Origin of the sequence: uncultured Tissierella sp., assembly GCF_902479755.1 — a bacterium.
Taxonomy (GTDB): Bacteria; Bacillota; Clostridia; order Tissierellales; family Tissierellaceae; genus Tissierella; species Tissierella carlieri.
In genome coordinates, this window is the sequence record NZ_CABSQO010000031.1 from 1 (window position 1) to 46,510 (window position 46,510).

Genomic DNA, 46,510 nt, shown 5'->3' on the forward strand with positions numbered 1-46,510 from the left:
TAGAGCAATTCTATGAAGATATTGTACTATTTTTTCATATTTAGTTTACAGAGCCTTTTCATATTATAAAAGTATAATAATAAAGGTAAAGGAGTAATCTCAATTATAAATGTTACTCCTTACCTATTCATCGCTGCTTTAAAAAATCATCTTACTTTATATCATTATAGTAAATACTGCCATTCTCTGTAACAAGAAGACCCTCAATATCATTTCGATAAGCACAGTATTCTACATCAGAATAAAGTGGAACCATTGCACAATCCTCAAATATACTCATCTGAATATCAGAAATCAATTGAGTACGTTTATCAGAATCTGGCTCATTTACACATTGATTTACCAAATCCTTGTATGCTTGGAATCCTTCCTTAGATTTGCTATTAAGGTCATAGTAGCAATAGTTTAAGATAAGAATTGGCTCTCCCCATTGAAGCACTTCTATTCCAGCATCATAATCATCTGCATTTATTTTCTCATATATATAGTTCCAGTCAATAGTCTCAATGCTCATGTCTATACCGATTTCTTTAAGTTGAAGCTGCATTTCCTGTGCAACGGTGACGCTTGTTCCCGAAGAACGGGCAAGGAAATTAAAGCTAAGTTTTTCACCATCTTTATAAAGGAAACCATCACTATTCATTGTATATCCTGCTTCAGCCAATAGAGCCTTTGCGCCCTCTACATCATTAGAAAGATTTTTTTTGAAATATTCTTCAGCCTTTTGACTATAATTTTGCATAACAGATGTAACCATAGCATACTCAGGCTTAAATGACCCCTGGCACATAACCTCCATAGCATCTCGGTCAAGGGCTTTCATAATAGCCTTACGGACACGAATATCCCTAAGATGCTTGCTATCCTGATTAAGCTCAAAATATTCAATGTTAGGAAAAGTGACATCTAATATTGTTATATCATCAGCTCCTGAAAGCTCAGCATATTGCTCCATATTGATACCTGTTAATATATCAATATCTCCCTCTTTTATAGCAGTATTGAGAGTAAATGCTTCTACATCCGCTATCTTAACAGTTATAGATTCAAGCCTAGAGGGTCCTTTGTTCTCCACTAATGGGTTGGAAGTCATGTAATAGGGATTAGGCTTAAGTATAACGTGGGAACCAGGAACAAACTCATCAACATAAAACTGACCATATGGAAGGGCACCCCAGAGAAGTTCGTCACGAGACATTGATTCAAGCTGCTTTTTACTTATAATTCCCATAAAAGGTTGTGTAAGAAAATATTCTAGGTCAGAGCGATACTCACTAAGATAGCAAATGACATCACGACCATCTACCTCCATGGATTTAATATTACTATATCCATAGCCCCAATCTGAGTCGGGTTCTCCATCACCATCTCTATCCTCAAGCCCATATTCAATTGATGCAATAAAATCCTCAGGTCCTAAAGGAGTGCCATCAGCAAACTTCATGTCTTCTGGAAATGTTAAACGAAAACTCATTCCATCCTCACTCACCTTATAATCAGAGCATATATTTGGAAGGAGCTTAGATGGATCATTGGGATCTTGAATCAAGAAAGTATCTGAAATCAGATTTTGAGAAGTATACCAACTAGAGCAACGGAATAAGTCAGTTCCCATCCATTCGCTATCATGCAAAGTTAATGTCTTGGCTCTCGATAAAGTATCCTTGGATTCACCATTAGAAGCTGACTCTTTAGAGCATCCAGCAGCACTAATTACCATCATCATGACCATTAACAGAACTAAAAATCTCTTTTTCATTCCTTTGTTCCTCCTTATATAATAATCTCAGACATAACGCATTAGCATTTAGTCCTAAATATATAATGATCCAGTATTTAACTAGAAAATTATAATTCGATCAAAAACAACTATCTGAATTTGCTAAAGTAATAAAATTAAACACTCTCCATTTGCCCTTCATAAATGAAACAAGATACTTGATGATTAGAGTTAATACTGTAATTCCTAGGGGTCATATTTTTGCAACGATCAGTAACTTGTCTACAGCGCGAACTGAAACGACAGCCATCTGGCAAATTTATGAGACTACCTGGATCCCCTCCCATTAGCTCTTTTTTCTTTCCCCTAAGCTTGGGGTCAAGTATGGGTGATGCCGCCATAAGTCCATTAGTATAAGGATGCTTAGATTTATCCACTACCTCATTTGTAGGACCAAATTCTACTAGCTTTCCTAGATACATAACTGCAACTCTATCACTTATATATCGTATAACATTAAGGTCATGAGTTATCACCACATATGTCAACCCCATGTCCTCCTGCAAATCCAAAAGTAAATTGAGTATCTGTGCCTGAACTGAAATATCAAGAGCTGATGTAGGCTCATCCAAAATCATTATCTTTGGTTTGAGAACTAAGGCACGAGCAATGGCTATACGTTGAAGTTGTCCCCCGGAAAGTTGATGAGGATAACTATTAAGATACCTTCTATCCATTTTTACCATATCAAGTGCCTCATTAGCCTTCTCCATAGCCTCCTTCTTAGATTTTCCATGTAATATCATAGGTCGCATAATGGAACTTGCAACTGTTTGCCTAGGATTAAGATTTGATGCCGGATCTTGAAATACTACAGCTACATCTGTTCGAAGACGCTTTTCTTCTTCCTTAGTAGCACATCTCATATCTATACCATCTACCATAACTGAACCTTCCGTCGGTCTAGTGAGATTAAGTATTACCCTAGCAAGAGTAGTCTTTCCGCTACCAGACTCTCCAACAATTCCCACTATTTCTCCCTTATTAATAGTCAAGCTAATGTCATCAACAGCTTTAACCATCTGTTTTTTTCTGCCAAAGATCCCCTCTGATATTGTGAAATACTTCTTCAACCCCTCAATAACTATCATCGGTTCCTTAGTATTAGTACAAACATTCGCAGCTTTATTCATTAAAGGGCCTCCTCTCCGAAATGACAGCGAAAAAAGTGATCTTTGCTGACATTTCTAGTCTGTGGGTCAACACTGAAACATATATCCTTTGCCAGAGGACATCTGTTAGCAAAGCGACACCCTGGCTTCACATCTGTAAGTCTAGGTACTGCCCCATCTATGGTTTGAAGTCTTCCCTCAAACTTGGTCTTACGAGGTAATGCCTTCATCAAAAGCCGTGTATAGGGATGCATTGGGTTTTCAAATATCTGAAATACATCTCCTTGCTCCACTATCTCCCCGGCATACATAACCCCTATCCTATCTGCAACCTCAGCAACCAAACCAAAGTTATGGGTTATAAGCATTATAGATGTAGAAAATTTCTTTTTTAATTCTTCAATTATTTGAAGTATTTGTGCTTCTATAGTAACATCTAGAGCCGTTGTAGGCTCATCTGCTATCAAAAGTTCTGGATTTCGTGAAAGCATCATAGCTATCATTACCCTTTGACGCATCCCTCCAGAAAGCTCATGAGGAAAACTATGAACACGTTTTTCAGCGTCTGGCATCTTTACATCTCGATAGAGTTTCACCACCTGTTCCCAAACTTCTAGACGATTTTTATTGTCCATATATATAGCCTCAGCCACCTGTGCTCCTGTAGTATATACAGGATTAAGAGAATCCAATGGATTTTGAAATATCATGCCAATGTGTTTCCCACGAATTTTTTCCATCTGGTTGTCAGTCATGTCATTTAGCTTTTCTCCCTTAAAATATATCCCTCCACTTATACGCTCATTATGATCAGGAAGCAATCTCATTATGCTATGTGCAATTGTAGATTTCCCGCAGCCAGATTCACCTACAATCGCAAAGATTTCACCACGATTTATTGTCAAATTGACATCTTTTACAGCGGAAAGATATCCCCCCTTAACCTTGTATTCTATACTAAGATTATCTAGTCTTAATAACTCTTCACTCATTTCTTATACCTCCTTATTGGGAATTGAGACGTGGATCAAGCAAGTCACGTAATCCCTCTCCCAATAGATTAAATCCTAACACTGTATATACCAGTGCAAGTCCTGGGAAGATGCTCATCCATTGTGCACGATTAATGTATTTCATACCTTGGGCAATGGCAAGACCCCAGTCAGGAGATGGTGGCTGAGATCCAAGTCCTAGAAAACTCAAAGTTGTAGTGGACATTATAGTTCCTGGAAGATTCATGGACACCAAAACTATAAGTGACGGAATGACATTAGGCAATATATATCTAAACATCAAGGCCATTGGTTTTTCACCAAAAGCTATACCAGTTTCTATAAATGCCATGTTTTTTAATGCCATAGTCTTAGCACGCACAGTCCTTGCATAACTAGCCCAGTTTACGAGAGATATAGCTATAATAGAGTTTGTGAGACCTTTACCTAGGACTGTTACAACTGCCAATGCTAATATGGTGCCTGGTATACACCAAGTAACATCTACTATGAACATCAATATCTTATCAACTACTCCTCCAAAAAAACCACTTATAAGACCTATAGTCACTCCAAGAGTAAGTTGAATGGCTGCACCCAGAAGTGCAACCTTTAGGGTTATACGCGTTCCATTGATGATACGGCTAAACATATCCCGTCCAAAATCATCTGTGCCAAACCAATAGGTTCTACTAGGTCCTTGAAGTACTGCCTCCTTATGAGCCTCATCAAAAGGAAAAGGAGCTATTTCTTCTGCAAAAATAGCCAATATAACTACACTAATAAGAATTAAAAGACCTACCATAAAATTAATATTTTTCCAACTTGATTCAAAAAACTCCTTTGCTGGACTACTATTCATTAACGATCACCTCCCGAAATCGAAACTCTTATTCTTGGATCTAATAATCCTATAATAATATCACTAATTATATTAGATATAACAGTAAGCAATGAAATCACTAGAACACAACCCTGTACAACAGCATAATCCTGCTGAACAATAGAATTTATCATTAAGCTTCCCATACCTGGTATAGCAAAAATTCTCTCAGTTATAACTGCACCAGAAATCAACCAAGGAATAGACATAAATACTAAAACAGTTATAAGTATCAAAGCATTGCGAAGTACGTGTTTTATCATTACCCTACGTTCTGACAATCCCTTTGCATAAGCCGTAAGTACATATTTTTCACGGAAAACATCCAAAACTTCACTCTTAGTAAGACGTATGGTGCCTGCCAAACTTCCTATGACACCGCTAGCAATAGGAAGTATAAAATGTTTTGACGTTTCATATCCACTAAGAGGAAACCATTTTAGCTTTATACCGAATACAAGTATTAACAAAACTGAAATCCAAAATCCAGGAATAGCAGTTAACAAAAGTGTAATATTCACTATAATCCTGTCAATAAATGTATCCTTTTTATAAGCACAAAATAGACCTAAAGGCACCGCTATTAGTATTTCCATTAGGAGAATCCAACCGCATAGCTTAAGGCTTATGGGAATCCGCATTTTCATCATTTCCCATACTGGCTGTCTGTTCCTAAGGGAAATTCCAAAGTCCATTTTGGTAACTATACCTTTTATCCATTTCCAATATTGTTCGGATAAAGGACGATCAAGCCCAAACTCGGATTTCATTGCTTGACGTCGCTCGGGTGGAACTTTTCTGTCAACTAGCAGATCAATGGGATCTCCCGGCATAAGATGAAGCATGCTAAATACCAGCACTGTTACTACAAACACAAGAAATACTCCAATAATTAATCGCCTGATTATATAGTCTCTCAACAGATCATCTCCTTATTAGTATACTTGTCCTCATATGGGACATTAAATTCATAAAGCAAATCCTACTCTCCAAAGCAATTGATAGAAAAGCTTCCCTATAACTGAATGTATCTTTATTTAATTACATCAATTATTGTTGCAATTTTCATGCCATTTAGAAGTTATTGAATATTCTTAGTTTTTTAGAGTTTCAAAAAAAATAAGGGATGTTTTACATCCCTTTTACATGCCCATTTCTTCATCATCCGTGATGAAGAATCTTTTCTATTAATTTAATCTTGGCCCCTACCATTTTCTTCCTGATAGCTTCCTTCTCCTCTGCCCTTCTAAATCATAATAAATTGTTCTTGATACTACAAAACTATTTTTCCTTAAAAATTCTCTATTAAAGTACTCAAAATATGCTCCTGGAGAAATTAATCCTTGGATTTTCACTAAATCTATTCCTGCTTGACCAACTATAGTATCTGCCAGAAGAACACAATTTGTATTCATAGCGAAATAGGTTTTAAAAGGACCTTTTATGAATTTATAAAACTTTCCTTTAAGGTTTTCATATAGTATACTGGAATAATCTTTATATGGTTTCTCAGGTCTTATACCCATTTCTTCATCTATTCTGCTTTTAGGCTTCCATTCATATAAGTTCTCATGGATCTCCTCTATTTTCTCTCTAACTCTTATTTTTTGCTCCTTTGTCAGCTTAAGTCCAAAACCAAAAAGAGTCTTTCCTAAATGAGACTGAGAAAAGGCTATATATTTTTCTTTATCTTCAATTTCCACTAAAACCCCATCAGATATAAGTCCGCCTAACTTAAATGTAGATTCATCATAACATCCATAGGTCATGATCTTCCCTTCAAACCAAATATCAACATGGCCAAAGGCATAGGTTCCTTTTTCTGCTACATGTATGAAAACCTCTAAATCACAAGGAGTATTTTCTTTGAAATAAACTAAATCTTTTTGACTCAACTCTTCTGTTTCAAAAGCCTTATTTATCTCCATTAAAATCTTATGAGGAATAAGAGCAACCATAAAAACAGGAAGGCTTATTCTAAACCTTCTTTTAAAGGAGTTCTTTGTTTCTAAAGGAAGTCCTTCCAATAGTCCATCCATAAGAAAGGTAAATCCATAGAATAGAAAAAATGTTCCTATTAGATTTGAAAGAGGTACAAGATATGCTAAAGGTTTAGTAACCATCATTATTCCAAAGAAGGTCAAAACAATTGCACCTACTAAAATAAAAAATCTTCTAGATACTTTATTTTTTCTATATTGTAAATAAATCAAAAATCTAACAACTCCACTAAAAAAAGCATAAATTCCAAAGGCTATAGGAAGGACTGAGACTACTTCTTCAGGGATAAAGTAAATAATTAACGCCATTACTAAATTAACTACAAACCCAAATAACCTTGATATAGCAGTAAGTCGTTTTTTTCTAAGGGGTGTGAAACCCATAAGCTGAAACATCGCTATAATAGCAAAGAGTATCACTAATAGGTTTAATAAACTTCTTACTGCAAACATAAGGATATTCTTTTGTGTTAAAAATATTATCCCAAGACCTAAGTATAGAAGTCCTGAAAAAACCATTGAAAAAACATCGATATCCTTTATCTTTAAATACTTAATGTCCATATATCTTCACCTGCCTAATATATCTTTTAATACATTTCTAATTATTTCTAATTTATATAATAGATACCCTTTTCTACATTATATTATAAAATAGATCATAATAGACAGTTCTTCTATAAAACAAAAGAAAACTCTAGAAATATTCCATTATAATAATTAAGTAAAAATAAAAAATATTAGTGAACTCACTAATATTTTTTATTTTTACTTAATTTCTAATTATCTAAAATTAAGCTTTGTTTCCAAACAATTGTCTTAATCTTGGAAATAATATATTATTTTCTAAATGGATATGCTTAAATAAGTCTGATTCCATTTCTTGAAGTTTTTCATATGTTAATTCAAAAGTAGGACATACATCATCAGGAATTTTATAATCATCAGTTACTATCCTTAATTCCTTAAGAATATCACCTGCCCCAGTATGTTCTTTTTCTAATTCGTTGATTATATTTATAGCTCTTTCTAAATCAGCATAAGACTTAGTTCTTGCATATTCTCTAACTGCTGGATATTGCATCGTTTCTTCCTTATTTAAATGTTCTTCCAATTCCATCTTAAGTGTATTAAATAATTTATGGACCTTTGATAGCTCTGGATGACTTTGTCCATGAACTTTTAATATTGTAGTAGTCAGTTTGCTAATCCTCGGAAGCTCATCCCAGAGATATGCATGGTGTTTATTAATTATATACTCAACCAATTCAATAATAGGTGCTTCTTGCCAGTTTATATCTTTGGAATCTAAATTATTTGCAAACTCTTCATACAATTTATTTAAATCATCAAGTATCTTTGTTTCATTAAGCCCTTTTTCTTCTATAGCTACAATCAATGATCTATCTCCACCACAGCAAAAATCTATTTTATTTTCAATAAATATATCTGCAGCTTTTGGAAACTTCGCTACTATCTCACCAATTCTTTCGGAACTATTGAACTTACTCATTTCCATCCCTCCAATTTATTTAAGCTAAGACATCACTATTAAATTTATTCTTATAATAGTATTATATCTCTTATTTTATAATTTAATTATAGAAGAGATTAAATGAGATTACCTTGACCTAGGTCAAAATTTTAGACTTTTCTTATTTTTTAACAACAATTTTTATTATATATATTAGCTTATATAGAATTTATTGAGGGAGAACCCTCCTTGCCGTATAATAGCTATTTGCATAGTATCCCGACATAAGTGTTGTTATCTTTACTACATCTCCCGACTGAGGAGCATGTACAAATTCACCGTTCCCTACATATACCCCTACATGATTTATAGTCTTACCATTCCTTGCAAAAAATACTATATCTCCATATTGTAAATCCTTTTTTGATACATAGGTTCCTGCACTAGCCTGAGACTGTGATGTTCTTGGTAATTCTATTCCCAGCTTTGCAAATAAAGAATAGACCAAACCAGAGCAATCATAACTATTAGGACCTATTCCACCCCATTTATAGGGCTTCCCTAACTCCTTGGGTATAAGACTTTTCAATTTTACCTTTAAAGAATCTTCTTGCCTATTTGCGGTGGCACTTCGGGATACGGTTAAACTATTTCTTGAGGCTCTCTCAGATGCTAAAACCTTATCATACATTCTTTTTACAAGAACTATTGCTTCTTCCCGAGAAGTATATTCATTAGGATTAAATTCATCGTCGCCAACTCCACTTATAACTTCTACACCATATAAATAACCTACAGCTTCCTTTGCCCATAGAGAAATAAGATTGTAATCTTCAAATTTATACTCATATAAATCTGAATAATTATATCTTGGTTTCGCTACCTGTAAGGTACGATATATAATTACACTCACTTGTTCTCGAGTAATGTTTTCATCAGGAGCAAATATTCCATTTTCTTTCCCCGCTACTATTCCTAACTTATTTGCCATTATGATCTTAGGGTTTTGTGTATCAGTAAATGGTTTTTCTTCTCCCAGCATAATTTCTTTTCCACCTAAAACCTCATATAATGATACGGCAAGTTCACTAAATTCTTCACGTGTAATATTATTTCTATAGTCTCCTTGAATCCTCTCAGGGATAAGGTCAATCTCCTTGGCTTTATCAATTTCCTCTTTCGCCCAACCACTTGGATTATCCATTCCATTTTGTGATAAAGCTAAACTAGCATATGTATTTTGGGGCTTTACAGTAATAACAACAATTATAAACATTAAAACTAGGCTAATCTTATTAAATATTTTTATCATTGGTTCCCACCTTTCTAGAAAGTATAGTGATAGAAATTAAACTGTAACCATTTTGTAATGTTTACATATTACCACAAAAACCTATGATTTGTTCCTTCCTTATTAAACCAACCCATCCAATACTTGGTGATTGTCAAACAAAATAAAAACTATCCTACTTATAATGAGTGCTAAAAAATCTAAGCTTAAAGATAAATCTATAAACAAAAGAACAATTACAGATATCCTCCATAATTGCTCTCTTATATTCAACCTAATTACTTTATTCCATATTTTTTTGCATACTCATAGCAGTCTTTTCTTGCCATTTATGTCCTCTATATCGGTGGATAAAAAATGTGGCTCTTACATACCAATCACAAATCATGGCTATCCAGACACCAAACATTCCAAAACCCAAATATCTAGCAAATAATATACCCAGTCCAATCCTTGTAATCCACATGGAACCTATACTTATTATCATGGCATATCGCACATCATTTGCAGCCCTTAGTGTATTTGGAAGAGTAAAGCCCAATGGCCACACTAAGCAAGCATTTATTCCATAGAATATTATTATCTTTCGTGCCAGCGCAGTAGTTTCTGGTGACAGATTATACAACTTAAGTATAAATGGAGATGACAATATTATAATTCCGTTTATCATAGCTAAAGCCATATAAGCATATTTATGAAGTACCTTTGTATAATATCTAGCCTGATCATAATCTCCTGCCCCAACACACTGACTGACTACGGTAACTAAACCCAGTCCTATTGCAGCACCTGGAAGAAATTGAAAGGCGGTAACCGTATTTGCAACTGCATTTGCTGTAATAGCAGCAGTTCCAAAACCTGATACTACACTTAGTAATAATATCTTACCCAGCTGAAACATACTGTTTTCTATTCCATTTGGTATTCCTATCTGAAGGATATTCTTAACCATTTTACTATCAAATTTATATTCGAAGGGCTTACTTATATGGATAACAAGACTTTCATCCCTAAGCAATAAGACTATAATTACAGCAGCTGCAGCCCTAGATAGAAATGTGGGAATAGCAACCCCCTCAACTCCCATACGAAATCCGTATATTAATATTGCATTTCCCACTACATTTATGGTGTTCATTATTAGGGAGGTCTTCATGGTTATTCTAGAATTTCCCATGGCCCTGAATAAGGCCGCCCCACTGTTATATACTGCTATGAATGGAATACTTGCAAATACAATCATCATATAGGTATTTGCATATTCTGCAACGATTGGCTCAATCGATCCAAATACCACGTTTAATATAAAGCTTCTACCAGCATACATCACTGCCATTATAACTAGTGAAATAAGTGTTACAAATACTATGAGCTGTTCTCCTGCCTTTGAAGCTTTTTCATTCTGATTTCTTCCTATATATTGCCCCGCAACCACGGCTCCACCCGTTGCTAGTGCTGCAAATATATTTATAAGCAGAATATTTACTGAATCCACTAAAGATACAGCTGATACTCCGCTTTCCCCAACACTGGCAACCATTATGGTATCTGCCATACCGACAGCAACTGCCAGCAACTGCTCAACTATAAGGGGCATAATGAGATAAATAAGCGTTTTTTTGGAAAAAATATAGTTTTCTTTCATATCTTTCTTCAATGTTTCAAGTCCCTTCAAAATAAAAAATCCATCTAAGTATCAGAAGACAGATTTCCTTAATTTATATAATTTGACATAATTATATTAGAAAAAATTCAACAAGTCAAATCTCATTGTTAAAATTTTTATTACACATAAAGAGAAATATTAAAAACAGGAGATTTCATGAATATTTTCCATTTTTTTCTCCTGCTTTTGAAGAACTTTATTTTATTGGAACAAAATAAATAATATCTTAGATACACAATTTAATTAATATGCATTTTATAAATATTGTAAATTAATTTAAATTCGCATCATACTTATTTTATTTAGTGTTAATTTTATGCTTCTTTAAAAATACAAAATTGCATATTAGTGAAATGATAAACACAAAAACAAACAAATATCCTATTGGTATTAATGCGAATGGCTCAACCAATGTCCCATCTGGCAAAATCTTTGCACCTATAACATTATAAGTAATGAAGCAAATTATAGCTGCTAAAGCTGAAACCAACATGGAACCTTTTAGAAATGAAGCCCTTTTATCCCTTTTCCATTTTGCTGAAATATTTTCCACTACTTTTATCTTCTCATCTGAAATAGTTGGCTTTTCTAAACTCATTTTAAGTTTTTCCAATTCTTCTACGCATTGCGTACATTCGACTAAATGTTCTTCTATCAGCAAAGAACTTTCTTTACTACAAACTTTATCATAATACAATGGTAACAAATCTCTAATAACTTCACATGATAATCTCATATTAACTTCTCCTTTAATTTTATTCTTGCACGATGATAAGTGACTCTTGCCCAGCTTTCTGTTTTCCCAAACAATTCAGCTATTTTTGAAAATGATAAATCTCCAAAAAAACGCAATGTAAATACTTCTTTATACGGTTCTTCTAAATTATGGAGTATCTTATGAATTTCAAATACACTTTCATCGTCAACTAATATTTGTTCAAAACCAGAATCAAAAACATCGGCTATATCTTCAATGCTTTCAAAATTGTTTTGTTTTTTCTTTAAATATGAAAAATATGAGTTTTTAGCAATTTGGCAGAGCCAAACACTCATCTTACAATTTCCTTTGAAGCTATCAATATTTTTTAATGCTTTAAAAAATGTTTCTTGTGTTATATCCTCTGCAATACTCTCATTTTTAGAAAGACATAATACATATCTGTATACATCCTTGAAATATTCGGAGTATATTTCTTCAAATTCTGTCACATTCTCACCATCCTTCATATATAAGACTATCATTTTCGTATTTCGTTACAACATTCCACAAAAATTTATTAAGCCACCTACAAAATCAAGTGGCTCAATAAAGAATATATAAATTTTATCTTGAATTAGAATAATATATCTTATAAAGTTATTTCCTTCTTTAAAGCCATTGGAATTATTGCTATTGACTTGTTGCCTTATTCGGACAATGATTGCTTTATGAAGCTAAGTCTTTTATCCTGCTTAAATGATCTTCTTGAAGGATTTCCTTCAACCCTCAAAATTATATCATCTGTTAAATCATAGATTGATGACCAAACAGTATCAAGTCCTTTCTTACGGTCATATTGACACATAAATCCCATCTCTCCAGATAAAAGAGCTTTTGCAAAATCTAGTGAATAATCTTGGATATTAGTAAATGCATTTACTAATGTTTCATATCGCTCATGAGAATGTATATCATCAACACCGTCAAATTGGTATTCTTGCATTTCACAAGATACAAAATGATTGGTTGTAAAGACATAACTTTTTCCTTCCTTAGGGGCTAGGATAACAACCTTATCGCAATTACATTCCACAACTGCAATATTACCAGACTTGTCTGCCAGTGTAATTGTCTGCGGTGAAGCAATAGGAATTTTTTTTAATTCTAAAATAGCTTCATCTGTTGTTTTACATTTCTCTAAAATATATCTGACAAGCATTCCTGCATTAAATCCAGGTTTTATTTTTATGGGATAAATAAAAGTCAATCCAGCTGCTAATCCATGTTCATTGACACCGTCTTCTATTTCTGTCCATGCAGTGGTATTGCCGACAAATGAATAAGCATTATTAAGTTTATAATAAGCGCTGTCACACAACTTTTCCATACTCACAATAAAATCACTATTTTTACCAAAGATGATTTTTCCCTTGTAAGAAAAGGCAAAACAAGAGCATTTATTATCAAATATAAAGCAATACATAGTGAAAAGAAAGTCTGCTATATGCATATAATCAATTTGTAATCCATCTGCCATTCCCTTTATTTCTTCAACTATTTCAGGATAAAATTTCTCATAAATCGGTAGACATTTTGCTGCAAATTCTTTTCTCTCATCATTCATAGGTATGTTATCTATAGGATTAACCCCTTTTTTACGCAATATATCCCCATAACGTAGTCCGGCTTCGTAATGACTGCCTTTCCATCTTGAATGATACATAATTTCACTCTCCTATTTTCAGTTTGAGAGCTAACGTTAACTCATACTACAAGCTTAGTTTAATAAAATTTTTATGTCAAGAACTATATTAATATTGTATATTCCCTTTTATAATTTCCTTATAAATATTCATTTCTAAACTTATTTTATAATAAAAAATCAGGAGAGTTCATGAAATTTTTTCCATGTTCTCTCCTACTTTTGAAGAACTTTATTTTAGGGGGACACAGTACCAAATACCTCAGATATATAATTTAACTAATGTAAATTTATTATGAATGATGTGTCTTAAAAATATTTATAATAAAATAAAACTATTCTATTATCTTTATTGAAGTTAATGGGATTGTTATAGTTTCATTATTGAAATTCACAAACACAGAAACATCATTATAGTTTTTTTCTAAATATTTAATAGAATCGAAGTAACATTTATATATACCAGAATGTGGGAAATTATCATGTTCTATTTCTAATTTCTTATTATATACACTTTCATCCTTTACCAAAATATCTACAAATACTTCAGAAGGTGGCTCAAATTCCTCTGTTACTAATTTAATTACTAATTCACTATTATAACCTATAGCCATATTTAGAGATGCTCTCCATGCATCATTACTCCCTGTCATATCAATAGTCCTATTTTTTGTCATATTATATCTTGCTATATAAAGAATCAAACATATGCCTATAAGTACAATGGTTATTATAATCTTCAAATGATTTCTTTTCATAAATATCACTCCACTAATCTTTCTATTTCAATGAATAATAATAGTAATTACTACATTTTTAAAGATTAATATCAGTCGCACCACATAATTCTACTGATATGCCTTATAAAAGTATTGCCGATTAGTTAAATATTCATATTCCATAATGAATTACATATTTATTTTCATAAATTGCCTTTTGTAATAATGTAGTTAAGTCAATTAATTCCTTTGATGTTTTAGAACGCTTATCAGTTGATATTACTTTATAAAAAGCTTCCAATGATTCTGGCGGAATGATGGTAACTCCCCATCTTGCCAATGCAAAATTAGGTCTACTATAACTATGAAAATAAGTTTTTATAAGAGACAATTCATCCCACCAATCATCTAAAATATCGTCATCAATGACAATACAACTATACTTTTTAGACTCATACTCCAAAGAATAATCTTTATCTTTCTCAAATTTATCTATAATACCAAATTCAGCAACACAAGCCATATTATCACCAACTTTTTTGATACATTATAATTTAAATAATTCTGCATCTGATTAATCATCTATAATCTTACTCCATTCTACCCCATTTCATCTCTTCACCATGTGTATCATATTTTTTTCTTTTAGCTTTGATTTCTTCTATTTCTATTCTATATACATTAGTTCTTTTTAACCCTGTTTTAATAGCCATGTTAAAGTAATCCATCTTTGTTGGAGTGTATTTCTCACATATAAGTTTCATAGCTTTAATTTTTTCTTCCATATCCTCTACTAATTTTACTTTACCTTTTACAACTGCTGACTCATACTCTGTTGTAAAAACACTGCTAATAAGTAATACTGTCTTAGATTCATCCTTTACTATTTCATCTAATTCTTCTTTTGTATAATTTTCTGGTACTTTTACTTCTCCTACAAAAACTACACTAACATTCGGGCTTTTCTCAAATAACTTTACTTTTCTTCCATCCATTGCTGAGTGAAAATATAAGGTATTTTCATCTCTAACAATTGAAAGAGGGATTCCATAAGATTCACTATCTTCATCTACCATGGAAATAACTCCATATCTTGACTTATCTATGATTTGATTTCCAAACTCTGCACTCATTTCTCTGTCTTTTCTTCTCATAATTTTCACCTACCTAATTAATAGATTATTTTAATATCTAAAAATCATTAATTTCCTTATTTCATATTCTATCTAAACAAGCCAAGTTCTTCAAGAGAAATCAGGATTAATATGGGAAGTGATAAGGAGATAAGGAAAGGGAATTATAGTGATTTCAAGGGGTTAAAAAGAAGGGGAAAAGAAAAAGGATATAAAAAAGCAGGAGAGTTCATGGGATTTTTTCCATATTTTCTCCTGCTTTTGAAGAACTTTGTTTTATTAATACAATCTCTCTAGTTTTTATTATATTTCTCTTCTATTATCCATAGCCTTTGCTAAAGTTACCTCATCGAAGTATTCAAGATCTCCTCCTACTGGGATTCCATGAGCTATTCTTGTTACCTTTATTCCTAGTGGTTTTATAAGTCTAGAAATATATAAAGCTGTAGCTTCACCTTCTACTGTTGGATTAGTGGCTAGAACTATTTCTTCTACCACTCCATCGGATAATCTATCTAGAAGTTCTTTTACCCTTATATCATTTGGCCCTACATTATCCATTGGCGATATAACTCCATGAAGTACATGATACTGACCTTTATACTCCTTAGACTTTTCCATGGCAATGATGTCTTTAGCACCTTCTACTACACATATTATGGATTTATCTCTCATAGTATCTCTACATATATGGCATGGATCTTCATCTGTTAAATTACAACATATACTACAAAGTCTTATTTTCTCTTTTGCATTAGTTATGGATTTTGATAGTTTTTCTGCTTCTACTTCTTCCATTTCTAATATATAAAATGCAAGTCTTTGAGCAGTTTTTCTACCGATACCTGGTAATTTTGATAGCTGCTCTATTAAATTTGCTATTGGTAGTGCATACTGCTCCATTATATTACTTCCTCTCTATTAGAACAATCCTGGAATATTCATTCCTCCAGTTAATTTGCTCATTTCCTTGCTCATCATTTCTTCTGCTTTTCTAAGTGCTTCATTAACAGCAGCTAAAACTAAATCTTGTAACATTTCTACATCTTCAGGATCTACTACTCCCTCATCTATTGTTATTGCTAATATCTCTTTCTTTCCATTTGCCTTGCAAGTAACAGCTCCACCACCAGCACTAGCCTCTACTTCTGCCTCTTCAAGCTGTGCTTGCATCTCCTCCATTTGTTTTTGCATTTTTTGCATTTGTTTCATCATATTACCCATATTTCCGCCCATTCCTGGGAATCCACGTTTTGCCATCTTAAATTCTCCTTCCTTATTTTATTTCTACTATATTTTCTCCAAAGAAGTCTATAACCTCTTTTATGGCTTTTTCTTTATTGTCTTTTTCTTCTTTTTTATCTATAGGTTTATCACCTATCATTGTGAATCTTACATCTATATTTTTCTTAAAATATGCTGAAATACCTTGATTTACAACATCTGCATTTGCAGGAGTGCTAATAGCTGCCCTATGAATCCCATAATCAGGTTTGTATCCTATTGTAAGTACATTTCCTGAATAACTAATAGGTTCACCTTCCATAAGTAATGCAAATACGTTGACCTTTATTGCTTTTATTGCTTGAAGTACATTCTGCCAATCATTAACTATTGTCTCAAATTGCAGCTCTTTACCATCATCTATATATATTTCTTTTTTATTTTGTACTTCTTGCTGTTTATCTACTGTTGGCTTTTCTTTTTCAGTTTGTTCTTTTCTAATCTCAGCAGACTTATTCCCATATGTCGCAGACTCTTCTTTTAAAACTTTTTCAGTTTTTATACCCTGTTCAAGTCTTTTTACTCGTTCTTCCAATGAAAGTTCTTCTTCTAGTTTTGTCAGCTGTATAGATGCCATTTCAAGGATAACCCTAGGTTGAGTAGACCATTTAGCCTTTTCGTCTGCTTCCACCAGTATATCTAAGCCCCTCAGTATAAAACCTATACTAATATTTTTGCTCTGGTTTAAATATTTATTTAATGATTCCTCGTCTATGTCAATTAAATCAACTGGATTCTTTGATGTTTTAATTATCATTAAATTTCTAAAATGATTTATTAAATCCTTGATAAACTGATGAATGTCCTTACCGTTTTGAATGACTTCATCTATTGATTGTAGCACATTTTCCAGATTTTTATCTATTATATTTTGTACAATATTCAGTATCATATCTGTATTTACTATTCCTAAAATACTAATTGCATCTGAGTAAGTAATTTCACCACTCCCAAAGGATACACATTGATCAAGTAAACTTAGAGCGTCTCTCATTGCCCCATCGGAATTCCTTGCTATTAGATTTAGTACCTTATCTTCTACATCAATACTTAAGGTGCTACAGATATTTTTCATATTTTCTATTATATCTTTTGTTGTAACTCTTTTAAAATCAAATCTCTGACATCTGGAAAGGATTGTTTGAGGTAACTTTTCAGGCTCAGTGGTAGCTAGTATGAATATTAGATGTTTAGGAGGCTCTTCCAGAGTTTTCAATAGTGCATTAAATGCCTCAGGAGTGAGCATGTGAACCTCATCTATTATATATACCTTATATTTTGTCCTAGCTGGGGGATATATTACTTTATCCCTTAACTCCCTTATATCATCTATTCTTCTATTGCTAGCAGCATCCATCTCTATAACATCCATTATACTTTCATCTAGTATTCCCTTACAGATTTCACATTCATTACATGGATTACCGTCTCTTGAGTTTAAGCAGTTAACTGCTCTAGAAAATATTTTAGCTGTGGAAGTTTTTCCTGTTCCCCTAGTACCTGAAAACAAGTATGCATGGCCAATATTCTCCTTTTGTATTTGATTTTTTAATGTAATTGTTATATGTTTTTGACCTAGGACTTCATCAAAGGTCTTTGGTCTATACTGTCTATATAAGGCTTGATACATATTTTCACCTACATTTATATTAATTATATTATATATTATAACAGAAAAGAGGTATATTTACACTAAATTAATAATTTTACATTTTGGAGATCACATTATCTTAATTATTTTCTTTCAAAGTAAAGGTTGACTTATTAAAGTATTTCAAGTATAATATATTTCTGTAGTGTATAATATTGTTTTGTAGAGCAAAAATCATGGAGAGATGGTTGAGTTGGTCGAAGGCGCTCGCCTGGAAAGCGGGTAGACGTGAAAGCGTCTCGAGGGTTCGAATCCCTCTCTCTCCGCCATTAGAAATTTTTGCCGTGCTAGATGGGGAGGTAGCGGTGCCCTATAACCTGCAATCCGCTATAGCAGGATTGAATTCCCAGTTTAGGCATCTCTGTTGTGAGGTCTGCCCCAAATAAGTGGCAGTGACGATTGGGTCCTGCGCAACGGAAACTCATGAACCCCGTCAGGTCCGGAAGGAAGCAGCGGTAAGTGAATCTTTTCGTGTGCCGTAGGGAAGCCTGATTTGAGTTAACTGTTTGGGTAACGCTTGGAACAGGATTGCCAAAGCTGGGTGCACGGTTACATAAAATAAAATCTGTGGTATATATACCACAGATTTTTTATTTCTATCCTTGAAAAATCTTTCGTGACTTTATATTATGTTCCTCAAGAATTCCCTTTCCATAAGTAAGCCCTGATACTATATTAGGTTCTTCTTTCAATTCTAATCCTTTAAAGCCTATATATATTGGATTTATTACATCTATAGCCTTTCTAAAAAAGGTTGGGTCTTTCTTTATCTGAGCCTCAGTTATCAGTTTGTTCGTATATAGATAAAGAGATCTAAGGTTTGTGGATAACTCATCTTTTTCTCTAAATGTTACTAACAATTCCGTTAATATATCACGAGAATTGTTGATAAGTATACTTAATTTATCATTGTTCTTTTCTTCTATAGCTTGTGATGATTCTTCAAATCTTTCCATCAATCCTTCATGTAATAAAGCTATTAATCCCCAATCATTTGTTGACATTACCTTTTTTTCTAGAGTAATGCATTCCATTTACTGTCACTCCTATCTTTGTAGTAGTTGAAGCACCGTTTGCGGCAATTGATTTGCTTGACTTAGCATTGATGTGCCTGCCTGTTGTAATATATTAAGCTTTGTAAATTCACTCATTTCCTTTGCCATATCTAAATCTTCTATTCTGGATTTAGATGCAGTTAGGTTTTCCGCTGTATTATCTACATTTCTTATGGTGTGTTCAAGTCTGTTTTGAATTGCACCAAGTTTGGAGCGCATGGAGGATACTCTTTCTATGGCATCATTGTAAATCGTAACGGCTTTTTCAAATTCTGTTGACTTTAAATTACCAGCTTCAACTTCAAACTTTCCACTACCTAAATTCTTAATGATGCTCGTTTCAATATTTAATTCTCCAGAGCCAGTTCCTACAATTATATTAATATCTCTCATATCTATCTCAATATATTGATTCTCGTTAGCTCCTATTTGAAGTCTTAGTCCTGATGTACCTGATGGATTTTCTCCATTTAGCAACTTTATGCCATTGAACTCTGTATCTCTTCCTATCATGTTAATCTGTTCAGTTAATTCCCTCATCTCATTTGCTATAGCATCTAAATCATCCTCTTCATATACTCCATTAGCCCCTTGTACACTAAGCTCTCTCATTCTTTGAAGCATTTCATGTACTTCATTTAGTGCACCTTCTGCTGTTTGTATGCATGACACTCCATCTAATGAATTCCTTGAAGCTTGTCTTAGGCCTCTTACTTGTGCTTCCATTTTTTGTGATATAGCAAGACCTGCAGCATCATCTGATGCCCTATTAATTCTCTTACCTGATGAAAGTCTTTCTAAAGATTTTTGTAAGCTATCTGTGTTTACATTTAATAGCCTATGTGTATTTAATGCTGGTATATTATTATTGATTCTCATGGTTTTTATCCCCCTCAAATTTATTTGTATTTTCTATAAATGATATTACTTCTCCTAATATTTGAAACATTTCCTTAGGTAATTTATCAATTTTTTCTTCCATAGATTCCAGATTCAGGTCTATATCTTGACTTAATATATCTGTTGTATATGCCTTTTCAATATGCTTTCGTGATATTAGTCTTTTCTTCATAATATCACCTGCTTATTTAAGCTATATCCCAAATTTTGCAGACCTTTATCTAGAGAATCCAAGTTATTTCTCAAGGCAGTTCCTTCTTCATCTATATTGATTTGAACTTCTCTAGATTTCACATTAAGTTCAATACTTACTGGTCCTAGATTATCAGTTTCAAGACTGATGAAAAACTTCATATTATTTTTATCAATGCCTTTTTGGATATCGGGCACTATGATACTTAAGCTCTTGTATTCATTACCTATTTGTATAGGCAGTTGAAATACCATATCCTTTTTTGATATCTTTGATTGTATCTTTATATACTCTTCCTCTTTTGACTCTTCTCCTTTATTTGTATCAAAAGAATTACCTGAATTACTTAAAGAACTCATCAGCTCTTTATAATCATCCTTGAAACCAGCATCTCCACTTTTAATAGACGTGGATATTTTTTCTTTAAGTAACTCTATACCTTCTTTAAACTCTTCCCTATATTTTGAATTATTAGATTCAGTCATGTCCTTTAAGACATTAACTAATCCCTTTTCTCCATTTAAGAAAGAATTTATATCTTTAATTTCTCTCAAAGTCATGGGAATATGATTCCTCATAATAATTGGTAATATCTTTTCCTCATTTCCCTTGATATCTTTTATTTCCTTGGTCATTTTCTGGCTTTCTTTATACCTGTTTACTTTCTTCTCTATATAATTATTTAATTCATTAAGCGGCATATGTTCCAAAGTTTGACCATCTTTAATACTTTCTTTTACCATATTAATAGTTAAATTATTCCTTGCCCTAAGGTATTCTTCAAATATTAGCCCCTCGTATACTTTATCGACTGAGGCAAAGGTTTCTTGACTTGTAGTTATTTCCTTCTCAGCCATAAATAAGCTATCTAATGTAATGGCATTATATTTCTTGGATGCAAGGGATACTGTATTTACATTTAAATTGTCTCCTAATGTATTCAATATATCAGATATATGAACAGCCTTATCTAGGGTTTTCTGCTCTATACTTAACCCGCTATCTATACTAGTATCTATAATTTCCTTTATGGACTTTAATGTAAAATCTTCTCCATTTTTTATTAGCATCAAGAGGTCTTTGTCTTTAATCTTTCCTAAAACCTCTAAGTTTTTTCTTATGTCTTCTATTTTTTTATTATCTATAGGCTTCTCTATTTCTTCATCATCTTTTTGTTTTTTCAATTCTTCTACTAATTGATTTATAGGTTCTTCTAATGGATTAATATCATTTTCATTTAGCTTGATTATTTCTTCATGTCCTAGTAAATCTATTAACTCTTTTACAGCCTCTTTCATAGCAATTACCTTATTATATTTTTCTTCATCCATTACCATATCATTTACTATAAATTCTCTTAAAATATTGATATTTTCTATACTATGTTCTAAACCTAAATCAGTTAATATTTCTTTTAATCCATCTATAGTTGTTTCTTCTGCTACAGTGAAGACTTCAAAACTTTTTGCTGCCATATTATTATCTATATTGGTTACAGTATAGGAATTATTTAATTTGTATAGATTATTTATATTAAATGATATATCTTCATTCAGCATCTTAATATAGACGCTATCCTTCACGCCCTTTAGATTGTGTAGCTTTGACATTATTTCAATAGTTTTATCTATATTTTCCCTTGTAATTGGAATCTTTTCTTTATGCAAAGCTATTATTGTATCATATACATCTTTTCCCATCTTCTGACCATAGATTTCTTTTGATATTTCCTCAGCTTCTTTATAAGTAAGATCTTTTTCTAGTCTTAAAAATCGTCTCAGAGAAAAAGCTGGTTTTTCTCCTTTTATTACTTCTAGTGCTTGAGCTATTTTTTGAAGGCTTTCTCCTTCCAAATCCACCCCTCTATCTATAAGCTTTACAAATGAATTAGTATCTACGCCTTCTATTATTTTATTTAGATATTCCTTTGACTTTATATAGGAATCCACATTTCCTTTAGTAATTGGTATTCCACTATTAAGCAGAAACTCTACCATCCTAATATTTTCTTCTGTATATTCTAAACCTAGTTCTGCAATTATATCTGATACTTTTCTTGTTTGTTTCTCTTCTTTTACTGCTTCTTCCTTTTCTTCTACTTTGGCAGCAACTATATTTTCCTTTTCAACTATTACGTTATCTCCCAAATTTGCTACTATTTCTTCTTTTAGTCTTATAGAATACTCTACTCTTTTGTTATCTATGGTTTTTTCAATCTTTACATCCTTACCATTCTTCTCTACAAGTACCCCTTCTATATCATAGGGAAGAGTAGGTGTAATTCCATAGCTATTTATTATATTGTCTTTACTACTTGTCTTCAATATTTCCATTGAATTCTTTCCTTTCATAAATACAGTGAATAACTAATAGTTAAAAAGATTAAAAGATCTTAGTATCTACTGGAAACTATTTACTAGGTAAACATACTAAGCGATGTACACAAAATTGAAAATCACAATTTTGGTCCCCTGCTTATATTCACTTTTAACTATTCGCTACCTTATTTATCGTCATTTCATCCAATTTTCTTAAGGGACTTATTATTCATTTTAATATTTCTGCCGATAATATATAATAAAGAAGGCAGGAGGTGTCATCATGAATAAAATTAATAGACTTGGTATGGAAAATATTTCACCTATTGAAATTTCAAGGGCTGTAGATAAAAAAGCTGTAAAGGACACTTTTAAATTGAAATTAAATGAGTTAGAACAAGATCAGATTAGAGCTGAATTAAAATCCTTATATGATAAAATCGAAACTCAATCTAATAAATTATCTAATAAATTATTTATAGATGATTTAATTCAATATAAGAAGCTAGTTAGAGAGTTTTTAAATATAACTGTAAAGAATTCTCATATATTTTTCAAGGAAAATTCCCTAGATAGACGTGGACGTCATAGAATTTATTCATTAGTTAAAAAAGTAGATCAAGAACTAGATGAATTAACACAGGAGTTTTTGGATTTGGAAAATAAAAGAATTAATATATTGAAAAGATTAAACGATATTCAAGGAATATTGATGGATATAATGACCTAGTTATAATAATCTTATAAGATTATTTAGCATAAAAAACAGGAGGTAATTAAAAAATGTCTATTTCAACACTACGCAACAAAATCAATGTACTATTTGGACTACCATTTGCTATTTTACTTATTATTATGGGCCTCTTAATTTACTCCCAGGTCAGTAATACCATCATTCCACTAACAGAGGATATGACTACTGAAATAGTAGTAGCTAGAGCAGGTGAAATAACACAATGGCTTCAAGGAAATAGCCATGAAATTAAGGCTATTGCTTCAGATGAAATTATCAAGTCTGGAGATTTAGAAGCTATAAAGCAATATTTGAAGTATCGAAATTCTTATTTAAGAGAAGACTTTTTATTAATGTGGTTTGCTGATTTAAATGGGGATTTTTATACTACCACAGGTCATAGTGGAAATATTCGACAGAGAGAGGATATAAAGGCAATATTAGATGACAAGAAGGATGTATACATCTCTAATCCTATGATTTCTGAAGTAACTAAAGAGCCTATTGTAGTAATAGCTCATTCTGTATTAGATGACAGAAATAATTTAATCGGTGCCTTTGCTGGAGTAATAAAAATTGATAAACTTACTGAAATAGTTGAGGCGATTAATGTTGGTAATGATAGCTTCGGTATGATTGTAGATGGCTCTGGATTAATTATCGCCCATCCCGATGATGAAGTAAGGTTAAAACTTAACATCTCAGAACTTAGTGATTCTGGATATAAGAACACTGATGGCTTATTTGAGAAGATGCAAGCTGGACAAGCCGATAACCATATCTATACAGATACAAATGGAGTTAAAAGCAATTTAATTTTTTCATCTATTGAAAGTACTCCTAATTGGAATATCGCTGTTAAAATTCCCGTTAGTGAACTACATGCAAGATCTAATCATATTTTAAAAACTATTATTATATTGATATCATCTATTATATTACTAGTAATCCTTATGGTATATTTATTATCAAATGCAATATCTAAACCTATTATTCAAGGATCTAATTTTGCAAAACAAATTGCAAGTTTAGATGCTTCAGATAATTTACCAGACAAGTTAATTAAGAGAAATGATGAAATAGGAATATTGGCAAATTCGTTACAATCTATTACAAATAGCTTAAGAGAATTTATTAATACAGTAGGTAACTCTGCAGATCAAGTGGCTACTGCATCAGAAGTATTAGCAAGTACTTCCGAGCAATCATCTGTGGCTTCTGAGGAAGTATCAAAAACCATAGAGCAAATAGCTGAAGGTGCAACAGAACAAGCTATAAATACAGAAGAAGGTGCAAAGAAAACTGATGAATTAAATAATATTATAGAAGAAGAACTTGTCTACATGGAAAAACTTGCCTCTCAAGCTGACAAGGTTATAAAATTAAAAAATGATGGTGAGTCCATTGTTTCAGAATTAATAGATAAAACTAGGCTAAGCAGCGAAGGTATACAAAAAGTATATCATGGAATTATTGAAACAAATAATAGTACCGTGAAAATACAGTCTGCTAGTAATGTAATACAAAGTATTTCAGAGCAAACAAATCTATTAGCCTTAAACGCCGCTATAGAAGCAGCTAGAGCAGGCGAGGCTGGTAGGGGATTTGCTGTAGTAGCCGAGGAAATAAGGAAATTAGCAGAGCAATCTAATAAGTCTGCTGGTGAAATTGAATCTATAGTTAATAATTTACAGACTAATTCCCGTGTTGATGTAGATATAATCACAGAGGTTTCAGAAATTACAAAAGAACAAGGGTCTAGTGTAGAGATGACTAAAGAAGTTTTTAGTGTAATAGCTAAAGAACTTGAAATAACAAAAGAAATAATAAATGAATTGGGAGCTATTGGTGAGTCCATGGGAAGCAGCAAGGATGAAATAGTTAGCATTCTTCAAAATTTATCTGCTATTGCTGAAGAAAATGCCGCAGCTACTGAAGAGGCCTCTGCTTCTACAGAAGAACAAACAGCTTCCATGGAAGAAATCTATAGTGCTAGTAATAGTATGGCAGATTTAGCTCAAGAATTGAAAAGTTTAGTTTCTAAATTTAAAATTAACTAATTTTTTCAGATAATTGATTTGAATATTTTATATAAACATGGGTATATTCTCTTATAGAGAGAATATAATGACGGTTTTTATACTCTTCCCTAAATAGAAGGAGGAATTACTATGGAAGATATGTTAAAGAAAGTTTTTTTAGCTGGTATTGGTACCTTAGCTTTAACTTATGAAAAAGCTAATGAAATGGTAGGAACACTAGTGGAAAAAGGTAAAATCACTGTAGATCAAGGTAAAGAATTAAATGAAGAATTGAAAAGAGTTATAAACAATAAAGAAACTACTAAAAACGATAAATCTGATTTAAAGGAAATATTAAAAGAGTTAAATCTAGCTACTAAAGAGGATATAGCTAATTTAGAGTTAAGAATTAACAATTTAGAGAAAAACCATTAGTTTGGGGGGAGTAAATACCTTGATTTTTTCAAGGTATTTTTCAATATGGAAAATAATTATACTAAACTACGATTTAAAGAGATTATTTCTGTAGCAATTAAACATGGATTTAAAAACGGAATTGGAAATCCTAAAGAATTAAGGGTAGTCTTAGAGGAATTGGGACCTACCTTTATTAAAATTGGCCAAATATTGTCTACACGGCCTGATATATTACCTAAAGAATATATAATAGAATTAGAAAAACTTCAAGATAGTGTAAAGCCTGAAGATTTCAGCGTAATGAAAAAAATTATTGAAGCAAACTTAAAGAGAAGTATATCCGACGTATTTTTAGATTTCGAAACTACCCCTTTGGCCTCTGCTTCTTTAGCTGAAGTTTATTTGGCAAGGTTAAAAACAGGGGAAAAAATAGTGTTAAAGGTTCAACGCCCTTTTGTAAGGGAAAAAATTCTAGCCGATATCAATATTTTAAAGAGATTATCACCTTTTATTAAATTTACAACAAAAAATGAAGTCCTTGATGTTAAAGAAGTTATTGAAGAAATTAAAATTGCTACAGAAAGGGAACTGGATTTTTTAAATGAAAAGGAAAATATCAAGAAATTTAGTTCAAATAACAAAGATATAAAATATATCAAGGGTATTGTTGTTTACGAAAGATATTGTACTTCTAATATGATAGTAATGGAATTTATTGGTGGAATAAAAATAGATAATATTTCTACTTTATTAGCAGAGGGTTATGATACTAGTGAAATTGCTAAGAAGCTTACTTATAATTATTTTAAGCAAGTTTTTGAAGATGGATTCTTCCATGCAGACCCCCATCCAGGAAATATTTTAATTCATAATAATAAGATTGGGTTTGTTGACTTCGGGTTGATGGGTTGCTTAGATTTAGGAATTAAAAAGAAGTTTAACTCATTTTTAGAAGGGGTCGCCACTAACAATATTGATCTAATGACTAGTTCCATCCTAAGTATTGGTATTAAAAAACATGAAGTTGATATAAATAAACTTTATCAAGATATAAATTTGATTTACAATACATATATAGAAGAATCAATATACAGATATGACTTAGCCCAAATTTTAGAAGAAGTCATAGTTGTTTGTAAAAAGAATAATATCCTTATGCCTAAAGATGTTATTTTACTAGCAAAAGGGATTTTAACTTTGCAGGGAGTTTTAGCTAAGATAGATAAAGACTTAAATATTATGGATATTGCTCTTCCTTATTTTAAAAATAAAATAATAGAAGATAAATTAAAAGATTATGACTTAACCTTATTAGGCAACAAAATTTTCTCCGCCGGAAAGGCCTCTTTAGATTTACCTTTAAAGCTTTCACAAATTATTGATAGAGGGTTGCAAGGCAGATTAAAATTAAACTTACAGTTTAAAAATTCTGATGAAAACTTAAATGAAATTAATAAAATGGTAAATAGAATTATCTTCTCTGTTATTGTGGCAGGACTGCTAGTTAGCTCTTCCTTAGTCATAAATGCTAATGTTGGATTAAAAATTTATGGTATATCTGCAATAGGTATTGTAGGCTATTTAGGTGCTGGATTGGCTGGTTTTTTACTTCTAATCTCAATATTAAAATCAGGAAAATTATAAAGCTGAACAAATAAATTCCCTTTCTTTGGTATCGATCCAAATTAAGGGAATTTTTTATGAAAAAACTTATAAAGGAACATCTGATGTAGATATAGGTCTATTGAAGAAAAAGAAACTACAGTGATTGCTACATTTTACGATGGCAAAAGTATTTATAATTTAAAAAAGAATTAATCTGACAATATTGTAAGATACAAATCTAGTTTGAAAGGGAAATCAATAGGATGATTTCCCTTATTTTTATATAGTATAACATGAGCTAATAGAGAAAGGGGAGAATACTTTGGAAATATTAAGAACTGAAAATCTTACAAAAACTTATGGAATAGGTGATACAAAGGTCACTGCATTGGATAATTTAAATTTGACAATAAGCAAAGGACAATTTGTTTCAATAATTGGATCGAGTGGATCAGGAAAATCTACACTCCTGCATATGTTAGGGGGAGTAGATCGCCCTACAAAAGGAAAAATATATATCGAGGACACTGATATTTCATCAATGGATGAAACTGAATTAGCTTTATTTCGCCGACGAAAGGTAGGACTAATCTATCAGTTTTACAATCTTATTCCCACGTTAAATGTAGAAAAAAATATATTATTACCCATGCTGTTAGATGATATAAAACCTAAAAGAGAAGAATTTGATAAGATTGTAAAAATGCTTGGTTTAAACGAAAGGCTTAATCATCTACCAAATCAACTTTCAGGAGGTCAGCAACAAAGAGTTGCCATAGGACGATCATTAATTTATAAACCCTCCATTATTCTAGCAGATGAACCTACTGGAAATCTTGATAAAAAAAATTCGGAAGCTACTCTTGAGATGTTAAAACTTTCAAATAAAGAGTATAATCAGACTATTTTGTTGATCACTCATGACGAAAAAATTGCATTGTCAGCAGATAGAGTGATTACAATCGATGATGGCAGAATTGTGTCAGATGAGGTGATTAAGTAATGAAGATTATGAGCGAATATACATATCACCATGTGAGAAAGAATAAAAGACATACAGTTTCTATACTAATTGCTATTACAATTGCTTCTGCATTGCTATGTTCACTAAGTATATTTCTACATTCTATATGGCAGACAAAAGTATCCTCAACAATTGAAAAGACAGGTTATTGGCATGGGGAATTATGGGGCTATACATCTGGTGATAAATTAAAATATGTCACAGAAAATCCTGAGATTGAAACCACCATGATTAAAGGACCGTGGGTTACTGCTAAACTTTCCAATGCAAAACGCCCGTATCTATTAATGAGAGATGCAGATACAAATTTTTGGTTGGACATGGGTTTAAAAAATACTCTTACGAAAGGCAGACTGCCTAAAGAGCCTGGAGAAATTGTTGTGCCAAAAGTATTTTTCTTGGATAATCCTTCGTATAAAATTGGTGATAAGTTAACTCTTCCTATAGGTGATCGCATGTTGGGGAGTGAAGTAATTGAAACTCAATCTGCTAAACAATCAAAAGAATTAGACGAGACTTTTAAGACAACAGGAACTAAGACATATACCATAGTTGGAGAATTAGATATTTCTAGTACTTCTGCATACCTTGGATATTTTGCCATGGGATACTTGGATACTTCACAAATTCAACCTGAAGATGAACTTACGGTTTATATGCGTTTTGTGAAACCTCGTAAAATCTATGAAACATTACCGCAGATTGCGGAATCTACGGGATTAACCGAAGATGAATATGGACAGTATGCAGTTAGGTATAATACACATCTATTAAAATTATATGGGATTAACAATAAAAGTAATACAAACATTCAACTCATTATGGTGCTAGTAATGGCAATAACAATAATTTTATTAGTTATGGGGGCATTTATTCTTATTATCTATAATGCATTTTCTTTATCTGCTAACAGCAGAATTAAGGAGCTAAGTATTCTAAAAAGTTTAGGAGCAACTCCAAGACAAATTAGGTATTCTGTTCTCTATGAAGGACTTTTGCTCTGGATTATTCAATTGCCAATTGGTATCATGATAGGATATCTATTTAGTCATATGGTGTTTTCTAAAGTTAATGAAATTCTTAGTGTTACAGAAGATTATATGAATATATATGTTTCCTTTTCATGGGTAGTAGTTATTTTTTCTATCATCATCTCATTGATTACCGTTTTAGTTTCAGCATATATTCCAGCAAGAAAAGTGGCGAAAGTATCAGCTATTGCAGGGATACGTCAAAATAGTACTAAAGTAAAATTAAAAAAACAAAAATCTCACTCAATAATCAAAAAAATATTTGGTATAGAAGGTGAAATATCAAGCGCACAGTTTTCAGCTAGCAAAAGGACTTTACGTACGGCTATCCTATCTCTTTCAATGTGTTTTATCTTAGTAGCAGGGTATATTAACATTATGTCCATCTACAATTTGGCCAGTTCTACCAATGAAACGCCTAAACATGATATGAAGGTTAATCTAGATATTATTGATGAACCAAGTGATGAGATGATAAATGAAATTATTTCCGTGCCTGAAGTTAGGGAGAGTATCGTTAGAAGACAGGTACGCACTTCAACCTATGTAACATCAGAACAGGAGTCAGATGTTTTCGCTGAATCTGGAGGGTTTGATGAGGTAGACCTCAAATATAATGTATTGAGTGAACAAGGAAAGCATAGAATTATAGTAAATTTAGTTGGATTAAGCGATAAATCATTTAAAAAGTATTGTGAAGAAATTGGTGCTGATGTTGAGGCATATTATCAGGATGGTATGATAACAGGAGTATTGTTAGATAGCACATATCATAGGCCAGATAATTCAAAAGTTGTGGAAAAAATACCATTATTAAATATAAAAGAAGGACATGAGCTAGTTTTATATGAAAAAGCAGAAAATTACATGAATACAAATTATAGATTTAATGTTCAAGTGGGCCATGTTACAGAGATTTCTCCCAGTGAACTAAGAATGCATAGATACAACTTAGCCTTTATAGTTCCTATGAAAACTTATGAGCAAATAGTTAGTAATTTTATGCCAGAGCGTATGCGTGAATACAGTATTATGTCAATTGATTTATTAGTGGGTGATGAGGCTAGTCCACGTGTGAAGGAAAAACTAACACAGATTTGTAGTTCTTATCTTGGATCCGATGATTTTAGTATATGGACTCTATTGGAAGACAAGAATCGTGAAGAACTGGTTCAAAAAGCCGTAGGCATTAGTGTTTTTGCTGTAGCCTTATTGATTGGGATAATTGGTATTTTTAACGCTTTTTCTACCATTTCCAATAATCTTAGACTACGCAGAAGAGAATTTGCTATGCTTCGGTCAGTAGGATTAACACCAAAGGGATTAAATAAAATATTGATGTTAGAAGGTTTGTTCTTCGCATTAACACCGATTATTGTTAGTATCCCAATAGTATTATTTATTTGTTGGTTTATGTTAAGATTAACGCCAATCACATGGCCTGAGTTTATATCTGTTTTTCCAGTTGGGCCAATTTTAACCTATGCTACTCTTATAATCGTATCTATAGTTTTAGCCTATTGGGTTTCTTCAACGTCCGTTAAAAAAAGTAATGTAGTAGAAGCAATCAAAGATGAAATAGTATAATACTAGAACCTGCTATAAAAACCGGTAAATTGATAGTAATTAAATCCATCATCTACCGGTTTTTGTTATGATTTAATGCTTTCATACTCTTTAATATTTCGATAAAATGTATTATTTTTAAGATTTAGATACTCCATTGATTATAGGGTAGTATCAGCAAAATGAGAACTTACAACGCGAAGCAATTTTTGATACTATAATTAAGTTTTTTAACAATGCTAAGTAATATTTAAGGGAAGTTGTAATTTACAGAAAAATCTCAGCAAATTCTATCTATGGCACCAATGATTATTTCCTTATATCCATTAATATCATCTACACTCAGCATAGGTATTTTCCAATATTTTATATATTCAGTAGGCACTAATAAGGATATAACCGCAGCATTATCCGGTACAATCCCAGGGGATCTAACCACTTCATGTAAGCTGTTGGACATAAAAGTAACCCCCCCAGCATCCTCACTAATCAATTTTGCCATATCTGCAAGTATTTCAACCTTATCTGTAGAATCATCTACTGACTTTAATTCTTCTCCCAATCTAATAATTTTATTAGCAAAATCCACCGTAGCCTTTGCCAGCTGTCCCTTCTCTTGAGGAAGCGAATCCGTAAAATATATATAAGGAATTCCAGCTTCTTTAGCAGCTTCAGATAATACTTTCGCTAAAAATAGGTTATCAAGCCCTTCTTGAGCACGAAATAAAAATGTAAGTTCTTCAATATCATCAGATACCTTTGGTATATATGCCTTACTTTCTACAATAATAGTAGGAATATTATCAATTCCAATGCTTTTCATCAATTCCCCTTTCACTCCAATAGCAGTATTACCTTCATTATCTTCATTGGGACCGATTCCCCCTTCAGATCCGTTAATATTTAATAGCAGTGAGACAGGAATCCCATTAATATCAGCAATCATTCCAGCCATTTTATCAATTCTTCCAGAATATTTTTGAGAAGTTATATGAACCTTATTAGGATTCTTTTTATGGAAGGAATCTAATACTGCTAATGCTATGGCACCCTGCAAAGCAGCTGGGACCTCCATAACACCTTGACCATACATACGTCCAAATGCTTTTATTGCCGTTCTTTGTGTATATATCCCATCTTCATCAACAGCTCTATTCATTAACTCTAATTCCATAGGTGTTATACCACGACGACAAAATGTTCTTCCAATCCCTCCCCCATAAGTCTCTACTACCATATCCCCCTTTAAGAGGTCTCCTTTAACATGTTTTATACGTGTATCTACATTTAAAACTTCTCTCATTAAGGAAGCAACTACTGCAAATCCTACAGAATCATCTTGAACGAAAGAACTATGACTATGCACATGTCCTACGCCCACATGCCCTACAATGGCGATTTTGCTTTTGGTTTTATTTGAAATAGTAATGATATAATCTTTCATAACTTTGTCCTTCATCATTATTTTTATTTTACAGCAAATTTTGAATCATAAACTAACTTTCCATCTACATAAGTTTTAACTACCTTTGTGTCAAGAATGTCCTCTTCATAGGATAAATTAAATAAATCTTTATCTAATATAATAAAGTCTGCCAACTTACCTTTAGTAATTGTTCCTTTGATATTTTCTTCATTCGAGGCATATGCACCTTCAACAGTATAAGCATATATTGCTTCATACATATTCAATCTTTCATTAGGTAAATATACTTTCTTCTGATTTCCATTAATATTCTTTCTTGTTACTGCGGTATATATATTAGCCATAGGATTAAAAGACTCCACTGGACAATCCGTCCCAAAAGGTATATGAATACCTTTATCCATCATAGTTTTCCATGCATAAGAAGTCTGCGCTAAATCATAACCAACTCGATCAATAACTATATTCATATCATAGTCAATGAAAATAGGTTGGATAAAAGCCAATACATTTAATTCTTTAAATCGTTCTAATATTTCTTCATCAGTAATTTGACAATGAACAATTCCATGTCGTATATGATTTTTGGGATTTTTCTTCTGTGCCTTTTCAATGGCATCTAATGACATCTCTATAGCCCTATCACCTATGGCATGTATAGCTACCGGACAATTATTTTCATGAGAAATCATTACCATATTATCTAAATCTTCTTGTGTAAATATCTCTAATCCTTTAGTTGATGCGTCATCTGCATATGGATTTCTCAATGCTGCTGTACGAGCTCCTAGGGATCCATCACACAATAGCTTTATAGAAGTTATACGATATCTATTGGTCCCCCACCCTGCAGTATAACCTTTTTTAAAAAATTCTTCAAGTGATGGAGGATTCTCAAATAAGCATTGTTCTCCTATACGAACCTTTAATTGCCCAGCCTTCTCTAACTCCTCAAAAGCTTGAAAAAGCAAATCATAATCCCTGCTAGGCATATATCCGATATCATCTGTTTGTACTGAAGTTAAACCTGCTGATAATAATCTCTCCTGTGCATCTACAACTATCTCTTTAGTATTCTCTAGATTCAAACTAGAAATTTTAACCTTAATTCTTTCTAAAAGGCTCTCTTTAATAACTCCATTTGGTTCTCCATTAGGTAATAATTCTACTAAATCTCCATATTCTTTTGCAGTTTCTTTATTTAGACCAATGTCCCTCATAGCAGCAGTATTAAGTACTCCTATGTGAAAACATGCACGCATAATAATAGTAGGTACATCACCTGTTATCTCATCTAAATCAAATTTATTAGGAAATCTTTTTTCATCCTGGAAATAATCTTGATTCCATCCTTCCCCTTCAAGCCAATTTTTGTCTTCTTTAGTTCTATTCTCCATTGCAGATTTTATACGAGTCCTGATTTCATTTATACTAGTAGTTCCAACTAAATCAACACTTCGTAAGCTCTTAGCAAGATGTATAAAATGCATATGAGAATCATTTAATCCTGGAATCACTAGATGCCCTTCTAAGTCAATCTCTTCCTTTGCGTTTCCATGTTCCCTCAAGTACTCATAAGCACCATTTTGTGTGCCTACATATACAAATTTGTTTTCATTTATGACCATTGCCTCGGCTTGAGGCAATGTAGAATCCATAGTTTGTATGTTACCATTTTTAAATAGTATCATTACCTAATCCCGCCTCCCTTTTATTCTTTTTATCAAAATATATATAAACTAAAGCTCCTAAAGCTGGAACTATAAAGCCAATTAATGCAGTAACTGGATCTTCAACAAATGTATTGATCATTAGTCCCGCAAATATTAGAACTGTTATTATTACTGTGATTGGATATCCCCATACCTTATAAGGTCTATCTAAAGATGGAAATCTCTTTCTGTAAATAAACACGGCTAAAATACATAAAACATTAAAAAACATCCCTATAAAGACTACCATTGATGTAAGTTGATCAAGACTTCTCGATAGTACTAAAAGAACTGAAATAATACATTGTCCTATTAAAGATGCAGTTGGAACCTTATATTTAGGATGCAATTTTTTATAACTCTTGAAGAAGTGACCCTCTTCAGCCATTGCATAATATGTTCTTGAAAAGGTTAAAATCATTCCATTAAGTGAACCAAACATAGAAACAACCATACCTAAAATAACGATTATTCCTCCAACATTACCGAAAATAGTCTTGGCAACTTCAGTACCAAGGTAAAAGTCTCCACTATTAATCATAGAAACCACCTTCTCATGTGGTAATACTTTATAAATAGAGTAGTTAAATAATGTATATAAAATTGTAATTCCACCAATAGCAATAATTAAAGAAAGAGGTAAATTTTTCTTAGGGTTTTTCATTTCTTCTGCTACGGTATTTAAGTTTGTCCAACCTTCATATGCCCATAACGTAGCAACTGTAGCAAAGGCTATCATTCCTATTATACTACTAAATGTAACTGTATTTCCACCAGCTGGAATAAGACTAAGATTAGGGGTTTGCCTACCAAATATTAAAGCTCCGCCCATAATCAATATAATAGGTATCAATTTGGCAATCATTGAAAGGTTTTGTAAAATAGAACCTTTTTTAACGCCAAAATAATTATAAGCCGTAAGCATAACTATTAATCCAATAGCTATTACTTTAATAGCAATATCACTAAGATCAAAGAAAGCTCTTAATGCTGTTGGAAGTGCAATAGCAACAGCTGAAATAGACCCTGCTCCACTGATAAGCCAGCTTCCAAAACCATACATAAATCCAACCACAGGATGATAAGCTTCGTTCAAGTAAACTACCATTCCACCTGCTACAGGACGGGATGCTCCTAATTCGGCGAAACAGAGACCTCCAAGTAATGAAATTAATCCTCCTATTATCCAACATAGTAATGAAAGTCCCATACTCATACCTGTTCGCTGCATAACATAGGAGCCTAGATAGAAAATGCCAGATCCTATCATAATACCACCTATAATACTTACACCACCAAAAACACCAATCTCCTGCCTAAATTTAGCATCATTTGCTTCGTTTTCATTTAGCTTCTGCTCTTTTTCCATGTATTTCCCTCCTATTATAATATTTCATAGCAATTTATATAATAATATAATTTGCTAAAATACTACTCTCTGACTTTTAATACATACTTAAAATCATATCAATAAAAATTAAGATGATATACAGGAATTAATTTTACCAATTTCTACACACCGTTTAGCTAATATGAGAATTGGATCAATGTATTTCTGCGGGGCTCCTACCCTTTCTGCTAGGATAGGTAATTCGGTACATCCTAAAATTATTGGTATATCCTTATTTTCAATATATCGATTTATGAGATTTTCAATTTCCATAGGATCTACATCAAATTTTGAAGATTTAACATCATATATCCAATCCATAATTGTCTGTTGATCTACATCATTAGGCTCTATTATATTTAAATTAAATTTTTCAAATATATTTTTATAGATACCAGATTTATATGTACCCTTTGTCGCTAGAAGAAAATAATCCTTATGCCCAAATTCTTCATTTAGATAAGCCGCCGTTTCATATACCATATTCAATATCTTTACCTTGCTATGTTCAACAATGTCATTATAAAAATAATGAGCTGTATTACATGGTATTGCTATATAGTCTGCTCCCATCATTTCTAACTTCAATATAGACCTTATCATTTCTGTAATAGGGTTCTCTCCTGAACCAAAAATATAAGCTGTTCTATCAGGTATTTCCACATTGCTATCAATTATAATATGCAAATGTTCTTGATCTCTATCTGCGGGTGTAAGATCAATAATTTTTTTAAATAAATCACAAGTAGCAGCAGGGCCCATCCCCCCCATTATTCCAAGAATCATTTTAATCACCTCAATTTAATAAGCTAATTACTTATATATGCAAATTATATGCCACCGAATAATTACTTTAAATTTCAAGTACTTGTGAATATTAAATCGATTTTAGGGTAACATTTCATCCTATTATCTAACCCATTTTCCCTTAAGATTTGATTTACCTTTCTCAACATAAAGATTCTACTTTTTAGTTACTATCCTCAATTTATCAAAACTCTATATTAATAAATAAAGTCTAGAGTATAGTTCTTTAGAATTTCTTCATAAACACTATAATCTAGACTTTCAGAATTTATTTTATTCAAATTGAATATCAGAATATGGCGTAGGATCATTTGTTATATCATTAAAATGCCACCATTCATAATCATAGCCTTCAAATCCAACACTTTCCATTATATCCCTTAAATACTCTGCATTCTTTTTAGCTATTGGTGGTATTTTATCACATTTTAAACCTGCCATCTCAGTGAAATCATCAAATTCAGTAGGCATCTCAATTTCATTACCATCTAAGTCCAATAAAGTTATATCTACACTCATTCCATTCATGTGACTATATTCAAAATCTATTGGCTTACTCATATCTGGTGGTGTAGCAACTAAATTATTATCTGGAATAATCTCATACATTAACCTTTGGGCACTTATAGGTCTATATACATCCCAAACCTTTACCCTGTATCCATCACGCTTAAATATTTCTTTTGCTTTGATTAGCAATTTAGCTGTATCTTTATTTATATAGCACTCACTGCTATTATAAATCTTTTTTTGTGTAAAATTATCACTAGTTGCATATTTTAAATCAATAACAAACTCATCATCTAGGTCTAATAATCTAACCAAACTGTCTCTATCATTCATCCTTATTCCTCCCCATTATTCCGAAAATTATTTTATAACATTAATATAATAAATCTATTAACTGTATATGCAAACTATATGCCATCAGATAAACAGTCAATTTTCAAGGATTAACAAGCACCTAAGTTGTTTTAGGGTAAAATTTCTTCCCATTATCTAGCCTGTTTCCTTTAAATTTATTATTATCTCTGAATATATGGGTCATTTATTTAATATTATTTATTGAAGACATTAGCTTGTAACCCTTTTCTGTTAGTACCGTACCTTTCCTTCCAGTATTAGTTTCAACCAAACCAAGAACCTCAGCACTATTTAACAAGCTTCTAATTTTTCCTTCTGTTAAGTCTATATCTTCTTCCTTAGCAAGTTCTGCTAGATATCTTCTCCCCAATCCATTAAAATTCATTATTTTTCTAAGAATCCATATTGTATTGTTTCCTAAGATATCTATCAATATAGAGCCCTCTAACTTATCAGAGCTATGTGTAATGTATTCTGGAAGTTCTCTTACACTTAATTTTTTATCTTTTCTCCAAACATTGGCTATATACTCCATAGCATTTTCTAGCTGTCTGATATTACCAGGCCAATCATATTCATATAATAAGTTTATAGCATCTGTTTCTAATGCATGCTCTATATTACTAATTTTTCCACTACTATATCTCTGCAAAAATAAATTTGCTAATACTAATATATCTTGCTTTCTCTCTCTTAAACTTAACATTCTAACCGGCAAAACATTTAGCCTATAATATAAATCTGCTCTAAAATTACCTTTTCTAACTTCAGATGCTAAATCCTTATTAGTTGCAGCAATTAATCTAACATTTATAGGTATCTCTTTAAGTCCTCCAACTCTCCTAACTTGTCTTTCTTGTATAACCCTTAATAGTCTGCATTGGAAATCTAAAGAAGCATCCCCTATTTCATCAAGAAAAATAGTTCCGCCATGAGCTTCTTCAAAAAGTCCCCTTTTACCACCCTTCATTGCTCCTGTAAAAGACCCCTCTTCATAACCAAAAAGTTCACTCTCTATTAAACTGCTTGACATTGAAGCAAAATTAACTGGTACAAATGGTCCCGAAGCTCTATGAGATGCTGAATGAATAGACTGGGCAAACAATTCTTTTCCTGTGCCACTTTCCCCTTGTATCAAAATAGTAGAATCTGTAAGAGCAAAAGACTTGACTTTATTTATTAAATCTTTCATATTGCTGCTTTTATAAAAAATATCATCAAATGTATAATAATTTGTTCTAATGGCATTTTCTGAAGTTCTTCTACGTATTTCATGCTCATTTTTTTCAATCTCTTCACTTTTTTCAAAAGTATATATGATTCCATCTTCACTACCCTTACCTTCTATAACATTTGATGTAACGAAGAGTTCCTTGTTATGAATTCTGATAATATCTACTTCATCATGACCATTTATTTTTAGTATTTGAGGTAATATATCTTTAATGTTTTTTCCAACAATATCCTCATAGGAGCATTTTAAAATATTACACATCTCTTGATTACTTACTATAACATCACCAGATTTATTAATATATATAATGGCTTTTGCCAAACAATTAGCAACTGTTTCTAATCTGCTACTGATAATTCTCATATCTTTGGCTGTATCATTTATTCTATTTAATAAATTTATTATATGGTTTACATATTGAGAAGAGAGCCTGTCCCCCAAAGCCTTCATTAACCCCAACCTATTAGCTATATCAACTACAGTTACTATATCAATCTGGCGAGTTCCTATATTAATTACTTTCTTTACACCAAAGGGAACAAGATGGGGTTCCCCAACTGTGACAGAAATATCTAGCTCTGGATAGGAAGCTATACCTGGATAATAAGGATAATACTTAATATAGTTGACTCCTAGAGCTTGTAATTGAACCATGGCCTCATGACTAGATTCTGGTCTATCATTAACTAATAGAACTTCTGTCCCTCTAGGTAGATTTAACAATTCTGATATATACCGATGATTTATTACCCTCTGTGCTACAATATATTCTAAACCATTGTCTATTAAATCCTGTATTCTTTTATCCATAGTATTAGGGGATGAAAGAACAACCAATGCATTTGTAGGATCAAAATCTAAATCATCTTCCAGACAATAAGATTTAACTTCGGTATATTCACCAAAAATATTTTCAAGTTGAATAGCCAAGTTAATGGAAGTTACTTTCCCAGGAGTAATCATTATAATTTTCTTCATTCATTTACCTACTTTCCATATAGTAATAGTGACAAATAGTTAAAAATCAATCATAATTTGCCAATATTATATAACAAAATATTAAAAAAGAAAAATGAAAAAAGGCTTTTAACTAGGTATTTGTAATTTGAGAAATCGTTTTTTGGAATTCATTTATCCAAAGTTTATATTAAAAAGATTAAAAAAACAGGAATCTTCCTATATACATAAAATAAGCTAGGTCAGTTATGACCTAGCTTATTTGCTTAAGGGTTTATACTAAAAACACCTCTATTATTTTCAAAATACCATCTCCCTTCTTCTATACTAACCGGTTAATTATATTCTCTCATTTATTATATAAAAATGATATAGAGAGAATAATTATAATAGTTTTTTACCATATACTATTTTTCTAACCGTCTCTTGACTTAAATAATACTCCTCTGACAGCTTACTAATAGAAATACCCTTTTGGAATAATTTAATGATATCTTTATTCCTCTTTTCAATAGCTTCCTTGGAGCCTGTCAACTGACCCCAACTTACTCTGCCGCTTGCTTTAGGTATATATATCAGCCCTCCGTCAATATGTTTTTGCACCTCTTCTAACAGATGAGGTGGTAATAATTCTGCTGCATTTTTGTAACTCAAATATTTGTACCCCCCATAAAAAAGTATTAGATCGATAAATGTGGTTTACACATTTCTTCATAATACCCACCTCCCTTAATATATTTGTTTTAATATTATTTATATATTTAATAATGACTTCTATAATAATTTTTCCATTCTAATTTCTCCTCTGCCTTCAGCTCTAACATATCCTAAACTTTCATATAGATTAATACCTCTATGATTTTCTACATCACAGGCTAAAAAACTTCTTTTTGCCCCATTTTGTTTACCCCATTTAATAGCATATGTTAGCAATAAGCGACCTATTCCCTTACCTTGATATTGAGGGTCTACAGCTACTTCTCTTATCCATAACACTATTCCCTTATCACTTTCAAATCCATATAAGTTAACACAGCATATGCCTGCTATCTTTCCTTCCATTTCTGCTGCAAAAATAAAGGAATTGCTAGATTCATTCCATTCTTTAATCCATTCATCATCTTCACCTGTAAATCCTCTAGAATATCCTATACAATTTCTGGTCACCTGACCTGCTATACTATATTCATCTTCTTTTAACCTCCGTATATTAGAAGTATCATGTTCATCTATAGAAATAACCTTTATATCTCTATTCCAGAAATCAACAAACTCTGCTATAACTCTAAAGCCTTTTTTCTCTAAAAAACTAATAAATTCCTCTGGAATAAATTTTATATGTACCTTTTTTCCAGAGATCTTATTCTCGTCTACTAATATTTCAAGATTATTTAGCCCTGTCATAAATCCCTCTTTAGAATCTGCTGCCCAAAACAATTGTATTGTTTCATCTAGTTCCTTATATAAGAGAATGCTAGTCTCATCTTGATATATTACTTTAGCATCTTTTATATCTTCCTCGTCTATATATTCTAAAGAAGTATATTTATATTTTTTATCTATAATATTATTAATGTTTTCCACTTTTATTCCCCCATCCCATTGCCATACTAAGCAGATAACCTAATTTTATCATTTATCTTATAAGAATAATATAGAAAAAACAATTATAATAATTTTTACCCTTGAATTTAAAAAACTTGGTACAATTATAAAATCTATTTTATAATTGTACCAAGTTAATATAGTTCATAGTTTATTTAATAGTTTCTAAACTTATTTTTAAATTGCCCTGCTCATCACATGAAACTATGACATCATCCTTATCCTTCAAATCTCCTCTAATAATCATTCTGCCAATTTCTGTTTCAAGATATTTTTGCAAGAATCTTTTAACTGGTCTTGCTCCATATTGGATAGAATAAGCCCTGTTTAGGATAAGGTCTTTTGCCTCATCTGTTAGCTCTACGGATATTTGTCTATCTTCTAAGCGGGAGCTAATTTCTTCTATTTGAAGATCTATTATCTTAAATATCTCATCTCTTTGCAATGGTTTGAACATTACAATTTCATCCACACGATTTAAAAATTCTGGTCTAAACATTCTTCTCATTTCATTCATTACTTTATCTTTTGCTGATTCATCTATGCTTCCATCTGGTCTTATACCTTCAAGTAAATATGACGAACCTATATTAGAAGTCATTATGATAACTGTATTTTTGAAATCAACTGTTCTACCTTGGTTGTCAGTTAATCTTCCATCATCTAATACTTGAAGCAATATGTTGAATACATCTGGATGAGCCTTTTCTATTTCATCAAATAAAATCACTGAATAAGGCTTTCTCCTTACAGCCTCTGTTAATTGTCCTCCTTCATCATAACCTACATATCCCGGAGGTGCTCCTATAAGTCTTGATACAGAATGCTTTTCCATATACTCAGACATATCTATCCTTATCATATTTCTTTCATCATCAAATAAAGATGAAGTTAGAGCCTTTGATAACTCTGTTTTTCCTACTCCTGTTGGACCTAAAAATATGAAAGACCCTATAGGTCTGTTTAACTGTTTCATTCCAGCCCTTGCCCTAATTACAGCATCCACTACAGATTCCACTGCTTCATCTTGACCTATTACCTTTTTATGAAGAATTTCACCTAATGATAGAAGCTTTTCTCTTTCTGTCTCAACTAATTTCGATACTGGTATTCCAGTCCATTTAGCCACAACTTCTGCTATTTCTTCTTCTGTGACCTCTTCCTTTAGCATCCTCTCATCTTTTTCATTCTTTTCATTTGCCTCTTGTAGTTTTTTCTCTAATTCCACTAAAGTTCCATATTTTAATTGAGATAGTTTTTCTAAATCATATTTTCTCTCTGCCTCTTCTATTTGTCTCCTTACTCTATCTATTTCTTCTTTAACTTCTTTGACCTTCGATATGCTCTTTTTCTCATCTTCCCATTGGGCTTTCATAATATCATACTTTTCTTTGAAATTTGATAATTCTTTTTCCAGTTTTTCTAGTCTTATTTTAGATCCTTCATCAGTTTCTTTCTTTAATGCTGATTTTTCTATCTCTAATTGAAGTATTCGTCTTCTTGTTTCATCAAGCTCTACAGGCATAGAATCTATCTCGGTTCTTATCATAGCTGAAGCTTCATCCATCAAGTCTATTGCCTTATCAGGTAAAAATCTATCAGATATATATCTATCAGAAAGAGTTGCTGCCGCTATTACAGCACTGTCAGATATCCTTATTCCATGATGTATCTCATATTTTTCTTTAAGTCCTCGAAGTATTGATATAGTATCCTCCACTGTTGGCTCTGTAACTAATACCTTTTGAAATCTTCTCTCTAATGCTGCATCTTTTTCGATATATTGCCTATATTCATCTAAGGTTGTAGCTCCTATGGTATGAACCTCTCCCCTTGCTAACATAGGCTTTAGAAGATTAGATGCATCCATTGCCCCATCAGTTCTACCAGCACCTACTATATTGTGTAATTCATCTATAAACATTATTATCCGACCATCTGATTTTTCTATTTCAGATAGCACTGCTTTTAATCTTTCTTCAAATTCTCCCCTGTATTTAGCACCAGCTATTAAGGCTCCCATGTCTAAGGCAAATATCGTTTTATCTTTTAGCCCTTCTGGTACATCCCCATTAACTATCCTTTGAGCCAATCCCTCTACTATGGCTGTTTTACCTACTCCTGGGTCTCCTATTAAAACTGGATTGTTTTTAGTTCTTCTAGATAGTATCCTGATTACATTTCGTATTTCACTATCTCTACCTATAACTGGGTCAATTTTTCCAGTTTTAGCTTCTTCTACTAAATCTCTTCCAAATCTAGTCAATGCTTCATAGGTAGCCTCTGGATTGTCAGAGGTAATATTTTGATTTCCTCTTATTTTTTTCAAAGCTTCCAGAAATCTTTGCAAGTTGATATTATATTTATTAAATATTCTCTCTGAAGCTGTTGCCTTTTCCTTGAGAAGCGATATATAAATATGCTCGACTCCTACATATTCATCTCCAAACTTCTTCGCCTCTTCTTCAGAATTCAATAAAACTTTGGTATAGATTCTACTAGGATATATAGATCCTCCACTACCAGATTGTTTTGGTAGTTTATCTATTTCTTTCTCTACATCCATTCTAATTAACTCTGGATTTTCTCCCATATAAGATAAGACTTTAGGGATTAGTCCATCATTTTGTGTCACTAGGCCATAGTGAATATGGATTTCTTCTAGTTGTGGATTTCCATTTTTTATGGCCATGTTTTGTGAATTCTGCACTGCTTCTAACGATTTTTGTGTAAATTTGTTTAAATCCATATTTCTCCCTCCAATTTTATCAATTATCAGTTAACAATTAACAGTTAACAATGTTTAATCAATTGTCAATTAACGATTAGTAGCCAAAACCACTTACTCAATTAGAAAACATCAGAATCAATTAAATTTTTTAAAAAATATTGAGCTTTTAATGTTTTAATTGTTATTTGTTATTTGTTAACTGTTCTTTGTTAATTGTTCTTTGCTTCGATTGATATTTCCTTCAATTTCTCATACAGTTTAACTTCCTCTTCTGTAAGGCTTGGTGGATTTATTATATTTATTTCTATATATAAATCTCCCTTATTTCCTTTCATATCTATATACCCTTTTCTTGGTATTCTAATTTTTTTACCAGACGAAATAGATTTAGGAATATCAACTTTAATTTTTCCATCTAGGGTAGACACTACTACTTTATCTCCAAGGGCAGCCTGCCATGGAAACAAGTCCAACTTTGATACTATATCTAATCCATCAAGTCTATTTTTTCCATCCTCTAGAAGGTTTATCTTAAATAAAACATCTCCCTTTATTCCCCATTTTTCACCTTTAACCTTCAATTTTTTCCCGGGCAATATTCCTTTTGGGATATTTATTGACATGGATTTATTTTCTCCGCTTATATTAATGGTAATATTTTTAGTACCTCCATGATAACCTTCCTCTAAGGTAATATTTAATTCTGACTCATAGGATGGTACTTCTTTTCTTGTAGTTTTTCTACCTCCACCAAATAAGTTTCCTAAGTCAAAACCACCTGTTCTCCCACTAGTCCTTTGATTCCCTCCTCCTCCAAAGAACATATTAAAGAAATCACTAAAATCTCCTCCAGATGTGGTATAAGTGTAACTATAGCCATTTCCAAAGTTATCAAACCCATACTGAGATGGGTCAAAATTCTGTCCGTTGGTGAAGTTATATCCAGAGCCAAAAGTATCATATCTTTTCTTTTTTTCTTCATCACCTAATACTTCATACGCTTCATTTATTTCCTTAAATCGTTCTTGAGCTTTAGGATCGTTTGGATTTAAGTCTGGATGATATTTCTTAGCTAATTTTCTATATACCTTTTTTATTTCATCCTGAGATGAGTTTTTTTCTACTCCCAGTATTTTATAATAATCCTTATATTCCATAAAATCTGCTCCCTTTTTATAATTAAATAGTCAAATTCATTTGACCTTCTTTGACCTTTAATTTAATTATACCTATTTTGTTAAAAAAAATCAATATAATATCTATTAATATAACTCGTTAATCTTTGCCCTTTTCTATGCAATTTTTTTCTTTAAAATATTGCACAATTAGTTCATCTAATTCTTGACTTACCTTTAGCATTTTCTCATAGTTTTTAGATTCCATCGTTTGATGTAAATGTTCCCTTAATTCATCAATTCTATTCTTCATTTTCTTCCCCCCGATAAAGTTTATTGTATTTATTATATAATAAGACTTATGTGCAACACAATGTTTTTTATGCATATAGGCAATAATATTTATATGCTATTAGCCAATTTAGTTAAATCGAAGAAATGTATACAGTATTATTGAGGTGGCAAAAATGGATGAAACTAAAAAGACGTTAAATTATAAAGATGTGGGACTAAGAATTAGATTGGAAAGAGAAAAGTTAGGACTATCTCGAGAAAGATTTGCTGAAATAACTGGATTATCGTCATTTTATATCGGTCAACTTGAAAGAGGAGATCGTAAAATGAGTGTCGATACATTAGTGAACATATCCAATGTTTTAAATGTATCAGTAGATTATCTCCTGTATGGGTATACCTATTATATGGAGAATATATGTATTTCAGAGGCTTTTGATGATATTTATAAAGAGTCCATTGATGATGAATTAAAGGAATTGCTGAATGTCTTAAAAGGTAGTTCTAAAGAACAACTATCTCTTATAAAAGATGTTTGTAAACTTATTTTACCTTCTGTTAGAAAATAACTATCAAAATGTTAAACAAAAATAAGAGATTATAATATCTCTTTTATTTGTTTACACTATGAAATTAATAGTTATTATTAAAATTCATCAATACATACAACATTAGTTTGAATATTTTAATCTTCTTTGGCCTTTGATTTAACTAGAATCTTTTTTAGGGAAAAATCAATATTTTTCTTAATTTATATAATAATTTTTCTTATTCTTGTGATTCTGTCTCTTCTTTATAATATTTAATGATAAGTTGATCTAATTCTTCGCTTATTTCGATTATATTTTCATGTGCCATTTCTTTAGACTGCATCTCTTTATATAATTTTTCCCTAATTTTATTTATTTTTCTTTTCATTTTCTTCCTCCCATATGCACTGATATTATTAACATTATACGGCAAAGTATATGTACGTACAATACCTTTTATTATATTTTAACAAATATTTTCTAAAACAAAAAAGACAAAAATACAACTTTCCTATTCATTATAAAACAACCTGTATCTTTTCTCAAAATACAGGTTGTTTTATGTCTTTTATTTATTTTATATATTTATCTATAA

At 31.9% G+C, this 46,510-nt stretch carries 42 protein-coding genes, 1 tRNA gene and 1 other RNA gene; 10 read left to right on the forward strand and 34 right to left on the reverse strand.

Annotated features, from left to right (window positions below):
- Nucleotides 1-151 precede the first annotated feature (151 nt).
- The 15 genes from RDK80_RS14810 to RDK80_RS14880 all read right to left on the reverse strand — a co-directional run bounded on the left by RDK80_RS14810 (nt 152) and on the right by RDK80_RS14880 (nt 15,473).
- Nucleotides 152-1,759 carry an ABC transporter substrate-binding protein gene (locus RDK80_RS14810; protein ID WP_216559598.1) on the reverse strand — a complete coding sequence of 536 codons (1,608 nt, stop codon included), beginning with the start codon at nt 1,757-1,759 and terminating at the stop codon, nt 152-154.
- A gap of 137 nt (nt 1,760-1,896) precedes the next feature.
- Nucleotides 1,897-2,913: an ABC transporter ATP-binding protein gene (locus tag RDK80_RS14815; protein WP_216559600.1), complete on the reverse strand. Its 1,017-nt coding sequence runs from the start codon at nt 2,911-2,913 to the stop codon at nt 1,897-1,899.
- Nucleotides 2,913-3,884 carry an ABC transporter ATP-binding protein gene (locus tag RDK80_RS14820; RefSeq protein ID WP_216559602.1) on the reverse strand — a complete coding sequence of 324 codons (972 nt, stop codon included), beginning with the start codon at nt 3,882-3,884 and terminating at the stop codon, nt 2,913-2,915. The genes RDK80_RS14815 and RDK80_RS14820 overlap by 1 nt, the downstream gene beginning before the upstream one ends.
- Nucleotides 3,885-3,897: 13 nt before the next feature.
- On the reverse strand, nt 3,898-4,746 hold the full coding sequence (locus RDK80_RS14825) for an ABC transporter permease (RefSeq protein WP_216559604.1): 849 nt from the start codon (nt 4,744-4,746) through the stop codon (nt 3,898-3,900).
- Nucleotides 4,746-5,687, reverse strand: coding sequence for an ABC transporter permease (locus tag RDK80_RS14830; RefSeq protein ID WP_216559606.1), 942 nt, complete (start codon nt 5,685-5,687; stop codon nt 4,746-4,748). Before RDK80_RS14830 ends, RDK80_RS14825 begins: the two co-directional genes overlap by 1 nt.
- Before the next feature lie 285 nt (nt 5,688-5,972).
- Complete coding sequence (locus tag RDK80_RS14835; protein ID WP_216559608.1) at nt 5,973-7,331, reverse strand: HdeD family acid-resistance protein; 1,359 nt, start codon at nt 7,329-7,331, stop codon at nt 5,973-5,975.
- A 229-nt stretch (nt 7,332-7,560) separates the two neighbouring features.
- Entirely contained in the window at nt 7,561-8,280 is a 720-nt protein-coding gene (ric, locus tag RDK80_RS14840; protein WP_216559610.1) for an iron-sulfur cluster repair di-iron protein, read from the reverse strand.
- Nucleotides 8,281-8,470: 190 nt separating this feature from the next.
- A complete protein-coding gene (locus tag RDK80_RS14845; protein WP_216559612.1) occupies nt 8,471-9,553 on the reverse strand; it encodes an NlpC/P60 family protein in 1,083 nt (360 codons plus the stop codon).
- A 262-nt stretch (nt 9,554-9,815) separates the two neighbouring features.
- Entirely contained in the window at nt 9,816-11,207 is a 1,392-nt protein-coding gene (locus tag RDK80_RS14850) for an MATE family efflux transporter (protein ID WP_216559614.1), read from the reverse strand.
- Between the two features lie 289 nt (nt 11,208-11,496).
- On the reverse strand, nt 11,497-11,934 hold the full coding sequence (locus RDK80_RS14855) for a DUF3955 domain-containing protein (protein WP_216559616.1): 438 nt from the start codon (nt 11,932-11,934) through the stop codon (nt 11,497-11,499).
- Entirely contained in the window at nt 11,931-12,407 is a 477-nt protein-coding gene (locus tag RDK80_RS14860; protein ID WP_308524721.1) for a sigma-70 family RNA polymerase sigma factor, read from the reverse strand. Before RDK80_RS14860 ends, RDK80_RS14855 begins: the two co-directional genes overlap by 4 nt.
- 197 nt (nt 12,408-12,604) lie before the next feature.
- Nucleotides 12,605-13,621 carry a C45 family autoproteolytic acyltransferase/hydolase gene (locus tag RDK80_RS14865; RefSeq protein WP_216559620.1) on the reverse strand — a complete coding sequence of 339 codons (1,017 nt, stop codon included), beginning with the start codon at nt 13,619-13,621 and terminating at the stop codon, nt 12,605-12,607.
- 314 nt (nt 13,622-13,935) lie between these two features.
- Nucleotides 13,936-14,358: a hypothetical protein gene (locus RDK80_RS14870; protein ID WP_216559621.1), complete on the reverse strand. Its 423-nt coding sequence runs from the start codon at nt 14,356-14,358 to the stop codon at nt 13,936-13,938.
- A gap of 133 nt (nt 14,359-14,491) precedes the next feature.
- Nucleotides 14,492-14,842 (reverse strand): hypothetical protein, encoded by a 351-nt coding sequence (locus RDK80_RS14875; RefSeq protein ID WP_308524722.1) that lies wholly within the window; start codon nt 14,840-14,842, stop codon nt 14,492-14,494.
- Nucleotides 14,843-14,909: 67 nt separating this feature from the next.
- Entirely contained in the window at nt 14,910-15,473 is a 564-nt protein-coding gene (locus RDK80_RS14880; protein ID WP_216559625.1) for a pyridoxamine 5'-phosphate oxidase family protein, read from the reverse strand.
- Between the two features lie 111 nt (nt 15,474-15,584).
- Here RDK80_RS14880 and RDK80_RS14885 point away from each other — a divergent pair, with 111 nt between their 5' ends.
- Nucleotides 15,585-15,749, forward strand: coding sequence for a hypothetical protein (locus RDK80_RS14885; RefSeq protein WP_308524723.1), 165 nt, complete (start codon nt 15,585-15,587; stop codon nt 15,747-15,749).
- 6 nt (nt 15,750-15,755) lie between these two features.
- Here the strand turns inward: RDK80_RS14885 and recR are convergent, their stop codons facing one another.
- Genes recR through dnaX form a run of 3 tightly spaced genes read right to left on the reverse strand, consistent with a single transcriptional unit; the run spans nt 15,756 to nt 18,366 of the window.
- Entirely contained in the window at nt 15,756-16,355 is a 600-nt protein-coding gene (recR, locus tag RDK80_RS14890; protein ID WP_094898843.1) for a recombination mediator RecR, read from the reverse strand.
- An 18-nt stretch (nt 16,356-16,373) separates the two neighbouring features.
- The gene (locus tag RDK80_RS14895) at nt 16,374-16,712 is read right to left on the reverse strand and encodes a YbaB/EbfC family nucleoid-associated protein (RefSeq protein WP_094898842.1); all 339 of its coding nucleotides are present in this window, start codon (nt 16,710-16,712) and stop codon (nt 16,374-16,376) included.
- Nucleotides 16,713-16,728: 16 nt separating this feature from the next.
- The gene (gene dnaX, locus RDK80_RS14900; protein WP_308524724.1) at nt 16,729-18,366 is read right to left on the reverse strand and encodes a DNA polymerase III subunit gamma/tau; all 1,638 of its coding nucleotides are present in this window, start codon (nt 18,364-18,366) and stop codon (nt 16,729-16,731) included.
- Between the two features lie 199 nt (nt 18,367-18,565).
- Between dnaX and RDK80_RS14905 the strand changes: the two genes are divergently transcribed.
- Nucleotides 18,566-18,656 (forward strand) — tRNA-Ser (locus RDK80_RS14905).
- A 13-nt stretch (nt 18,657-18,669) separates the two neighbouring features.
- Nucleotides 18,670-18,936, forward strand: an RNA gene (ffs, locus tag RDK80_RS14910) — signal recognition particle sRNA large type.
- A gap of 47 nt (nt 18,937-18,983) precedes the next feature.
- On the opposite strand, the gene RDK80_RS14915 is transcribed toward ffs, so the two are convergent.
- From RDK80_RS14915 to RDK80_RS14930, 4 genes are read right to left on the reverse strand one after another with little or no spacing between them, the layout of a single operon-like run.
- Complete coding sequence (locus tag RDK80_RS14915) at nt 18,984-19,421, reverse strand: flagellar protein FliS (protein ID WP_308524725.1); 438 nt, start codon at nt 19,419-19,421, stop codon at nt 18,984-18,986.
- A 12-nt stretch (nt 19,422-19,433) separates the two neighbouring features.
- The gene (locus tag RDK80_RS14920) at nt 19,434-20,321 is read right to left on the reverse strand and encodes a flagellin (protein WP_216559631.1); all 888 of its coding nucleotides are present in this window, start codon (nt 20,319-20,321) and stop codon (nt 19,434-19,436) included.
- Nucleotides 20,308-20,514 carry a hypothetical protein gene (locus RDK80_RS14925; RefSeq protein WP_216559633.1) on the reverse strand — a complete coding sequence of 69 codons (207 nt, stop codon included), beginning with the start codon at nt 20,512-20,514 and terminating at the stop codon, nt 20,308-20,310. The genes RDK80_RS14920 and RDK80_RS14925 overlap by 14 nt, the downstream gene beginning before the upstream one ends.
- A complete protein-coding gene (locus tag RDK80_RS14930; protein WP_308524726.1) occupies nt 20,511-22,868 on the reverse strand; it encodes a DUF6240 domain-containing protein in 2,358 nt (785 codons plus the stop codon). Before RDK80_RS14930 ends, RDK80_RS14925 begins: the two co-directional genes overlap by 4 nt.
- A gap of 268 nt (nt 22,869-23,136) precedes the next feature.
- On the opposite strand from RDK80_RS14930, the gene RDK80_RS14935 reads away from it, so the two are divergent.
- From RDK80_RS14935 to RDK80_RS14960, 6 genes are all read left to right on the forward strand, one after another.
- A complete protein-coding gene (locus RDK80_RS14935; RefSeq protein WP_216559637.1) occupies nt 23,137-23,583 on the forward strand; it encodes a YaaR family protein in 447 nt (148 codons plus the stop codon).
- A 53-nt stretch (nt 23,584-23,636) separates the two neighbouring features.
- Entirely contained in the window at nt 23,637-25,646 is a 2,010-nt protein-coding gene (locus RDK80_RS14940) for a methyl-accepting chemotaxis protein (protein WP_308524727.1), read from the forward strand.
- 111 nt (nt 25,647-25,757) lie between these two features.
- Entirely contained in the window at nt 25,758-26,042 is a 285-nt protein-coding gene (locus RDK80_RS14945; protein ID WP_094898836.1) for a phasin family protein, read from the forward strand.
- 45 nt (nt 26,043-26,087) lie between these two features.
- Complete coding sequence (locus RDK80_RS14950; protein WP_308524728.1) at nt 26,088-27,668, forward strand: AarF/UbiB family protein; 1,581 nt, start codon at nt 26,088-26,090, stop codon at nt 27,666-27,668.
- Between the two features lie 283 nt (nt 27,669-27,951).
- Nucleotides 27,952-28,632, forward strand: coding sequence for an ABC transporter ATP-binding protein (locus RDK80_RS14955; RefSeq protein WP_216559645.1), 681 nt, complete (start codon nt 27,952-27,954; stop codon nt 28,630-28,632).
- A complete protein-coding gene (locus tag RDK80_RS14960) occupies nt 28,632-31,271 on the forward strand; it encodes an ABC transporter permease (protein ID WP_308524729.1) in 2,640 nt (879 codons plus the stop codon). The genes RDK80_RS14955 and RDK80_RS14960 overlap by 1 nt, the downstream gene beginning before the upstream one ends.
- 259 nt (nt 31,272-31,530) lie before the next feature.
- Here RDK80_RS14960 and RDK80_RS14965 read toward each other — a convergent pair whose 3' ends face one another.
- From RDK80_RS14965 to RDK80_RS15015, 11 genes are all read right to left on the reverse strand, one after another.
- Nucleotides 31,531-32,694: a hypothetical protein gene (locus RDK80_RS14965; RefSeq protein WP_256310727.1), complete on the reverse strand. Its 1,164-nt coding sequence runs from the start codon at nt 32,692-32,694 to the stop codon at nt 31,531-31,533.
- Nucleotides 32,695-32,717: 23 nt separating this feature from the next.
- A complete protein-coding gene (locus RDK80_RS14970) occupies nt 32,718-34,367 on the reverse strand; it encodes an amidohydrolase (RefSeq protein WP_256310728.1) in 1,650 nt (549 codons plus the stop codon).
- A complete protein-coding gene (locus tag RDK80_RS14975; protein ID WP_256310729.1) occupies nt 34,354-35,757 on the reverse strand; it encodes an APC family permease in 1,404 nt (467 codons plus the stop codon). Before RDK80_RS14975 ends, RDK80_RS14970 begins: the two co-directional genes overlap by 14 nt.
- A 108-nt stretch (nt 35,758-35,865) precedes the next feature.
- A complete protein-coding gene (locus RDK80_RS14980; RefSeq protein WP_216559656.1) occupies nt 35,866-36,564 on the reverse strand; it encodes an aspartate/glutamate racemase family protein in 699 nt (232 codons plus the stop codon).
- A gap of 294 nt (nt 36,565-36,858) precedes the next feature.
- Entirely contained in the window at nt 36,859-37,428 is a 570-nt protein-coding gene (locus RDK80_RS14985; RefSeq protein WP_256310731.1) for a M15 family metallopeptidase, read from the reverse strand.
- 205 nt (nt 37,429-37,633) lie between these two features.
- Nucleotides 37,634-39,661, reverse strand: coding sequence for a sigma 54-interacting transcriptional regulator (locus RDK80_RS14990; RefSeq protein ID WP_308524730.1), 2,028 nt, complete (start codon nt 39,659-39,661; stop codon nt 37,634-37,636).
- 363 nt (nt 39,662-40,024) lie between these two features.
- Entirely contained in the window at nt 40,025-40,294 is a 270-nt protein-coding gene (locus RDK80_RS14995; RefSeq protein WP_256310733.1) for a CD3324 family protein, read from the reverse strand.
- A 120-nt stretch (nt 40,295-40,414) separates the two neighbouring features.
- The gene (locus RDK80_RS15000; RefSeq protein WP_256310734.1) at nt 40,415-41,224 is read right to left on the reverse strand and encodes a GNAT family N-acetyltransferase; all 810 of its coding nucleotides are present in this window, start codon (nt 41,222-41,224) and stop codon (nt 40,415-40,417) included.
- A gap of 172 nt (nt 41,225-41,396) precedes the next feature.
- Nucleotides 41,397-43,994: an ATP-dependent chaperone ClpB gene (clpB, locus tag RDK80_RS15005; RefSeq protein WP_256310735.1), complete on the reverse strand. Its 2,598-nt coding sequence runs from the start codon at nt 43,992-43,994 to the stop codon at nt 41,397-41,399.
- 191 nt (nt 43,995-44,185) lie between these two features.
- Nucleotides 44,186-45,133: a DnaJ C-terminal domain-containing protein gene (locus RDK80_RS15010; RefSeq protein WP_308524731.1), complete on the reverse strand. Its 948-nt coding sequence runs from the start codon at nt 45,131-45,133 to the stop codon at nt 44,186-44,188.
- A gap of 118 nt (nt 45,134-45,251) precedes the next feature.
- On the reverse strand, nt 45,252-45,404 hold the full coding sequence (locus RDK80_RS15015; protein WP_216561432.1) for an aspartyl-phosphate phosphatase Spo0E family protein: 153 nt from the start codon (nt 45,402-45,404) through the stop codon (nt 45,252-45,254).
- A gap of 154 nt (nt 45,405-45,558) precedes the next feature.
- On the opposite strand from RDK80_RS15015, the gene RDK80_RS15020 reads away from it, so the two are divergent.
- Nucleotides 45,559-45,954, forward strand: coding sequence for a helix-turn-helix domain-containing protein (locus RDK80_RS15020; protein ID WP_216561430.1), 396 nt, complete (start codon nt 45,559-45,561; stop codon nt 45,952-45,954).
- A 199-nt stretch (nt 45,955-46,153) separates the two neighbouring features.
- Here the strand turns inward: RDK80_RS15020 and RDK80_RS15025 are convergent, their stop codons facing one another.
- Nucleotides 46,154-46,303, reverse strand: a complete 150-nt coding sequence (locus RDK80_RS15025; RefSeq protein WP_094898820.1) for an aspartyl-phosphate phosphatase Spo0E family protein — start codon at nt 46,301-46,303, stop codon at nt 46,154-46,156.
- Nucleotides 46,304-46,510: the final 207 nt, after the last annotated feature.

Coding starts and splice junctions, on each gene's coding strand:
- RDK80_RS14810 (WP_216559598.1), bottom strand. CDS start 1,759: ATGAAAAAGAGATTTTTAGTTCTGTTAATGGTCATGATGATGGTAATT.
- RDK80_RS14815 (WP_216559600.1), bottom strand. CDS start 2,913: ATGAATAAAGCTGCGAATGTTTGTACTAATACTAAGGAACCGATGATA.
- RDK80_RS14820 (WP_216559602.1), bottom strand. CDS start 3,884: ATGAGTGAAGAGTTATTAAGACTAGATAATCTTAGTATAGAATACAAG.
- RDK80_RS14825 (WP_216559604.1), bottom strand. CDS start 4,746: ATGAATAGTAGTCCAGCAAAGGAGTTTTTTGAATCAAGTTGGAAAAAT.
- RDK80_RS14835 (WP_216559608.1), bottom strand. CDS start 7,331: ATGGACATTAAGTATTTAAAGATAAAGGATATCGATGTTTTTTCAATG.
- ric (WP_216559610.1), bottom strand. CDS start 8,280: ATGAGTAAGTTCAATAGTTCCGAAAGAATTGGTGAGATAGTAGCGAAG.
- RDK80_RS14845 (WP_216559612.1), bottom strand. CDS start 9,553: ATGATAAAAATATTTAATAAGATTAGCCTAGTTTTAATGTTTATAATT.
- RDK80_RS14855 (WP_216559616.1), bottom strand. CDS start 11,934: ATGAGATTATCATGTGAAGTTATTAGAGATTTGTTACCATTGTATTAT.
- RDK80_RS14865 (WP_216559620.1), bottom strand. CDS start 13,621: ATGTATCATTCAAGATGGAAAGGCAGTCATTACGAAGCCGGACTACGT.
- RDK80_RS14870 (WP_216559621.1), bottom strand. CDS start 14,358: ATGAAAAGAAATCATTTGAAGATTATAATAACCATTGTACTTATAGGC.
- RDK80_RS14875 (WP_308524722.1), bottom strand. CDS start 14,842: ATGGCTTGTGTTGCTGAATTTGGTATTATAGATAAATTTGAGAAAGAT.
- RDK80_RS14880 (WP_216559625.1), bottom strand. CDS start 15,473: ATGAGAAGAAAAGACAGAGAAATGAGTGCAGAGTTTGGAAATCAAATC.
- RDK80_RS14885 (WP_308524723.1), top strand. CDS start 15,585: ATGGGAAGTGATAAGGAGATAAGGAAAGGGAATTATAGTGATTTCAAG.
- recR (WP_094898843.1), bottom strand. CDS start 16,355: ATGGAGCAGTATGCACTACCAATAGCAAATTTAATAGAGCAGCTATCA.
- RDK80_RS14895 (WP_094898842.1), bottom strand. CDS start 16,712: ATGGCAAAACGTGGATTCCCAGGAATGGGCGGAAATATGGGTAATATG.
- dnaX (WP_308524724.1), bottom strand. CDS start 18,366: ATGTATCAAGCCTTATATAGACAGTATAGACCAAAGACCTTTGATGAA.
- RDK80_RS14915 (WP_308524725.1), bottom strand. CDS start 19,421: ATGGAATGCATTACTCTAGAAAAAAAGGTAATGTCAACAAATGATTGG.
- RDK80_RS14920 (WP_216559631.1), bottom strand. CDS start 20,321: ATGAGAATCAATAATAATATACCAGCATTAAATACACATAGGCTATTA.
- RDK80_RS14925 (WP_216559633.1), bottom strand. CDS start 20,514: ATGAAGAAAAGACTAATATCACGAAAGCATATTGAAAAGGCATATACA.
- RDK80_RS14930 (WP_308524726.1), bottom strand. CDS start 22,868: ATGGAAATATTGAAGACAAGTAGTAAAGACAATATAATAAATAGCTAT.
- RDK80_RS14935 (WP_216559637.1), top strand. CDS start 23,137: ATGAATAAAATTAATAGACTTGGTATGGAAAATATTTCACCTATTGAA.
- RDK80_RS14940 (WP_308524727.1), top strand. CDS start 23,637: ATGTCTATTTCAACACTACGCAACAAAATCAATGTACTATTTGGACTA.
- RDK80_RS14945 (WP_094898836.1), top strand. CDS start 25,758: ATGGAAGATATGTTAAAGAAAGTTTTTTTAGCTGGTATTGGTACCTTA.
- RDK80_RS14950 (WP_308524728.1), top strand. CDS start 26,088: ATGGAAAATAATTATACTAAACTACGATTTAAAGAGATTATTTCTGTA.
- RDK80_RS14960 (WP_308524729.1), top strand. CDS start 28,632: ATGAAGATTATGAGCGAATATACATATCACCATGTGAGAAAGAATAAA.
- RDK80_RS14965 (WP_256310727.1), bottom strand. CDS start 32,694: ATGAAAGATTATATCATTACTATTTCAAATAAAACCAAAAGCAAAATC.
- RDK80_RS14970 (WP_256310728.1), bottom strand. CDS start 34,367: ATGATACTATTTAAAAATGGTAACATACAAACTATGGATTCTACATTG.
- RDK80_RS14975 (WP_256310729.1), bottom strand. CDS start 35,757: ATGGAAAAAGAGCAGAAGCTAAATGAAAACGAAGCAAATGATGCTAAA.
- RDK80_RS14980 (WP_216559656.1), bottom strand. CDS start 36,564: ATGATTCTTGGAATAATGGGGGGGATGGGCCCTGCTGCTACTTGTGAT.
- RDK80_RS14985 (WP_256310731.1), bottom strand. CDS start 37,428: ATGAATGATAGAGACAGTTTGGTTAGATTATTAGACCTAGATGATGAG.
- RDK80_RS14990 (WP_308524730.1), bottom strand. CDS start 39,661: ATGAAGAAAATTATAATGATTACTCCTGGGAAAGTAACTTCCATTAAC.
- clpB (WP_256310735.1), bottom strand. CDS start 43,994: ATGGATTTAAACAAATTTACACAAAAATCGTTAGAAGCAGTGCAGAAT.
- RDK80_RS15010 (WP_308524731.1), bottom strand. CDS start 45,133: ATGGAATATAAGGATTATTATAAAATACTGGGAGTAGAAAAAAACTCA.
- RDK80_RS15015 (WP_216561432.1), bottom strand. CDS start 45,404: ATGAAGAATAGAATTGATGAATTAAGGGAACATTTACATCAAACGATG.
- RDK80_RS15020 (WP_216561430.1), top strand. CDS start 45,559: ATGGATGAAACTAAAAAGACGTTAAATTATAAAGATGTGGGACTAAGA.
- RDK80_RS15025 (WP_094898820.1), bottom strand. CDS start 46,303: ATGAAAAGAAAAATAAATAAAATTAGGGAAAAATTATATAAAGAGATG.